The sequence below is a fragment of the Stenotrophomonas sp. SMYL20 genome, assembly GCF_036320045.1.
Classification (GTDB): Bacteria; Pseudomonadota; Gammaproteobacteria; order Xanthomonadales; family Xanthomonadaceae; genus Stenotrophomonas; species Stenotrophomonas maltophilia_A.
Genome location: NZ_JAWIRT010000001.1, coordinates 207,145 through 262,698, shown reverse-complemented (window position 1 = coordinate 262,698; position 55,554 = coordinate 207,145). Strand labels below are relative to the sequence as shown.

Below are 55,554 nucleotides of genomic sequence, written 5' to 3'. Positions count from 1 at the left end.
CGTCGACCGCACGCGCGGCACCTTCGCCGAAGGCGTTGTTGAGCGCGGCAACCATGCGCGAGACCGTGGTGAAGTCGTTGTTGTGCAGGTTCAGGGTGATGTCGCCGCCGTTGGCCAACGGATCGGGCAGGGCACGTTCAACGGTGGCACCGTTGGGAATGCGGCCGACGCTTGGCACGTTCACCGAGACACGGGAACCATCCTTGCCCTGCGCACCAAAGCCGCCGACGATCAGATTGCCCTGGGCGATGGCATAGATCTGGCCGTCAGCACCGCGCAGCGGCGCCATCAGCAGCGAACCGCCGCGCAGCGAGACCGCGTTGCCGATCGAGGACACGGTGATGTCGATCGGCTGGCCCGGCTTGGCGAACGGCGGCAGTTCGGCGTGGATCGCCACGGCGGCCACGTTCTTCAGCTGCGGGTTGACGTTCGGCGGCACGTTGACGCCCAGTTCGCCGAGCAGGTTCTTCAGGCTCTGCACGGTGAAGGGTGCCTGGCTGGTGCGGTCGCCGCTGCCATCCAGGCCGACCACCAGGCCATAACCCACCAGCGCATTGCCGCGCACGCCGCCGACCTGGGCCAGGTCCTTGATGCGCTCGGCGCTGGCAGGGGCAGCCACGACCAGCAGCATCAGCGCGACGAACGACGCCATGCGTCGCTGCCAGGAAGAAGAGGAGAAGAGTTTCATGGCCATACTCAGAACGGCGTCAGGCCGGAGTTGAAGAAGCGGCTCAGCCAGCCCATCGCGTTGGACTGCGCGACGGGACCGCGGCCGCCGTAGACGATGCGGGCCTCGGCCACGCGGCTGGACGGAATGGTGTTGTCCTGGCTGATGTCGCCCGGGCGCACGATGCCCTGCACCTGCACCAGTTCATCGCCCTGGTTGAGCCGCAGGTTCTTCTGCCCCTGCACCACCAGGTTGCCGTTGGGCAGGCGTTGGACTACGGTGACGGTGACGCTGCCCTGCAGGCGGTTGCTCTGCGCGCTGTTGCCCTTGCCGGTGAAGTCACGCGCGCCCTTTGCCGTGGCACTCAGGATGTCCTTGCCGCCAAGGGTGACCGGAGCGCCGAGAATGGACGGTGTACCCAGGCTCAGGTTCGATTCCTTGTTGGTGGCCGTGTTGGCACTGGTCTGCGCGGTGGTGTTTTCCAGCAGGGTGATGGTCAACAGGTCGCCAACATCGCGCGCGCGTCGGTCCGAATACAGCTGCAGGGTCGGGCCGGCAGCGTAGATTGCACCGGCGGTCGGCTGTGCCTGCGGCGGCATGATCGGCTGGATCGGTGCCATCGTCGGGTAGGGGCGCACGTCGCCCGCGATCACGCAGCCACCGAGCAGGGCGGCCACGGCGCAGGCGAGGGCAGTGCGGGCGAAGTTGGAAATGGGCGACATGGCGGTTTCCCGGTTTGGCCGGTCAGAGCTTGTTGTTGAGATAACCGAGCATCGAGTCGGTGGTGGAGATCGCCTTGGCGTTCATCTCGTAGGCGCGCTGGGTTTCGATCATCGACACCAGCTCTTCCACCACGTTGACGTTGCTGCCTTCCAGCGCGCCCTGCACCACAGTGCCGAGGCCGTTGAGGCCGGGGTTGCCGTTCTGTGCCGGGCCGGACGCAGTGGTCTCCAGGAACAGGTTCTCGCCACGTGCCTGCAGGCCAGCGGGATTGACGAAGTCGGTCAGGGTCAGTGCGCCGACTTCCACCGAGGCGGCGCCGTCGGCCATCTTCACGCTGATGGTGCCATCGGTGCCGATGGTCACCGACTGCGCGCCTTCGGGAATCTGGATGCCCGGCTGCACCGGGTAGCCGCTGTTGGTGACCAGCTCGCTGTCCTGGTTGATCTTGAACGAGCCATCACGGGTGTAGGCCGAGCTGCCATCAGGCATCTGAACTTCGAAGAAGCCGCGGCCATTGACCATCACGTCCAGGGCGCGGCCGGTCTGCTGCTGGCCACCCTGTTCAAAGTTCTTGGCGGTGGCGACCACGCGCACGCCGGTACCCAGCTGCAGGCCGGTGGGCAGCTGCGTCTGCGCCGACGAGGAGCCGCCGGGCTGGCGCACCTGCTGGTACAGCAGGTCTTCAAAACTGGCACGGTCCTGCTTGAAGCCGGTGGTGTTGGTGTTGGCGAGGTTGTTGGAAACCACCGACATGCGCATCTGCTGCGCATCCAGTCCGGTTTTCGCGATCCACAATGCCTGGTTCATCTTCGATGTCCTGTCTGCTGAAGCCGGCCGCGTGGTGCGGCCCTTGGTATCGGGTGTGCAAGCGGTGTGCCAGCGCCGGCATCAACCGGCGCCGGAATTCCGTCAGCTGCCCAGGCGCAGCATGCTGTTGGCGCTGCGCGCGTTTTCGTCGCCGTGCTTGATCACCTGCACCTGCATTTCGTACTGGCGCTGCAGCTGGATCATCTGCACCAGCGCGCCAGCGGCATCCACGTTGCTGCCTTCCAGCTGGCCGCTGTGCACGGCCGTGCCCTGTGCCGGTGCGAACGGCTGTAGCGGGTCGGTGTTGCGGAACAGGCCATCCAGGCCACGCTCCAGGCGTTCATCCGGTGCCTGCACCACTTTGATGCGACCGATCTGCGCCATGGTCTGCGGACCTTCGCCCTGCGGGATGATCGAGAGCGTGCCGTCGGCGCCGATCTCCATCGCCTGGTAGGGCGGAATGGCGATCGGGTTGTTGTTGTCATCCAGTACCGGGCGGCCGCTGGAGGTCACCAGCTGGCCGTTCGGCGTCACCGACAACGCCGCGCCGCGCGTGTACGCCTCGCTGCCGTCACTGGACTGCACGGCCAGCCAGGTGCCGGTCTGCAGGGACAGGTCCAGCGGTTTGCCGGTGATGTGCTGCGAACCGGGCGTGCGGTTGAATCCGGCGTCGACATGCAGCGCATCCACCCGCGAGGCAAAGCCCGGGCCACGGATCGGGAAGGCTTCGGTGTTGGCCAGCGCTTCCTTGAAGCCGGGAGTGTCGGAGTTGGCGAGGTTGTGGCTGAGCGTACCCTGCGCCTGCAGGGAGGCGCGGGCACCGGTCATCGCCACGTAAAGGGCTTTATCCATGCGGGGAGTTCCGTGACGGGGTCAGCAGGTCATCAACGGATGTTGATGACGGTCTGGGTGATCTGGTCCTGCGTGGTGATCATCTGCGCGTTGGCCTGGAAGTTGCGCTGCGCGGTGATCATGTTGACCAGCTGCTCGGTGAGGTCGACGGTGGATGCTTCCAGCGAGCCGGCCTGGATCTTGCCGAGGTTGGAGGTGTCCGGCATGCCGGTGCGCGGCGTGCCCGACTCGAACGTCTCCACCCACAGGTTGTTGCCCTTCTGCTCCAGACCCTGCGTGTTGTTGAACGTGGTCAGTGCGACCTGGCCGAGGGGCTTGTCGTCGCCGTTGGAGTAGCGGGCATAGACCACGCCGGTTTCCGACACGGTGATCTCGTTGAGCTTGCCGGCGGCGTAGCCGTCCTGCTGGGTGTTGCGCAGCGCGAACTTCTCGCCGTACTGGGTCGAGCCGCTGATATCCAGCGTCATGTTCAGCTGGCCCGCGCCGGTGGTCGGGGTGAAAGTACCGAGGCTGACCTTGCCGTTGGCAGGATTGGTCAGCTTGCCGCTGTTGTCGAACGTCACCGGGGTCGGTGCGCCGGCCGGCTGGCCATCCACGTAGTTGCGCACGGTCCACTCGTTGGGGTTGGCGCCCTTCACGAAGTACGAGACCTGGATGTGGCTCACGCCCAGCGAGTCGTACACGGTGATGCCGCCGCTGGAGTGGTTGTAGCTGTTCGAGTCGGTCGGATCGAAATTGGTGACCGTCGGTTGCTTGGCGTTGGCGGGCAGGGTGAAACCGACCTTCACTTCGCTGGTCTGCTTCGGCGCGCTGTCGGTAGTCAGCAGCTGCAGGTCCACCAGGCGGCCGGCATCGAAGTTGGTGCCATCGGCGTTCGGCGCGAACACCTGCAGGCGCGCGCCCTGCGGGTTGATCACATAGCCGGCGGAATCGGTCTGGAAGTTGCCGGCACGCGAGTACACGCGCGAGCCGTTCATGTTCATGGTGAAGAAGCCCTCACCGGAGATCGCCATGTCCAGGCTGCGGCCGGTCTGCTCGTTGTGGCCCTGGATGAATTGTTGGGCCACGTTGGAAACACGCACGCCCGAGCCGGTCTGGTTCTTCGACAGGCCGTAGCTGGTGGAGGCGAACAGGTCAGCGAACTCGGCGCGTGATTGCTTGAAGCCGGCGGTATTGACGTTGGCGACGTTGTTGGCGGTGACGCTCAGGTCGGTATTGGCGGCATTGATGCCGGACAGGGAGACGTTGAAGCCCATGGGATGCTCCTGGTAGATGCGGAATGTGCGGCTCAGCTGACGCGGAGCACGTAGTCGATCGGGGCCGTGCCCAGGCCCTTGAGATTCAGGTACAGGCCGTCGGAGCCGACGGTCACGCTTTCCACCGGGGCCTGCACGAAGGTGGACAGCTTGGTGCTCTTGCCGGCGGTGTCGACGTGGTTGGCGACGATGGAGTACTTGCCCGGTTCCATGCGCTTGCCGTTGGCGTCCTTGCCGTCCCACTGAAACGCGGTTTCGCCAGCGGCCTTGGCTTCTACGCTCAGCGAGGTGATCTTGGTGCCGTTGGCATCGGTGATGTCGACGGTCACGATGCCGGCCGAGGGCGCAGCCACCGTGCCTTCGACGCTGCCTTCCTTTTCCAGTACCAGCTTTTCCGACGGCACCAGTACCTGGTGGCCAACCAGAGCGGCACCGCGCAGCACCTGGTCGCTGGCCATCGATTCCTGGAAACCCTTCACCGTCTTGTTCAGATCGGTGATGCCCTGCACGGTGGACATCTGCGCCATCTGCGCAACCATCTGCGTGTTGTCCATCGGCTTCAACGGATCCTGGTGCTGCAGCTGCTCGGTCATCAGGCGCAGGAAATCGGCCTGGTCCAGCGTGTTCTTCTTCTTGGTGGCGTTGCTGTTCGGGGCGTTCAGGCCGAGCGCGGCGTAGACGTCCTGGTTGGTCTGGTTGTTGACGGCGGTGGTCATGGTGGTATCCGGTGCTGCGGGCCTCAGCGGCCCATGGTCAAGGTGGCCAGGGCCAGTTCCTTGGCGGTGGTCAGCATCTCCACGCCAGCCTGGTAATTGCGCGAAGTCGAGATCAGGTTGACCATCTGCGCCACCGGATCGACATCGGGCTGGTAGATGTAGCCATCGCCGTCGGCCAGCGGGTGGCCCGGTTCATAGCGCTTGATCGGCGCGGCTTCGCTCTGGGTGATCTCCTTGACCTTCACCGACGTGATGTTCGGATCGTTCTTGCTGGTCACTGCCTGGAAGATCGGTTCCAGCGGCTTGTACACGGCATCGGCGGAACCGGCGACGGTGTCGGCGTTGGAGAGGTTGGAGGCGATGGTGCTCATGCGCACCGACTGCGCCTGCAGCGCGGAGCCGGCGATATCGAAGATCGGCAGGTTGCTCATGGCTTATTGCCCCGTGATGGCGGTCAGCATGGAACGCACCTTGCTCTCGACGAAGCTGAGCGAGGCGCGGTATTCGAGTGCGGCGCGGCCATAGGCGGCACGCTCGGCATCGGGATCGACGGTGTTGCCGTCCAGGCTGGGTTGCACGCCTTCGCGCGCGATCTGGAATGGGTTCAGGCCACTACTGATCTCGTAGTGCTGCTCGTGGGTGGTGGCCATCAGGCCATTGGCATCCTGCCCCTGGGCGTGGCGCAGGGCGGCATCGAAGTCCAGATCCTGGGCCTTGTAGCCGGGAGTGTCGGCATTGCCGAGGTTGCTGGCGATCAGCTTCATCCGCTGTTCGCGCAACGGCATGGCCTGGGCGTGGACGCCCAGGTAGTCGGTAATCAGGTTGCGCACGGTGCACTCCCACAGGAACGTTGCCCGGGAAGCTGCAAGGGGTGTGCCAAATTCGAGAGGGTAGTGGGGGGGGGGGGGGGGGGGGGGGGGGGGGGGGCGGGGGGGGGGCCGTGGGTTGCGCGGGGGGGGGGGGGGCGGCGGGGGGGGGGGGGGGGGCCCCCCCCCCCCCCCCCCCACTACCGGATCAGAGGCCTCAGGCCGCCATCGCGACCTTGCGCAGGCGGTCCAGCACGAAGTCGGCCAGTTCGTGCGGCGAATACTTGGCGACGAAGGCGTTGGCACCGACGCGCTCGACCATCGCATTGTTGAATACGCCCGACAGCGAGGTATGCAGCAGTACGTACAGGCCGGACAGGCCCGGATGGCGCCGGATTTCCGTCGTCAGCGTATAGCCGTCCATGGCCGGCATTTCGATGTCCGAGATGACCATGGCGTAGCGCTCGGCGGGGTTCTCGCCCGAGGCCTGGATCTGCAGCAGGTGGTCCAGTGCCTGCTTGCCGTCGGAAAGCAGGGTGGCACCCACCCCAAGCTGGTCCAACACGCTGCGGATCTGTTGGCGGGCTACACGAGAGTCGTCCACCACGAGCACCTGCAGTTGCGGGCCGTCGGCGGGCATTGCCATCGCCGGGTCGAGTACTGCTTCACCGCGTACCTGGGCGATATCGGCCAGCACGCTTTCAACGTCGATCACCTGGATCAACTCGCCCTGGAAGCGGGTCACCGCCGTCAGATAGCTCGATTCGGCGCCCAGTTCCGGTGGCGGGTGGATGTCTTCCACCGCGATGTTGACGATGCGCTCCACGCCGCTGACCAGGAAGCCCTGGATCGAGCGGTTGAACTCGGTGACGACCAGGTAGCCGGGCGAGGTGTCCGCATCGGGCTCACGCTCGGGGTGGCCGATGGCCAGGCCCAGGTCCAGCACCGGCACCGAGCGGCCACGGACGTCGGCCACGCCGGCGAACTGGCTGGGCAGTCCGGGCACCTGGAACAGCTCCGGGCGGCGCAGGACTTCCTGAACCTTGAAGACATTGACGCCAAAAAGCTGACGTCCGCCGAGGCGGAACAGCAGCAGCGCCAGGCGATTGTGGCCGGCCAGTCGGGTCCGCTGGTCGATCCGGTTGAGCAGGTCATGGGACATGGCTGCTGTATCGGCGGGGTGGGCCCCGAACTTGAGCGCTTTTGTAGAGTCGCGCCATGCTCGACCCTGCCTCTGTAGAGTCGAGCTTGCTCGACTGGTCACGAAGCAGTCGAGCAAGCTCGAATCTACACAAGCCCCTCTGGCACACCCCTTGCACGCACCTGGGCCAGATCCCTTCGACAGGAGGCGCCATGCGCCGGGTCACATCTCTGTTCGCCATCGCGCTGGCGCTGGCCTCGCCGTGGGCGGTTGCCGCCGACTGGCAGCCGGTGGCCAGTATCCGCACCGCCGCGTTGTCGACGCTGCCGGCAGGCAGCGAGGGCGAGGCCCAGGTGGCCGATGCGCTGCGCTTGCCCAGGTGTGGTGCCGCGCTACAGGTGCAGCCCACCGCCAACACCACGGTTGAAGTCAGCTGCCCCGATGCCGGCGGCTGGCGCCTGTTCGTACCTGTAAAGGTGCGGCGCAACCAGACCGTGCTGGTGCTCAACCGCGGAATCGGTACTGGAGAAACCCTCACCGCCGCCGATATCACCACTGCCCAGCGTGATGCCGCCCGGATTGCCGGTGCGGTGCTGGCCGATCCGAATGCAGCGATCGGCCGCATCGCCCGCCGTCCGTTGCAGGCCGGAGCCCTGCTGTCGAACAACGATCTGGTGGTGCAGCGTCTCATCAAGCGAGGAGACAATGTGGCCCTGGTTTCGCGTCGCGGATCGGTCGAGGTCCGTATTGCAGGCCGTGCGATGGGCGATGCCGGTGAAAACGAACGGGTCTCGGTGGAGAACCTGTCCTCGCGGCGGATCGTGCAGGGCACGGTCGATGCCGCCGGTGACGTAATCGTGGCGCGTTGATTTACCGCAAAATATCCCTAAAGATCACGGCCCTGCGGCCGTTATCCCTTGTGAACGGCAACTCCAGGACACCCCATGAGCCAGAAAATCGACGGCAACCTGCAGGTCCCCCAGGCACTGCGCAGCGTGACGACCCCGGCCAACAAGCCCGGCGTCAGCACCGATGCGGCGGCGCGCCCGGTCGAAGCGGCCGACAGCCTGCGCCTGACCGGCGAGGCCACCAATCTGCAGGCCATCGAGCGTGAGCTGACCACCGCCCCGGCAATCGACGCCCAGCGTGTGGCCGCAGTGCGCGAGTCGCTGCAGAACGGCACCTACAAGATCAATCCGGACGCGATCGCATCGCGCATGCTTGAGCTGGATCAGCAGCTGCACGGATGACCGCGCCGATGAGCGAACAACTGCAGCGGCTGGCCCAAGCGCTTGACGTTGAACGTCAGGCGCTGGTCGATCATGACGTACACGCGCTGATCCGGGCGACCGGTGCCAAGCTGGAGGCGCTGCGTGCACTGGAAGGCACGCCGCCGCTTGGTGAGGGGGATCACCTCCAGGAACTGGCCGAACGCAACCGAGCCAATGGCGTGCTGCTGTCGCGCCGGCGCCGCGAGGTCGATTGGGCGCTGCGCCAGCTCGGGCGTACCGAGGCCTCCTCCTCCTATGATGCCAAGGGCCAGTCGCATACGGTCACTGCGCGGCGCCCACTCGCCATCGCCTGACGCGACGGCGGTCGCACATCCCACCCCCGCGGGCTGAAGCCCGCCGCACGACCGCGTATATTGGGCGCCTGTTCGAATGCCCCGAGTCGCCGTGTCCGCTGCCAATGCCCTGGTTACCGCCCCCCTTCCGCCGCAGCCGGTGCTGCAGGCGCTGCTTGAGCGCCTGCGCGAAGGGCTGCTGCTGTTCACCGAAGACGGGCAGGTGGCCCTGGCCAACCCGGCTGCGCAGAACCTGCTGGCCAGTGGTGAGGGCGGCGGTCTGCCACCGCCGCAGCGCCTGCGTGAACTGCTGCCGCCCGATGCGCTGGAACAGGCGCGCCAGCATGGTCACTGGAACGGCAGCCTGCCGCTGGGCGAGGGCGTGGTCATCGCCCATCTGTATCACCACGGCCCGGTGGGCCAGGGCCACTTCCTGGCATTGTTCCGCCACATCGAAGGCCAGGAAGACTACGAACGCGAACTGCAGCAGCGCCATGCAGAGCTGCGGCAGGCCTACCTGCGCCTCAACGGTACCCAGGAGAAACTGCTGCAGTCGGAGAAGATGGCCTCGATCGGCCAGCTCGCCGCAGGCGTCGCGCACGAGATCAACAACCCGATCGGCTACGTGCACTCCAACCTGGGCAGCCTGCAGGAGTACCTGCGTAGCCTGTTCACCGTGATCGAAGCCTACGAGCGCGCATTGCGGGCGCCGGACCCGAAGGCGCTGATCCCGGAGATCGACGATATCCGTGACCGCCTGGACATCGATTTCATCAGCCGCGACCTGCCGCAGCTGATGGCCGAGTCGCGCGAAGGCATCGAGCGGGTGACGCGCATCGTGCGTGATCTGAAGGACTTCTCGTATTCCGGCCGCGACGAGTCGTGGAAGCTGGTCGACCTGCACGCGGGCCTGGAATCGACCATCAACATCATCTGGAACGAGCTGAAGTACAAGGTCACCCTGGTGCGGGAGTTCGGCCAGTTGCCGCTGGTGGAGTGCCTGCCATCGGAGTTGAACCAGGTCTACATGAACCTGCTGCTCAACGCCGGTCACGCCATCGCCGAGCGCGGCACGATCACCGTGCGCACCGGCGTCGATGGCGATCACGTGTGGGTCGAGTTTGAAGACACCGGCGGTGGCATCTCGCCGGAACTGCGCCAGCGCATCTTCGATCCGTTCTTCACCACCAAGCCGGTGGGCAGCGGTACCGGCCTGGGCCTGTCGATCTCCTACAGCATCATCAACAAGCACCACGGCCGCATCGACCTGGACAGTACCCCAGGCGTGGGTTCGCGTTTCCGCGTGGTGCTGCCGGTGAAGCAGCCGCGCTGACCGCTTCAGGTAGTGCCGGCCGCTGGCCGGCAACCTCATTGAACCGGGCATCGAGAGCAGCCGGCCAGCGGCCGGCTCTACCAGGGCTTGTCCCCGACCTGGATTCGCGCTTCGGGTAGTGCCGGCCGCTGGCCGGCAACCTCATTGAACCGGGCATCGAGAGCAGCCGGTCAGCGGCCGGCGCTACCAGAGGGGATCGTTACCGCAATGGGCGATCCTCGCCGCCATCTCCGCTTTCCACCGGCGCCGGACCGGCGTTGCTGCGGCGCTGCTCCTCGTAGGTGCGGAACGCCTGATGGATGTGCTTGCGCAGCTCGTCGTCGTTCCACGGCTTGGTCAGGAAGCGGTAGATCGCGCCGCGGTTGATCGCGTCGGTCACGGTGTTCAGATCGGTGTAACCGGACAGCACCAGGCGGATCGTGTCCGGGTACAGCATCTTCACCCGGCCCAGGAACTCGGTGCCGCTCATGTCGCTCATGCGCTGGTCGGACAGGATCACCTGCACGTCATTGATTGCCAGCAGGTCGAATGCATCGCGCACGTTGCCGGCGGCCAGGATGCGGTAGCCGTCGCGACGGAACAGGCGCACCAGCGAGCGCAGTACGTTTTCTTCGTCGTCCAGCAGCAGCAGCGTGCGGTCGGGACGGGTCTCGGCAAAGGCTTCCGGACGCAGGTAGCGGCGGCGCAGGGTCATGCCGGCGGCATCGGCCGACATCGGTTCGCCGAACAGGTAGCCCTGGAACACATCGCAGTCATTGCGGCGCAGGAAGCCCAGCTGGGCCTGCGATTCCACGCCGTTGGCGATCACGGTCATGCCCAGCTGGTGGCCCATGGCGATGATCGCGCGGGCAATGGCCGCCTCACGGTTGCCGGCCGGCGCGCTCTTGATGAAGCTGCGGTCGATCTTGAGCTTGTCCACCGGGTAGCGGACCAGTGCACTCAGGCTGGAATCACCGGTGCCGAAATTGTCCAGGCTCAGGCTGATGCCTTCGTTGCGCAGATTGGCCAGCGTCTCGTGCACGAAGTTGACGTTGTTGGTCAGCGCGCTTTCGTTGATCTCCAGCGTCAGCATCTGTGCCGGCACGCCCGCGGCCTGGATCAGGCCCATGACTTCAGCGAAGAAGTTGGGCCGCAGCAGCTGCAGGGTGGAGACATTCACCGCAATGGTGAAGTCGTCGAAGCCCTGGTCGCGCCACAGGCGGGCCTGCTTCAGTGCGCCTTCCAGCACCCAGGTGCCGATCTGCACGATGATGCCCAGCCGTTCTGCCGTGCGCATGAAGCGCTCCGGCACCAGCATGCCAAGCGTCGGCGACTGCCAGCGCAGCAGCGCTTCCATGCCGACCACGTGGCCATCGCGGGCGCTGACCAGCGGCTGGTAACGCAGTTTCAGTTCGCCGTTGGGAATGGCGTCCACGATCTGGCGGGCGATGATGCTTTCGCTGTGCGCGCTCGGTGGCGTGTCCACGGCGTGGATGCGCACCGCGTTGCCGCCTTCGCGGGCCGCCTGGTACAGCGCATCCTCGGCATGATCGAGCAGGCGCGAGGTGCTGCTGGCATGGTCCGGACACAGGCTGACGCCCAGCTTGCCGGTCATGAACAAGGTGTACGGCAGCACCGACAGCGGCAGCTCCATCTGCTGCCGGATCTCCTCTGCGAAGTCCTCCGGCAATGGCACGTCGGCGGTGCGTGGCACTGCGATCAGGAACTCATCGCTGCCGTGGCGCCACAGCTTGCCGCGACCACGCAGGTAGGACTGCAACCGCTGCGCCACCAGCACCAGGGCCTGGTCACCCACCTCGGCGCTCATGTTTTCGTTGACCGAGGCGAAGTGGTCGATGTCCACGTGCATCAACATCAGTGCGGTGCCGCCCGAGGCCGCCTCGGCGACCATCGCCTGCAGCTCGGGGTTGCCGGCGCCAAGGCGATCAGGCGCATCATCGATGCTGACCGGGGGCTGGTTGGGATTCCACATAGGCTCAGTAGTCCGGTGACTCAACGGCGGCCATGCTGGCCGCCTGGTAGGGGAGGTGTACGTCGATCAGGGTGCCTTCGCCGTGTGCGGATTCGATCCGCACATGGCCACCGACGCTCTGCGCACGCTCACGCATCACGATCAGGCCCAGCCCGCGCGGACCGTCCGGGTCGAAACCCTCGCCATCATCACGGATCTGCAGGTGCAGGCCGCGCTGGCCGACATCGCGCAGCTGCAGCAGGACCTGGCTGGCGCGGGCATGGCGCAGGGCATTGGTCAGGCTCTCCTGCGCGATGCGGAAGCAGGCCTGTTCGATGCTGTTGTCGGGACGATGCGGCAGCCGCTCGATCTCGGCCAGCAGTTCCACCGGCGAGGAACGGAACAGCACCCGTGCCTGCCAGCTCAGTGCGGCCTCCAGGCCCAGGGCATCCAGCTGCGGCGGGCGCAGCAGCGTGGAGATGTCGCGCAGCTTGGCCACGGTGGTGTCGGCCAGGCTGACGATCTGCGCCAGATCCTCGGCGCGGCGCTGTGGATCATGCTCGTCCTGCGCAGCATGGGCGGACAGCTTGATTGCGGTGATCGCCTGGCCGATGTCGTCGTGCAGGTCGCGCGAGATCGCGCGGCGCTCATCCTCCTGCAGCGAGAACAGGCGGCCGGCCATCGCCTGCAGTTCACGGTTGCTGGTTTCCAGTGCACTGCGGGTGCGCTCGGAATCGCTCAGGTCGCGCACGATCAGCAGCTTGCAGTCGCGTCCGCCATAACGCACTTCGCCCACCGCCAGGCCGGCATGGAAGCTGCGGCCATCCGCGCGCTGCATCGCCACCACGCTGCTGTGACCGGGCCCCAGGTGTGGTTGGCCTGCACGCAATTGGCTGCGCACGCGGGCCAGATCGGCGCTGTCCACCAGTGCTGACAGGGGTTCGCCCAGCAGGGTGTGGCTGCCATAGCCGAACAGGCTGGCGGCCCAGGCGTTGGCGTACAGCACGTGTTCGTCGGAGAGGATGACCACGCCGTCGGGCAGTACCCGTACCAGCTCGCGGAACTGTTCCTCGCGCTCGCGCAGCAGGCGTCGCGACTGCTCGCGCTCGGTCACGTCCTGCAGGGTGCCCAGCACGCGGTTGCGGCCGGCCTCGTCGATGCCGCTGGCCGCACGCAGATGCACCATCAAGGCGCGCCCATCCATCGACAGCAACGGCAACAGCACGTCCACCTGGACCGGCTCGCCGGAGCAGAGCTCGGCCAGCAGCTGTTCGGTCTGGGTGGCGGTGGCCGGGTCGGCCGGCACCAGCAGTTCGTCGAAGCGATGCCAGCGCCGCGCCTCGGGCGGGCGGCGACCGAGCAGGCGATAGACCTGGTTCGAATAGCGGCCAAGTCCCGTGGAGGGGTCCAGCTCCCAGGCGCCGATGCGTGCCAGCTCGTGGGCTTCCTCCACCCGCGCCAGCGCCTGGTCGCGTCGCAGCTGAGCCAGGTCTTCGGCGGTGCGGTCGATGGCAATCAGCAGGCGGGCGTTGTGGCCGTCATAGCTGATGGCGTTGGAGCGCAGCTCCATCTGCCGCAGCGAGCCGTCACGCAGCTGCAGCTGGGTACGCAGGATGCACAGTTCCTCCGGTGCCTCGCGGATCGCTTCCAGCTTGGTCTGCAGCGCCAGGTCCTGGCCTGGCGGCCACAGCAAATCGATGGTCTGCTCCAGCAGTTCGTCACGGTCCCAGCCAAAGGCCGTACAGGCCGCCGGATTGGCATCGAGGATTGCCAGTGTGTCCAGGTCGTAGACCAGGATCGGGCCGGGGTTGCCTTCGAACATCTGCCGCAGGCGCAGCTCGGAGGCCTGCTGGCGTGCATGGGTGTGCAGCACATGCTCGGCCAGCGGGCGCAGCAGTAGATACAGCAGGCCCGCGCTGGCAAGGGCGAAGAACGAGCCCTTCAGGCCCTGCCACAAGGCCGCCTGCTGCGGGTCGGGCACCAGTGCCTGCACTGCACTGTCGGTGGAGATCATCCAGGCCAGCGCCATCGCCAGGTAGCTCAGCACCACCCGGCGCCGGTCGCGGCTCAGCGCCTGCGCCATCCGCGGGTCGGGAACTGGGGCGTTGCCGGTCGGTTCTGCGGGCATGGACAGGGCGGAAGAAAGGGGCGCCGGCCATCTTACCGCGCAGGTGCGCCCAGACCACTCAATTATCCGCCGCAGGCGCCGTTAACCACTGCGTGCCCCGCTGACGGGCGTGTCATCCGGAGCAAGATCGCGTGGACCAAGGGATCATCGCCAGCCTGCTGCAGCACCCGCTTGCGTCGGCGCTGGTCATCGTCGACCGCACGGGCCGCCCGCTGGCGGCCAATCCGGCTGCGCGCGAGCATGGCCTGCCGGCGACCGTGGCTGCGTATGCGCCGATGCTGGAAGATCTGCGCCTGATGGCCGCCGATGGCGGCATCGTGGCCTGCACGCTGCCGGGTGGCCCGCACGGCCACTACGACGGCCACCTGCGCGCGGTGCATGATGGCGCCGGCAACCTGCTGGCCTTCACGCTGAGCATTCCCGAGCCGGTGCCGCTCGGCGGCGGTGGGCGCTGGGAGCTGGCGCTGGACAGTGCTGGCCACAGCCTCTGGGACTGGGACATTCCCAGCGACCGTGTGGTGCGCACCCCGGCACTGGGCGATGAAACCGCTACCGAGATTCTGGCCCGCGTGCACAGCGAGGACATCGCACAGGTGCGGGCTGCACTGGATGAGCATCTGCGTGGCTTGAGCGAGCAGTACAGCGCACAGTTCCGTTTCCGCCAGGCCGATGGCCAGTGGCGTTGGGTACTGGACCGCGGGCGCGTGGTCGCGCGCACCGCCGATGGCCAGCCGCTGCGCATGGTCGGCACGCATACCGATATCGAACAACAGAAGCAGCTGGAAGGGCTGCTTCAGGAACAGCAGCTGCACCTGAGCGAGGCCCAGCGCATCGCCAGCATGGGCAGCTGGTCGTTCGACCCCAACAGCGGTCATTTCTGGTGGTCGCCGGAGCTGCGTTCGCTGCTGGCGTTGGAGCAGGGGGCCGTACCCGGCCAGCGGCGCTGGCTGAAGCAGCTGCATCCGCGCTCGCGTGGTGCGCTACGCGCAGCATGGCGACGCTTGTGGCGCGACGGCCGGGCCGCCAACATCGAACTGGAACTGACCCGCGGCAACGAACCGTCGCAGCATCTGCGGCTATGGATGCAGCCGCTGCTGGACATGGATGGCCAGCCCAAGCGCCTGCTCGGCCAGGTGCAGAACATCACCGAGCAGCACCAGACCGATGCACTGATCCGCTGGCGCACAGAACTGCTCAACCGTGTTTCCGCGCTGGGCCGCATCGGCGGCTGCGAGATCGAAGTGCAGACCCGGCACATGCAGTGGACCGAGGAGTGCTACCGCATCCACGGCCTGCGCAAGGAGCCGATCACCCTCGACCAGGCACTGGCGCTGTACACCGAGGATTCGCGCAATGCCTTCGACGCCGCGTTGGTCCGGATTGCCGGCGGCGGGCTGCCCGAACAGCTGGACCTGTGCTTCTACCGCCAGTCCGGCCTACGCGTGTGGGTGCAGGTACTGATCGAGCTGGATCGCCGTGACGGCCTGCCACCTCGGTTCGTGGTCCTGTTCCGTGACATCACCCGCGAGCGCGAGGCCAACGAGCGCATCGAGCTGCTGGCGCACTACGATCTGCTCACCGGCTTGCCCAATCGCGTGCTGCTCGGCGAGCAGACGGCAGAAGCCATCGAGGAAGCGCGCGACCGCGGCACCTCGCTGGCGATGCTGTTCATTGATCTGGACGGCTTCAAGACCATCAACGACAGCTTCGGTCATGCCACCGGTGATGCGCTGCTGAAGGCTGCCGCCACCCGCCTGCACCAGAACCTTCGCAACAACGACCTGTTCGGCCGCTTCAGTGGCGACGAGTTCATCGTGGTGCTGCGCGACCTGGCCGAGCCGGAAGATGCGGGTCATGTCGCCCGCAAGCTGATTGCCTCGCTGGCCGAGCCACTGCGCCGTGGTGAGACCACGTTGAAGGTCGGTGCCAGCGTCGGCATCGCGATGCTGGGCGATGCGCAGACCGATTTCGATTCACTGCTGCGTGCCGCCGACGCCGCGATGTACGCGGCCAAGGAAGCGGGGCGCAACACCTACCAGTACTACAGCCAGGACGCATTGGCCCGCATCCAGCGCAAGCTCGAGTTGGAGCATGCCCTGCACGGGGCGATCGAACGCGAAGAGTTCAGCCTGGCCTACCAGCCGCTGCTGCATGCGCACCAGGGCGAGCCGCCAGCGATCGAAGCCTTGTTGCGCTGGCATCGGCCCGGCATCGGCTACTGCAGCCCGGCCGAGTTCATTCCGATTGCAGAGAAGTGCGGCGAGATCGTGCGCATCGGCGACTGGGTACTGAATGAAGCCTGCCGCCAGGCGATCGCTTGGGACCGGGCTGGCCTGTGTTTCGACCGCATCGCGGTCAATGTATCGGCGGTGCAGCTGCGCGACCGCGGTTTTGCCGAACGTGTGATCGAGATCTGCCATGCCCATGGCTGGCCGCCGCAGCGGCTGGAGCTGGAACTGACCGAGTCGGCGCTGATCCGTGACACCGACATCCTGCGCCACTGCTTCGACGTGCTGGAACGGCACGGCGTGCCGCTGGCGGTGGACGACTTCGGTACCGGCTTCTCCAACCTCAATTACCTTAACCGATTCCCGGTGGGCCGCCTGAAGATCGACCGCAGTTTCGTGCAGGGCATGCTGCATGATTCGGGCACGGCCGAAGTGACCCAGGCCATCGTGCACCTAGGCCACGCACTGGGCATGAAAGTGGTGGCCGAGGGCGTGGAAACGCACCAGGAAGAAGACATGCTGCGTCGCCAGGGCTGCGACGAGATCCAGGGCTACCTGTACTCGCGCCCGCTCAGCCCGCGCGACCTGGCGCAGTGGCTGCGCCAGCAGCACGCCGCGCCCGGGCGCACCGACGCTGCCAGCGAGGTCGTGCTGGCGCGCTGAGGCTGGCGCCGGGCCATGCCCGTCGGGATCGCCGCACGCCGACGCACCGCTCTGGTAGGTGTCGACCTTGGTCGACACAGATCTATCAAGGCATCTTGAACTCAGCTCCCCGTGCGCTGAATGGCATCGATGGCCAACCATACTTTGAAGTTATTCAACGGGGTAAGCGGCGAGAGACTCTTTGCCTCCATTTCGCTTGCCGGGCACTCAATCGAGTTTCCCGCATTGACCTTGGTCCAGCTTCCTGTGGCACCGTAAACGAAGAAGTGCTGTTCAGCATTATGGGCATCGATGACCTCATGGCGCCCCACAATCCGCCAGTCGCTGTCCACATCACTCTTTCTGTCGAATAGCGAATAGCTGTCCAGCACAACGGGCTGCATCAAGCGGGAGGCACGCACCAGTTGCCCTGCATCGAGCGTAGGTTGGTCGAGTTGGATGTCAAAGATCTGGGCGGAATGGCCGCAGAGAATCTTCGAGATGATCTGGCCGAAAAAGTAGGTCCCGTCGTTTCGAGTGAAGCAGAATACGTCGCCTGCGCGAATGAAGCGGAGCATTGTTCGACGTTTCTTCGTCCAGCCATTGAGAAGCCCGCCGGTGGTTCCAGTATCTTTCTTCGTCCTCTTTGGTGTTGGCGTCGCCATAGGGTTTCACTCAATGTCCGGTTCAAGAGACGTCAAGTGTTGACGAGGCGCGTTGCCAGGACTATGCAAACATTCCGAAATGCATGGATCGCGGAACTACCCTTTGTCGGCATCCGATTGGGTCGGCGGCTTCCCAGTCGCTATCCCGGCAAGAGCTTCCAGCTCGGCGAGACGATCCGTCTTCACCAGGTGCGCAGCGTTCCAACCGCCTTCGGAAACCGCGGGCGAGAAACTGTATATCTCATTCGGAGCCAATGGCCCAAGTCGGTCACGTGCATGGGCATGCAGGGGCTGCTCATCGTCGTCTGTGACGTCAAGATAGGGCCCATCCAGGGCCTCCAGCAGGAATGCCAGTTTCCAGTTGCGTTCCACCGCATCGGCAGGGTCTGGTAGATCCGATTCTGTTGAGACGTGTCCGCTGTGCGGATCGATGCTGATCTGCGCGGAGGTGTTCTCCCCACACAGCAGAATCTGGCCGAAAGCCGTCACCGCGTAGACATGGAAAGTATCGGCACCCTCCATGGGATTGCCTTGCAGGAACGCGGTAGCAATCTCCGCATACAGGTGGGGGGCGACCAAGGCGAGCCTGTCGTCGCGATAGCGTGCGAGGCCATCACGTCGCCACAGAGCCAGCAGCAGGTTGGGTAGCGCGCCTTCCCATGCCGCCAGGGTGGCTTCGGAAACTTCTTCAACCTTGGAGCTCGGAATGAAGCCCTGAAGAAACTCGTCAGAATCCAACTCCGTCACTGGCAACGCGGTGTTCGGTACGGCCAGCGCATTCCAATCCGTGCTGATTGGCAGGTAGTCCAGGAAGGCGAGCAGTGTCTCCGCCCGTGCAAGTTCCGGGCTGTCCTCGTGGGTTGGAATGACGGTCACCGAGCTTCCGGAGACAAGCAGCAACGTGCCCGCAGGAAGGTCATGCCAAGCCTTGTCCAGCACCAGATACCGCTCTGGCGCCTCGTCGATATCAGCGTCCAAGATGATGACCTGTGGGCCACCCTGCAGGCAGCCGGCGGAGACCTCGACGGTTGCGTCGGTCACACCTGCATCAGGATCGTTCACATCAATAGGCGCGGAGTACGGCTGCTGGAAATCGCCGAATGACTGTAGAGCTTGATGAAGCGCAATCAGGGAATCGGGATCCAGGGCAAGCGGGTCTGGGGCAACCGGGAGTTGCAGGGCAAGTGAAAGGCAGAGGGCGGCGCTGGCCATGGGCGGTGGGCTGATCTGAACTGAAATCGGACCTGCACGATGAGGGGCTGTCCGGCCCAGGTCCATGCAAACAATCCGAATCTGCGCGTCTTTATCGGCGACAGCCACGCATGGCGTGGATCTACTGCGATGCGGCAACCGTTCGCTGCGGAAATTCGGAGCGAATTCGTGCGCGCACTGCTTCGACCACATGTGCATAGCGTCGGCGCTGGATGAAATAGCCCATGTAGAACAGCAGCAGGGCCACCAGCATTGGCGACGCAGCCGGGCGGACCAGGATGATGGGCACCAGCATCAGTGTCAGGCCCAGCGCGAACCAGCTGCACCGCCCGACCACCCGCACCTCCCTGCGTTGCGCGTCGATCATCACCCGCCCGCGCATCAGCGGAAAGTAGCGACCGCCAAAGCTCGGCGCGAAGCTCTCGCGAAAGGCGATACTGCCCTCCGGCAGCGCGCGGAATACCAGGCGAAGCCAGGTATCGGCCGGCAGATCATGCTCCAACCCGGCCAGCGAAAGCTGCGCCAGCTCTGCCGGCGTAGCGGCAATGCGTTGATTGAACAGGACGATGCCGGTGCGGAAGAAGAACGGCGCCCACAGCACAAGCAGCAGGACTTCGATCAGCAGCAATGCGATCAGGGCGATGGCCATCGGTCTTCCATGAACGGGACCGGGGCATCATGCCATAGCGATTACGCCACGCCAGTAGATCCACGCCATGCGTGGATGTTGCCCGGAACGAGCCGCGGTCCTGGCGGGGTCGTCCAGTGAATCGAGCAGTCTCCTTGGGTTCAATCCTCTTCCACCAGATCGCTGAGATCCAGAATCTGCGGGTCAACACTGTGCGCGACGATGCTTCGGAGCATTCCAGCCTTTGGCCGTAGGGCGTAGCAATGCATCGTATGGATGGGATTGAATTCCAGCCACGGGCAGGACGAGTGCCCCACGATAACCGGCATGTTGAAATTGATGTCTTTTGGATCATCCAGTGGCAGGGTCCATTTGCCGCCGTGATGCTCCCACACTACATCGCCCAGATATCGTGCAAACACAATCCTCAGGCCATCCTGTTCGTCCTCCGACAACGTTGCAGCCATCGTCGTGTACAGCGTCTCCAGGCGATCAAGGCTCTCCAGGCTGCCGTCAAGGTCGACGCCGCGGAGCTGTGCTTGTTCGATCAGCCATTCAATCTGATCGTCCATGATGATCAGAAACTGTTCGAAGGTTTCTCGCGCTTCTTCGGAATTGAATGCCATGCGGCCACCAGGGAGGGAGAGCGACGAGTGTGCCCCGGGCCTGTGATCCACACCATGCAACATGTCCGAAAGGGTGGAAGGGCGATCGCATGCATCCACGCATGGCGTGGACCTACCGTTTCATCAATGCGATGCCTGCAATGGAATAGCTGGCGATCAACAGCCCGAACGCGTACTCCGCGACGATGATCAGCCAGAAGGTCATCGGCTCGATGTCCCGCCATGCATCAATGGTGCCGGACCGGTGATGGCTCAGATGAACATGCCCGGTGTTGATGGCAGTTGCCGGCGCCCAGGCAAATAGAAAGGCCATCAGCATGAAGAGCAGGCTGCCGAACAGGAATGCGACAGGTCTATGCCGGGGCGGCCGCAAAGTGGCGTAGGCGGGGCGCCAGGTGAAGGTGACCGCGATGAACACCATTACAGCAAATCCCAGCCAGGTCATGAACGTGGTGCTCATGCGACGACACTCCGTGTCCAGCCGTAGGTGGCATGGGCGGATCATGCCATGGGTTTGGAGCGGGTGGTGGTGAAGGCCATCCACGCATGGCGTGGGTCTACCTCAAGGCTTCCCCATCCAACCCCAGGTCCCACGCCAGTCCCAGCAGCGCCTCATCCGCCCGTGACGGGCCAGGCCGCGCATCCGCCAGTTGCTGCAGTTCGCGGATCTCCTCACGTGCCACCTCTTCCAACTGTTGCAGCTGCTCACGCACGCTCGCGTTGCGCGGGCGCTCGGTGTCGGTGAGGAAGGGCAGGGCGTGGATCAGGGTCATGATACGTGTACAGGATGCATCCAACGGCGGGTCACAGGCAAAGGCCCCGGACGAACCGGGGCCTTGCGGGCTGCCGGCGGCGGCAGCGGACATCAGGATCAGAACAGCTCGACGGTGCCGGCGCCCATGCTCTGCTGGGCAACCGGCTTGTGCGGCGGGCGTTCCCATTCGCTGCGCAGTTCCCGCAGGCGGCTGCCGGTGCGCTGCAGGGCGGTGGCGATCTCTTCGTCGAACACGCCGCCATTGCGGTGCAGCAGTTCCTGCAGGGCCACTGCCTCGCGGTTGATCGCGGTCAGGCGGTCCAGGTGGGTGTGCACGCCGCCCAGCGCCTGGGTGGCGATGTCTTCGAACTGCAGGGCGCGCACGGCTTCGGCCACGCTGCCATCGATCGAACGGGCGCAGTCGGAGACTTCGCGCATGCCATCACCCAGCGACGCATTGATCTGCGCGACGTTGTCGAGCATCGCCGCCGCTTCCTGGCGCGCTTCGCGGGAGCGGTCCATGTCACGCGAGGCCATGTGCGAGACCGTCTCGCGGACCTTGGCGATGGCGTCCTTGGAGCTGTGCGCCAGCTTGCGGATCTGCTCGTTGAACGTGGTCGAGCGCTCGGACAGGTTGCGCACTTCGTCGGCGACCACCGCGAAGCCACGACCGGCTTCACCGGCACGCGCGGCTTCGATGGCGGCGTTCAGCGCCAGCAGGTTGGTCTGGTCGGCGATCGACTTGACGTCTTCCAGCAGCGCGAAGATGCCATCCAGGTGCTGCGCCATCTGGTCGATGTGCTGCACGGTGGTGCTGCTCTGGCCGCTCACCTGTTCCAGTGCTTCCACCAGCTGCTCCATGCGATGGCTGGCGTGCTGGGCGAAACGGGCAACGTCGAGGCCGGCATTGCCTTCATCACCGGCACGATCGACGATGCGCGACAGGGCCTGGCTCTGCTGGCGCGACTTGCGGTTCATGGCGTCGAAGCTGCCGCCCAGGCTGGACACCGCCTGGCGGATCAGGTCACGGGCGCGTTCCACTTCGCCACGCGAACCGTCGATCTCGTTGCCGACGAAGTTGCGCAGTTCGGTCAGCAGCTGGTCCTGCTCACGCAGGACACGGGCGTGTTCCGGGGAACGGTGCGCCTGGGCGCGGGTGGTCCACCACGCAAAGCCGAGCCAGCTCAGCGTCATCGTGGTCAGGATCGCCCAGCGCAGGGCGGCCGGCCATTCGAAACCGATGGCGAAGGGGAGCAGCAGGGTCAGAGCCAGGGGGGCGGCCAGACGGATGAAAATGCGTGAGTACATGGACGTTCTCGGGAGGTGCACGGAGGATGTATCGGCCGTACCCCCTTTCTCTTTAACGTCGAAATGCCTCGAAGTGCATTCTGAATGCGCCGGTTTTCCGACGCCTCGGCGGCTTCGGGGTCAGAGCCCTTTCCTTGCCGGAAAGGGATCCGACCCCATGGGGCTCAGGCCAGCTGGCGGTCCACGGCCTCGATCATCGCCTTGCGGCTGAACAGGAAGTCCCAGTAGCTGCCGCCCAGCTGCCGCCACAGCACCGCCGAGCGCACCGCGGCCAGCAGCAGGGCGCGGATCTCGGCGACCACACCGGCCTGGCCCAGGTAATGCGGGTTGCCCTGCACCATCACCCGCGGCTTCAGGTGGCTGATGGTGTCGGCGTACAGGCCACCCAGGTTGGCCAGCACGTCCGGGTGGCCACTGTCGCCCAGCTCGACGGCCTGGCGCTGGGCGCGTTCGATGCCCGAGGCGACCTTGTTCACGGTGGCGCCGTCCTGCACGAAGCGGCGCTCCAGCTGCAGCACTGACAGGGCCAGCTTGGGCAGGATCGGGTCCTGGCCCTGGCTGCGGAAGTAGTTGTGCAGCAGGCGCAGCCCAGCCTTCAATGCATGGCGGTCACCGAACACCTCCTGCGGCGAAGACGCGTCGACGCGGAACACACTGTCCACGGCGGTGCGCACGGCAGCGGCGTCGGAATGGCCGGTATCGGCGATGCGGCGTACCTGCTGCAGGGCCTGGGCAATGCCGGCCAAGGCCAGGACGCGGTCGTCGACAGTGAAACTCATGCAGCGATTACCTCAAAAGGGGAAGGGGTGGTGCGCAGGCGCTGTTCCAGCGGCGCATCGGTGGCGGCGATCACCGCGCCGCCCAGGCACACATCACCGTCATACAGCACCAGCGATTGACCAGGGGTAACGGCGCGCTGCGGGCGCGCAAAGGTGACCAGCACGCTGCCATCGTCCAGCACCTCGACCGTACACGGCTCGTCGGGCTGGCGGTAGCGGGTCTGGGCGGTGCATTCGAAGCGCCGTGCCGGCGGCGCGCCGGCAATCCAGTGCGCGGTTTCCGAGCGCAGGCGGTCGGACAGCATCCACTTGCTGTCGCGGTCCTGGTCCACGTACAGCACGTTGCTGGCCACATCCTTGCCGACCACGTACCACGGCGCGGCCGGGCGGCCACGCACGCCGCCGATGTTCAGGCCCTCGCGCTGGCCCAGGGTGAAATAGAAGACGCCTGGGTGCTCGGCGATCACACTGCCGTCGGCCGGGTCCAGGATCTGCCCGGGCTTGGCCGGCAGGTAGCGGCCGAGGAATTCGCGGAAGTCGCGCTCACCGATGAAGCAGATGCCGGTGGAGTCCTTCTTGGCGTGGGTCGGCAGGCTGACGTCACGCGCGATTCGGCGCAGGTCGGTCTTTTCCAGGTCGCCGATCGGGAACAGGGTGGCCGCCAGCTGCGCCTGGCCCAGCTGGTGCAGGAAGTAGCTCTGGTCCTTGGAGCGGTCTGCGCCGCGCAGCAGCAGCCACTGGTGGCCGCGCTGGGCCACTCGCGCGTAGTGGCCGGTGGCGATGCGCTCGGCGCCCAGCTCGCGGGCGGCGTCCAGGAAATGCTTGAACTTCACTTCGCGGTTGCACAGCACGTCCGGGTTCGGCGTGCGGCCGGCGGCGTACTCGGCCAGGAAGTGTTCGAACACGCCCTGCCAGTACTCGCTGGAAAAATCGCGGAAGTGGAAGGGAATGCCGAGCAGGCCGCACACCGCCACGGCATCGCGGCGGTCGTCCTCGGCGCGGCAGTCGCCGCTGCCGTCGTCGGCCCAGTTCTGCATGAACAGACCGGCTACGGCCTCGCCCTGCTGCACCAGGCGCCAGGCGGCGACCGAAGAGTCGACGCCACCAGAGACGCCCACCATCACGCGCGGAGTGCTCATGCGACCTCCCGGACCAGCGAAAGCGGATGGCGCTGGCCACCCAGGAAATCAGCCACCACCTGCCAGACCAGCGGGCTGCGCAGGCGCACCGTGGCGGCCTGCAGCTCGGCCGGGGTCAGCCACAGCGCGCGATCGATGCCGGTGTCCAGCGGCTGCGCCGGGTCGTGCGAGACCGGACGCGCCGCATAGCAGAAGCGCAGGAAGGTGGTGCCGTCGCCGGCCGTCCACTGGTAGCAGCCTATGAAGTGGGTCAGCTGCACCGTCCAGCCGGTTTCCTCGCGGGTCTCGCGCAGGGCTGCCTCGGCCAGGCTTTCGCCCGGCTCGAGGTGGCCGGCCGGCTGGTTCAACACCTGGCGGCCGTCGATGGTCTCCTCGACCAGCAGCACCCGGCCGCCGTCGACCACCACGGTGGCGACAGTGGCGTGCGGTGCCCAGCGCGGGTCCGGCGTGGTGTTCAACTCAGAACTCGTCCTTCTTGGTCAGTTCCAGCTCCATGGCGTCGGCGGTGCGGATGGCCGCATCGATGGCGTCGCTGAGCTGGTCGGCCGTGGCATCGGCGTCGATCTTGACCACGAACATGGCGGTGGTGTCCTGCTTCACCCAGCCGCCCATCTTGGCGTCCTGCGAATCTTCCAGCAGGCGGTTGGCTACGGCCACCGGGAACTGCTTGGTCTTGGCGTTGTAGGCCGGCGACCAGATCTCGCGGATGTTGTGGGTGCCGAAATCTTCCACCGACGAGCGCACGTAGACCATCTGGGTGCGATCACCCTCGACGTCGAACACCATGCGGTAGTCGCCGTCCTCGTCGACCTCGTAGGTATAGCCCAGCTTGTCCAGGTGGCGGGCCACGGCCTTGTCGGCCTGGGTCTCGGCGGCGGCGGAGCCGGCGGCGGCCAGGGCGATCAGCAGGGCGGGAAGAAGGGTCCTTTTCATGAAGATCCTGTGAAACAGTGTTGAGAGAGGGTGCAATTGTGACGGTGGGCGTGCGTGCCGTCCAATCTGCGGCAGGCCGACGCAGGCTGGCCCGTGCCTCTATAATGGGCAGATGCCCCATGAGTCTTCCCCCGATTCCCATCACGAGCACGGCGTTGCCGTGGAGCCCGCGCGCCCGGAAGTGGCGCCGCCGCCGTTCTACCAGGTGATGCTGCTCAACGACGACTACACCCCGATGGATTTCGTGGTGGACGTGCTGCAGCAGTTCTTCAGCATGGACCTGGACAAGGCCACGCAGGTGATGCTGCACGTCCATACCCGTGGCCGCGGCGTGTGCGGGGTGTTCACCCGCGAAGTGGCCGAGACCAAGGTCGCCCAGGTCAACGAGTACTCGCGGATGAACCAGCACCCGCTGCTGTGCACGATGGAAAAGGCCTGACCGGCTGCCGGTTTTCGTCCGGGCACATCGACTCCGGACCCGGCGTGCCCACCAAGGTGGGCATCTACCAAGGCAGGGGCCTGTATCGATAATGGATGGGGCGTGCCCACCAAGGTGGGCATCTACCAGAGCGCGGGATCAGCCCTCCGCCAACGCCTCCAGCGCCATTCTCGCCACCGCCTCGTCGACTTCGGCGGGGTCGCCATCATCCCGGAACCACGCCGCTGACAGCCCCGCGCTGGCTGCGATCCAACGCAGCAGGCGCGTGCGTTCCAGGCCCGCCAGCGCGCCGACCTGTTCCAGCCGGGTGGCAAACCGCTCGGGTCGGGTGGCCACATGGATGCCGGGGCCGCACAGGTCCGGATTGCTGAACATCGTCGTGTAATCGAACGCGCGGTCGCCCAGCAGCCGCTTCGGGTCGATCGCCAACCAGCCGCGCGCGCCGAAATCCAGCACGTTGTCGTGGTGCAGGTCGCCGTGCAGCGGTCGGATCTCCTGTTCCTGCTGCAGCAGTCCCTCCGCCAGTGATCTGCACTGTTCCAGCAGTGGCGGCAGCGCAGCCCTTGGCTGCAGCAGGTCGGCGAACCATGTTCGCAGGCAGACCAGTTCCGCTGGCGGTGCGCCCCGTGGCCGGTGCAGCCGTTGCAGGACCTGGCACAGGACCGTGGTGCAGGTGTCATCGTCGCCCTTGATCGAACGTTGCCGCAGCGAGTCGCCGCCGGCACGTTCGATCAGGATCGCCGGCCCCTCGTGGGCCAGCAGGCGGGCGGCGCCGTCACCGTCCCACCAACGCAGCAGGCGATGGCTGTTCTGCTCTTCGGTTTCGCTGCTGATCTTCAGCATGGCCGGCTTACCGGCGGCGGTCAGCACCGGCCAGAGCCGGGCATGGGGCGTTTCGATGGCTGCGCCATCACGCCGCAATCGCCAGCGGCTCAGGTAGGGTTCGCTCATGCTGGGTGGGCTGTCCTGGAGTGAATGAAGATCAAGCGATTCGCACTGATAACGCCATCTGAACGCAGCAATCCGCTAGGGTGATGGAAATCGCGTAGTCAGGCCGCATATTGTCCCCATCTGCCGCCGGAGTAATCCATGTTCAGCAAAGACCTCGAACACACCATCGGCCAGTGCTACAAGCGCGCCCGTGAGGCCCGGCATGAGTTCATGACGGTCGAACACCTGCTGTTGGCACTGCTCGACAACCCGTCCGCCCAGGCCGTACTGAAGGCCTGTGGCGCCGACGCCGAACGCCTGCGCCAGGAGCTGGAGCAGGCCATCGAGGCCTCCGTGTCCCGCCTGGCCGAAGATGACGGCCGCGATACCCAGCCGACCCTGGGCTTCCAGCGCGTGTTGCAGCGGGCCGTTTACCACGTGCAGTCCTCGGGCAAGAAGGAGGTCACCGGCGCCAATGTGCTGGTCGCCATCTTCGGCGAGAAGGACTCGCACGCCGTCTACTACCTCAACCAGCAGGATGTCACCCGGCTGGATGTGGTCAATTACCTGTCCCACGGCATCGCCAAGCTGGGCGAGGAAGGCGAGCAGCCGTCGTCCTCCTCCGAGGGCGAAGGCCGCATCGAAGGCGGGGAGGGCGAGCCGAAGGGTGATGCCCTGACCGAGTTCGCCAGCAACCTCAACGAACAGGCCCGGGCCGGTCGCATCGACCCGCTGGTCGGCCGTGCCGACGAGATCGAGCGCACCATCCAGGTCCTGTGCCGCCGCCGCAAGAACAACCCGCTGTACGTAGGTGAGGCGGGCGTAGGCAAGACCGCCATCGCCGAGGGCCTGGCCCGCCGCATCGTCGAGGGCTCGGTGCCCGACGTTCTGGCCGATGCGGTGATCTATTCGCTCGACCTGGGCGCGCTGGTGGCCGGCACCAAGTACCGCGGCGACTTCGAGAAGCGCCTGAAGAGCGTGCTGACCGCGCTGAAGAAGGTGCCCAATGCGGTGCTGTTCATCGATGAGATCCACACCATCATCGGTGCTGGCTCGGCGTCGGGCGGCACCATGGATGCCTCCAACCTGATCAAGCCGGCGCTGGCGTCCGGAGAGCTGCGCTGCATCGGCTCGACCACCTTCCAGGAGTACCGTGGCATCTTCGAGAAGGACCGGGCGCTGGCCCGCCGCTTCCAGAAGATCGACATCGTCGAGCCGACCGTCGGCGAGACCTACGAGATCCTGCAGGGCCTGAAGTCCAAGTACGAGCTGCACCACGGTGTGACCTATTCCGACGAGGCGCTGCAGGCTGCGGTGGACCTGTCGGTGAAGCACATCGGCGACCGCCTGCTGCCGGACAAGGCCATCGACGTGATCGACGAGGCGGGCGCCCGCCAGCGCCTGCTGCCGGAAGGCCAGCGCAAGGAACTGATCGACGTCGAGGAAGTGGAGGCGATCGTCGCCAAGATGGCGCGTATCCCGACCAAGCAGGTCAGCGCCACCGACAAGGATGTGCTGCAGCACCTGGAGCGCAACCTGAAGATGGTGATCTTCGGCCAGGACCCGGCCATCGAGACGCTGTCCTCGGCGATCAAGCTGGCCCGTTCGGGCCTGGGCAACCCGGAAAAGCCGATCGGCAACTTCCTGTTCGCCGGTCCGACCGGTGTCGGCAAGACCGAGGTGACCAAGCAGCTGGCGCTGCAGCTGGGCATCGAACTGGTCCGCTTCGACATGTCCGAGTACATGGAGCCGCATTCGATCAGCCGCCTGATCGGTGCGCCTCCGGGCTACGTCGGCTTTGACCAGGGCGGCCTGTTGACCGAGAAGATCGTCAAGACGCCGCACTGCGTGCTGCTGCTGGATGAGATCGAAAAGGCGCATCCGGACATCTTCAACATCCTGTTGCAGGTGATGGACCGCGGTGTGCTGACCGATACCAACGGTCGTGAAGCCAACTTCAAGAACGTCGTGCTGGTGATGACCACCAATGCCGGTGCGGCGCAGGCCTCGCGGCGTTCGATCGGCTTCACCAAGCAGGACCATGCCACCGACGCGATGGAGACCATCCGCCGCAGCTTCACCCCGGAATTCCGCAACCGCCTCGACGCGGTGGTGCAGTTCCAGGCGCTGGGCTTCGAGCACATCCTGCGCGTGGTCGACAAGTTCCTGATCGAGCTGGAGATGCTGCTGCAGGACAAGCACGTCAGCCTGTCGGCCACCCCGACCGCGCGCGACTGGCTGGCCCACCATGGTTTCGACCCGTTGATGGGCGCCCGCCCGATGGCCCGCGTGATCCAGGACAAGATCAAGCGTCCGCTGGCCGACGAGCTGTTGTTCGGCAAGCTGGTCAACGGTGGCAAGGTCAGTATCGATGTTCGCGACGACGAGCTGGTGGTCGAGACCCAGGCCGAGCCGGAGCGGCTGCTGCCGGTCACGGTGGAATGAGCTGATGCCATAGGCTTGGCGTGAAAGCCTGGAAATGACAAGGGCGGCTTCGGCCGCCCTTGTTGTTTCCAGTGGGACTGTCGTCCGCGGCCTTGCTTGAACGGAACGGAGGTGCCAATGCTGTCTTCTGGTCGCGATAGGGTGTTGCCCTGTTTGTATCGCGAAACGATACAGGATACAGTGATGATCATCGGTTTTCGCCACAGGGGCCTCGAGCGGCTCTACCGTTCCGGCAGTAGCAGTGGAATCCGCCACAGTCACGCCAGCAAGGTGTTGTTGATCCTGTCGATCCTGGATGTTGCTTCGGGTCCTGAGGATCTGGCCATGCCTGGATTGCGTCTGCATAAGCTCCGGGGCGGCCTGAAAGGGCATTGGTCTGTATGGGTCAATGGAAACTGGCGGATTACCTTCCGTTTCGCCGGCAGCGACGTGGAGCTGCTGGATTACCTGGACTATCACTGAGGCCGCGCATGATTCATCACCATCCGCATCCCGGGCAGGCGATCAAGGCAATGGTCTTTGATCCAATGGATCTGTCTGTGACCGAAGCGGCCGAGCGCCTGGCAATGTCGCGGGTAGCCCTTTCGCGGGTTCTGAACGGCAAGGCGGGCATCAGTCCTGACCTGGCCATCCGCCTTGAGATGGCGGGGGTGAGTACTGCGGTTTTCTGGATGGGGCTGCAATCCAGCTACGATCTCTGGTTGGCACGGCAGCGCGCGCAACCGAGAGTGTTGTCGCTGGTTGCCGCGACGCGTTGACGTATATCGCGACAAGGGCGGCTTCGGCCGCCCTTGTCCTGTCTGGGGTCAGCGGCTGCGGCGGCGCGCCTCACGCTTGAATCGCTCGGCATCGATCGGCTCGATGCGTGCAACCTCGCAGCTGCCGCGACCTGTGTCCAGTGCGCTTCGGCCCTCGCTGCACAGCTCGTCAGCTTCTTTGCCGTCGGTCTTGAAGCCGAGGCGGGTGGCCAGTACGGCAGAAGGGCAGCTGTTGCGGAAATGCACAACATAGTGGTCTTCGCCGGAGCGAAGCAGGATGTTCTTGTCGGCGCCGGCGCGAACGATCTGCTGTTCGCCGGTCAGTGATACGCACTGTGCCGGCGCGGTGTCGGCGGCATGGGCGGACGACGCCAGCAGGGTGACGGCAGACAAAGCCAGGGGGATGAGCAGGGAAGACAGGTTCATGGCGGGGCAGGGGGCAGCGATCCGGACTGGATCGGATCCCAAGATGCCGCCGCCGCTGCAAATGCGAATCTGCCGCAAGCAGGGCTGACCGACGCCACGGTGAGATCGGTCACGATGACCTTTGGCGCCTCAGGCCGCGATCGAACGGAATCCCTGCTGGCGCCCCTGGTCGCCGCCGTCTTCGATGACAAAGGCGACCGCCTCGTGCGGAATGTGCAGGCGCTGCTTGAGGGTGCTGCCCATATGCGGAATCTCGCGCTGCACGGCCAGGTACAGCGGGTGCGAGGCGTCCATGCTGGTGCAGACCAGGCAGGGCTGGCCGAACCAGGTGCCGTCCGGGCCCTTGCTGGCGTAGCAGCGGCTGGTGACGGACTGGGGGTCCAGGACGATCAGGTAGGTCATGCGCGCAACGCCTTCTGTGAAGAACGCATTGAGTCTAGAGTCGCGGCGCGATGCGGTATTTCGGACAGGGACGAAAATCGAGCGGTCCCGGTGCCGGTCGCTTTCTTCCGCGCACGACAAAGGGCCAGCAGCGAGGCCGGCCCTGTCGGAGTGGCGCAATGCGCCGACCGCTTACTTCATGCGGTAGGTGATACGACCCTTGGTCAGGTCGTACGGGGTCATTTCAACTTTGACCCGGTCACCGGTGAGGATGCGGATGTAGTTCTTGCGCATGCGGCCGGAGATGTGGGCGATGATTTCGTGCCCATTTTCCAGACGAACGCGGAAAGTGGTGTTCGGCAGCGTCTCGCTGACGGTGCCCTCGAACTCGATGGAATCGTCTTTCGACATGTAGTCCTGTGCGGTTCAGAAAACGGCCACGCTGGGCCTAAGGCGCGGTATTTTACGCGTGATGGGCCCGGCTTGCAAAGTTTGTGTTAACCCCCGGCCAAACGCTGTGCTGGCAAGCGTCCTACCGCCTGGGTCCAGGGGCCTTCACGGCCGTCACGGTGTACGGCCTGACGGACGTGCTCCAGGAAGTCCGCGCGCGGCAGGTGCTCGGCGCCCATCCGCAGCAGGTGCGGATTCTCCACCTGGGCATCGATCAGTTCCCAGCCCCAGCCACGCAGGGTGGCTGCCAACGCGGCCAGGGCGATCTTGGAGCCGCCACTGGCGCCACTGAACATGCTCTCGCCGAAGAACATGGCGCCGATCGCGACGCCGTAGATGCCGCCGACCAGCGTCTGCCGGTCCCAGACTTCGAAGGAATGGGCGAAGCCAAGGTCGTGCAGCTGGCTGTAAGCCTCGACCATCGCCGGGCTGATCCACGTACCGTCCTGGCCGGGCCGAGGTGCCGCGGCGCAGGCGCGCATCACACGACTGAAGGCGGTGTCGGCGGTGACCTCCCACGTGCTGCTGCGCAACTGGCGGCGGAAGCGGCTGGACAGGTGCACGCCATCGGTGCGGAACACCATGCGCGGGTCCGGCGACCACCACAGGATTGGCTCACCCTCGCTGAACCACGGAAAGATACCGCCGGCGTAGGCATTGAGCAGACGCACCGGATGCAGGTCGCCGCCCACCGCCAGCAGGCCATCGGGCTGGCGCAGTGCGGTCTCGGCCGGAGGGAAGGGGGCGTCCGGCGCATCGGCCAGGCGCCAGGGCAGCTGGCGGGTCATGGGGCCATTGTATTCGTCGTGGTGATTCGTGATGTCTGGCACCATCACTGTTCACCGGCAAGGAGCCTCCGAATGAGTGACTCGATCAGCGCCATCCTCGACCTGCATGACGCCCCGCGCACGCGCAACGACAGCCAAGGCATGCTGCTGTCGCTGGCCACTGAACAGCCGCGTCAACTGGGAGAGTTGATGCTGCAGGCGCTGGCGCGGCCTTCGCCGGGCTCGGCCTTCCTCGACATGGCACTGGACCTGCTGCCGGATGACGCGGTGCCCGCGGTCGCGGCGGACGCGTGGCGCCGCTATCGCGCGGGCGAGCGCGGTGACGTGTTGACGAGCGTGATGGAGTTCGCCAGCTATCAGGCGCCGCAGGTGCTGCAGGACGATTGGGAGGCATTGCTGGCGGTCGCCAGTGAGGATGAGGTGCAGTTGGCCACGCAGGTCTGGCAGGGCCTGCCCAGCGCGACGGCCGCGCATTGGGCGCAGATCCTGGCCGAAGCCGATGACGATCGCGAAATGGCGCGGGCCAGGGCGTTGCTGCTCGCCGCCCAGCCCGAAACCTACGCCATTGCTCGCGGCTACCTGGTCGACTGGGGGCGCTTGGATGCCGAGGTCTGGGCGCACTGGGCCGGCGTCGCCGAAGGTCCGCAGCCGCGTCGCCTACATGGCGAGCGGCCATTGCACTTCCGCTTCGGCCGCGAACAGCATCGCGCGCAGCAGGCGGACGAACCGAGCTGGCGCAAGCGCACCTGGCGCCTGCACCCGACCTGGAATGGTGGGCAGGTACACCATGCTGGGCAGATGGGAGGGCCGCTGGAAGCGCTGTGTAGCAGCTGCCATGCGCCGCTGCAGCGCCTGCTGCGGACCGATGCTGCCGCGCTGCAGCCGGGCGCGTCGGGCGAGATCACGCTGGGGCTGTGTCTGGACTGCTGCGGCTGGGAAGACCCGCCCGTGCGTTTCTATCGCCATGATGCGGCCGGCCTGCCCAGCTGCCACCCCAGCCAGCACCGTGAGGTGCCGAACACACCCACCGACAGTGGCGACCTGATGCAGGCCGAGGTGGGCCTGGTGGTGCTCGAAAGCGCGCGCTGGCAGCAACAGGACTGGGGCCAGTCCAATCATCGGCAGAACCTGTCGCGCGTGGGCGGCGCGCCGAGCTGGGTGCAGAGTGCCTGGTACCCGGCGTGCATCGATTGCGGCGAAGAGATGCCGTTCGTGATGCAGCTGGATTCGACACTGCCGACCACGGGTGAGGGCACGCTGCTGTGGGGCAGCGGCGGCATGCTCTATACGTTCTGGTGTGCAAAGTGCCGGGTGAGCGGGCACTTCTGGCAGTGCACCTGAGCACAGCGCCCTCGCTATTGCCTTGGCAGGTGCCAACCTTGGTTGGCACGCTTTTCGGCACCGCGCCAATCGAGCAAGCGCGCCTCTACGGTTCTACGCGGAACGGCCCATGCCCCTGCAGCTCCTGCTGGTAGCGCCGCACACCCTGTCGCTCCTGTCGGCACCAGTCCTGCAGTGCGTCTGCGAAATCCCGATCGGCCACCCAGTGCCGGCTGCGCACCAGCGTCGGGAGGAAGCCGCGTGCCAGCTTATGCTCGCCCTGTGCGCCCGGCTCGAAGCGGGTCAGCCCTTCGCGCAGGCAGTATTCGATGCCCTGGTAGTAGCAGGCTTCGAAGTGCAGGCCGGGCAGGGTGGCGCCGCCCCAGTAGCGGCCGTACAGCGTATCGCCGCCGCGCAGGCAGAGGGCGCCGGCAATCGGCTCGCCGTCCTGTTCGGCCAGGAACAGCACCAGCCCGCGCCCCAGGGTCATCGCCAGATGGCGCAGGAAGGTCTCGGTCAGCGCCGGGGCATTGCCGTACTCGAGGAAGGTCTGCAGGTAGAAGCGGTACATCGCCTGCAGGTTGGCGCGGCTGGCTTCGTCGCCGTGCACCACGCGGAAGGTGATGCCCTGGCGAATGACCTTGGCGCGTTCCTGGCGGATGTTCTTGCGGTGCTTGTGGTCCATCGCGCCGAGGAACTGCTCGAACGTGGCCCAGTCGCCCGGGTTCTGCCACTGGAACTGCACGTCTTCGCGCAGCAGCCAGTCATCGCCGAACAGCGCCTCGTCGCCGGCGGTATGGAAGTTGATGTGGGCCGACGACACCCCCAGTGGCGGCAGTGCGTCGCGCAATGCCGACAGCAATGCGGCGCGCTCTGAATCGTGACGGGCCAGCAACCGCGGGCCAGTGACCGGCGAGTACGGCACCGCGCCCAGCCACTTCGGATAGTAGTCGCGGCCATGACGGGCATACGCGTTGGCCCAGGCATGGTCGAACACGAACTCGCCGTGCGAGTTGGTCTTCAGGTAGCCCGGAATGGCGCCGACCAGATGCTCGCCTTCCCATAGGGTGAAGTGCCGGGGCTGCCAGCCCCAGTCCTCGCGCAGGCAACCGTGCTGTTCAAGCCCGGAAAGGAATGCATGACTGATGAAGGGGTTGCGGCCTTCGTGCAGGGCATCCCAGTCGGTGGCGGAAACGGACTGCAGGGAGTCGAGGAAGCGGGGGGAAGGCATGAGGGAAGGATAGGGCAGATGAAACAGAAAGGCCGACGCACTGGCGTCGGCCTTTTGCCTGAGTCGAGCCTGGCTCGACGCTACAGAAGCGGGTTCGCCCCTCAGCTGGCCTTGCCCTGTGCGTCCAGGTAGCGCTCGGCGTCCAGTGCGGCCATGCAGCCGAAGCCGGCCGAGGTGATCGCCTGGCGGTAGTGCTGGTCGGCCACGTCGCCGGCGGCGAACACGCCTTCCACCGAGGTCTGGGTGGCATTGCCGCCGAGGCCCGAGCGGATTTCCAGGTAGCCGTTGTTCATCGCCAGCTGGCCGTCGAACAGGGTGGTGTTCGGGTGGTGGCCGATGGCCACGAAGAAGCCGTGGGCGTCGATGTCGCGGGTGCTGCCGTCCAGCGTGGACTTCACGCGCACGCCGGTCACGCCGGCATCATTGCCCAGCACTTCTTCAACCTGATGGTGCCAGACGGTCTCGATCTTGCCTTCGGCGACCTTCTTGAACAGCTTGTCCTGCATGATCTTTTCCGCCTTCAGGGTGTCGCGGCGGTGGACCAGGTAGACCTTGCGGGCGATGTTGGACAGGTACAGCGCCTCTTCCACGGCGGTGTTGCCGCCGCCGACCACGACCACGTCCTGGTCGCGGTAGAAGAAGCCGTCACAGGTGGCGCAGGCAGACACGCCGCGGCCCTTGAACTCGTCCTCGGTCGGGATGCCCAGGTACTTGGCGGTGGCGCCGGTGGCGATGATCAGGGCATCGCAGGTGTACTCGTGGCTGTCGCCGATCAGCTTGAACGGGCGCTGCGACACATCGGCGGTGTGGATGTGGTCGAAGATGACCTCGGTCTCGAAGCGCTCGGCATGGGCCTGCATGCGCGCCATCAGGTCCGGGCCCATCAGGCCGTGGGCGTCGCCCGGCCAGTTGTCCACCTCGGTGGTGGTCATCAGCTGGCCGCCCTGCTGCAGGCCGGTGATGACGACCGGCTTCAGGTTGGCGCGGGCGGCGTAGACGGCGGCGGTCCAACCGGCCGGGCCGGAACCGAGGATGACGAGGCGCTGGTGGCGGGAGGGCAGGCTGGTGCTCATGTAGACTCGCGAAAAAGTAGATGGGACAAGGCGCTGGCGATGTTTGCGCAGCATCCGTGGCTGGTCATAGAGTGGCGGCTGGGGCAGGGCGATTCAAGCCGATGAACAGAACGCCGTCATCCAGCAGTAGTTCCGGCCCTCCGATTGCCCTGTCAGATGTCGCATAACTGAAAACTGACGCCGTCTCATTTATTATCAATCACTAACAGCGCATTCCAAAGGTATGGTCTAAGGTGGCGAAGCAGGTCCCCGAACGCTCCAAGTCCGACGACAGCAAGGCGTCACGTCGCACGGCCGCGGCGGCGACGACCGACAATCCACGCCGCCAACGCCTCTGGCGCGACCTTGGCCTGATCGCCATCGCGCCGGCGCTGCTGTATCTGGCGGCCAGTCTGTTCACCTATTCAGCGACCGACCCGGGCTGGTCGCACACCGGCAGCGTGGTCGCGCCGGTGCACAACCTCGGCGGTCGCGCCGGCGCCTGGATCGCCGACGTGCTGCTGCAGCTGTTCGGCTACATCGCCTTCCTGCTGCCGGTGGTGCTGGGTGCGCTGGCGTGGATCGCCATGTTCGGCCTGAAGCGCGAGAGCAAGGGCGAGAACGACCTGGACCCGGCGCTGCGCCTGGTTGGCCTGGTCGGTTTCCTGATCGCCGGCACCGGCTTCCTGCATGTGCGCCTGTTCAGTGGCGACGTCTCCAGTGCAGGCGGCATCCTCGGCAAGCTGGTCGGCAATTCGCTCACGGTGGGCTTCGGTGCGCTGGGCGCGAACCTGTTCGTGCTGGTGCTGCTCTTGGCCTCGATCACCCTGGCCACCGGGCTGTCCTGGTTCACAGTGATGGAGAAGATCGGCCGCGGCGTGATGTCGCTGGCGCCGTTGCTGGCGCGCAAGAAGGAAGAAGTCACCGAGTGGCAGCAGACCCGGGTGATGCGCGAGGAACGCCAGGAGGTACGCAAGGCCGATGCCGAGGTGCGCGCCAAGCGCGAGCCGGTGAAGATCGAGCCGCGCCCGGAACCGGTGATCGAGAAGAGTGACCGGGCCAAGCGCGACACGCAGATCCCGATGTTCCGTGGCGTCAACGGCGACGGCTCGGACCTGCCGCCGCTGGCCCTGCTGGATGACCCCAAGCCGCAACCGGTGGGCTACGACAAGGAAACCCTGGACGCGCTGTCGCGGCAGATCGAGTTCAAGCTGAAGGACTTCCGCATCGATGCCCAGGTGGTCGGTGCCAACCCCGGCCCGGTCATCACCCGTTTCGAGATCGAGCCGGCGCCGGGCATCAAGGTCAGCCAGATCAGTTCGCTGGACAAGGACATCGCGCGCGGCCTGTCGGTGAAGTCGGTGCGCGTGGTCGACGTCATTCCGGGCAAATCGGTGATCGGCCTGGAAATTCCCAACGTCACCCGCGAGATGATCTACCTCTCCGAGCTGCTGCGTTCGAAGGAATACGACAAGTCGGCCAGCGTGCTGACCCTGGCGCTGGGCAAGGACATCGCTGGCCGCTCGACCGTGGCCGACCTGGCGCGCATGCCGCACCTGCTGGTGGCCGGTACCACCGGTTCGGGCAAGTCGGTGGCGGTCAACGCGATGGTGCTGAGCCTGCTGTTCAAGGCCTCGCCGAAAGACCTGCGGATGCTGATGATCGACCCGAAGATGCTCGAACTGAGCGTCTACCAGGGCATCCCGCACCTGCTGGCGCCGGTGGTCACCGACATGAAGGAGGCCGCCAACGGCCTGCGCTGGTGCGTGGCCGAGATGGAGCGCCGCTACAAGCTGATGAGCGCGGTGGGCGTGCGCAACCTGGCCGGCTTCAACAAGAAGGTGAAGGAAGCCCAGGACGCCGGCCAACCGCTGATGGACCCGCTGTTCAAGCCGAACCCGGAACTGGGCGAGGCTCCGCGTCCGCTGGAGACGCTGCCGTTCATCGTCATCTTCATCGACGAATTCGCCGACATGATGATGATCGTCGGCAAGAAGGTGGAGGAGCTGATCGCGCGCCTGGCACAGAAGGCGCGTGCGGCCGGCATCCACCTGATCCTGGCCACGCAGCGCCCGTCGGTGGACGTGATCACCGGCCTGATCAAGGCCAACATCCCGACCCGCATCGCCTTCCAGGTCAGTTCCAAGATCGACTCGCGCACCATCCTCGACCAGTCCGGCGCGGAAACCCTGCTGGGCCACGGCGACATGCTGTACCTGCCGCCGGGTACCGCCATGCCCGAGCGCGTACACGGCGCCTTCGTCTCCGACGAGGAAGTGCATCGCGTGGTCGAACACCTCAAGGCGATGGGCCCGGCCGACTACGTCGACGGCGTACTGGACGAAGTGCAGACGATGGGCGACGGCGTGGTCGTCGGCGCTACCGGCCTGCCCGAGAACAGCTCTGCCGGCGATGAGTCCGACCCGTTGTATGACGAAGCGCTGCGGGTGGTCACCGAAACCCGCCGTGCCTCGATTTCCGGCGTGCAGCGCCGGCTGAAGATCGGCTACAACCGTGCAGCGCGATTGATCGAGGCCATGGAAGCGGCCGGCGTGGTCAGTCCGCCCGAGCACAACGGCGACCGCACGGTGCTGGCACCGCCGCCGCCGAAGTAAGACCCGACGTATCCCCCACGACGTCCAAGGAACCGACGCATGCTTCACCCCGTACCAAGCGCGCTGGCACTGGCGCTGGCAGCCTTCCTGGCTGCCGGCCCGGCACTGGCAGACACCGCCACCTCCGCGCCCGCCACGGCGCCGCCTTCCACCAGCGGCGATACCGAAGCCAGCAATAATTTCAGCATTGTCCGTTACCGCGCCGACTACCAGGTGCGGCCGGATGCGGGCAATGTGCAGACCGAAACCTACGAAGTCCTGCTCAAGACCAAGGCCTCGGTCGAGCAGTTCAGCCAGGTTCGGCTGAGCTACAGCGAGAAGATGGAGACGCTGGAAGTACTCGGCGCCTACACCATCACCGCCGACGGCCAGCGCCGCGACGTGCCGGCCGACCGCGTCTACACCCAGGAGAGCTATTCCAGCGCCTCGGCGGCGATGTATGCCGACCGCAAGGTGCGGGTGATCGTGTTCCCGAACCTGGCGCCGGGCACGCGCCTGTACTACCAGGTGCGCCGCACCCAGGCCACGCCGTACTTCCCCGGCTACTTCGGCCTGTGGGAGACCTTCAACGTCTTCACCGAGTACGAGGACGCCGAGGTCACCCTGAGTGCGCCGGCCAACCTGCCGATGTTCGTCGACAGCCGCGGCGTGCAGGGCAGTGATCGCCCCACGGTGAAGAACGGACAGGCACAGTGGCGCTGGCGCTACCAGCGTCGCGAAGCCATGCCAGCACAGAACTGGTCGGCGGCGGGCTGGGAGTTCGGCCCGAACATCATGGCCAGCACCTATCGTGACTGGTCGCAGATGGGCCGTGCCTACCAGCTCAAGGCCGGCCCGGCGGCACAGGTCACGCCGGAGCTGCAGGCGCTGGCCGATGAGATCACCGCTGGCATCAGCGACCGCCGCGAGCAGGCCGACGCGTTGTACCGCTGGGTGGCGCAGAACATCCGCTACGTGGCGGTGTACCTGGGCAATGGTGGCCTGGAGCCGAACAGTGCGCAGAGCATCCTCGACAACCACTATGGTGACTGCAAGGACCATGTGACGATCCTGGAGGCGCTGCTGGCGGCCAAGGGCATCGCCAGCTCGCCGGTGCTGATCGGTGCCGGTGGTGGCCCGACGCTGCCGAAGATTCCGGTGCTGGGCCGCTTCAACCACGCCATCACCTACATCCCCGAGTTCGATCTGTACCTGGATTCGACCACCGCGTGGGCGCGCTTCGGCCAGCTGCCGGAAGGCGACCTCGGTGCACCGGTGATGCGTACCCGCGACGCCTCACTGGCGCGCACCCCGGCCAATACGCCGGAGCGCAATGCCACCTCGATGGAGGTGCGTTTCACCTTCGACGCCAACGGCAACCTGCGCGGCGAGACGATTCCGAAGCTGGGCGAGAACGCCGAGATCGGCATGCGCGCCCAGTTCTCCCAGCTCAACGCGCAGAACCGTGCGCGCGCTGAAGAGCAGATCATGGCTGCGTCCGGTTTCGATGGGCGAGGGCAGCTGCAGATCCAGGGCGTGCCGGTCGACCTGACCCGGCCGTTTGGCTACCGCATGGCGTTCCAGGCCGAGGACTACGCCGACTTCAGCGTGGCCGGAGGCATGGCCGTGCCGGACCCGCCGGGTGGTGAATCAGTGCGCGGCCTGTACGCCACCGCCTCGGCGCCGGCCAACGAGACGCCGTTCTACTGCAATGCCAGCCTGCGCGAGGAAACCTATCGCCTGCAGTTCCCGGCCAATGCGCCGATCATCGCCATCCCGGCCAGCCAGCGTTTCACCAACGCCGCCGGCGAGTATCGCGTGGACTGGAGCCGCGAGGGCCAGGACGTGATCGTGCATCACCGCCTGCAGCAGAACGCGGTGCGTGGACCAGAGGCGCTGTGCCAGCCGCAGGACTATCCGGCGTTCCGCGCGCTGTACCGCGAAGTGCGTCGTGGCTTCCGTGGCCAGGTGCTGTACGGCAAGCTGCCCGGCTCGGGTGGCTGAATCGCCGATGGACGTTCGGGGCGGCATAATGTCGCCCTGATCGCCCATTCATCTTTGTCCGGGCACACTGGCAACCACCTTTCCTGGCGCCCGCGCCCACAGGATTCCCGCATGAACTTCCGCTTCCGCCGTTTCCTTGCCACCACCACCCTGGCCGTGGCCTGCGCCGCCGCCGGCAGCGCCTGGGCTGGCGCCCGCGATGACCTGAAGACCTTCACCAGTGGCCTGAAGGGCCTGGATGGCCAGTTCAGCCAGCAGGTGTTCGACAGCCGCGGCAAGGTGAAGGAATCGACCAGCGGCCGCGTGGCGCTGTCGGCGCCGCGCCTGTTCCGCTGGGAATACATGCGCCCGCACGAACAGCTGATCGTGGCCGACGGCAGGAAGGTCTGGATTTACGAGCCGGACCTGGAGCAGGCCACTGTTCGCGAGCAGGGCAAGGAAGAGCAGAACAGCCCGCTGACCGCGCTGATCAACCCGGCGCTGCTGGAGCAGCAGTACGACGTCAGCGAAGAGGCCGCGCAGCGCGACGGCCTGCAGTGGCTGTCGCTGTCGCCGAAGCGCGAGACCGAAGCCAGCTTCCAGTACGCCGCGCTGGGCTTCAACGCCCAGGGCCTGGCCAAGATGGAAATCACTGATGCCGTTGGCCAGCGTACCGTGATCAGCTTCAGTGGCTGGAAGCGCAACCCGGGCTTCGCCGCCGGCACCTTCAGCTTTACCCCGCCGAAGGGCACCGACGTCATCGGTAACTGATCTCTGGGCGGAAACGCCTTGGTGGGTGTCAACCTTGGTTGACGCGCTTCTGATCTGCCGGCCAGCGGCCGGCACTACCGATTCCTGTTGCCTGGCGCTGGTGGGTGCCAACCTTGGTTGGCACGCTCTCGTGTCAACCGGCACCGCCTTGGTGGGGGCCAACCGTTGGTTGACACGCTTTTGATCTGCCGGCCAGTGGCCGGCACTACCGGTTCCTGTGGCCTGGCGCTGGTGGGTGCCAACCTTGGTTGGCACGCTCTCGCGGTACAATGAGCGTGTGGCAAGACATCGTTCAACTTCCTTCCCTGGCCCCGATCTGCTGAGCGTCGATCGGGAACATCTGCGCCCGCTGGCCGAGCGCATGCGCCCACGCACCCTCGACGAGATGGTCGGGCAGAAGCGCCTGCTGGCGCCGGACAGCGCGCTGCGTCGCGCGGTCGAATCCGGCCGCGTGCATTCGATGATCCTGTGGGGGCCGCCGGGCTGCGGCAAGACCACGCTGGCGCTGCTGTTGGCCGAATATTCCGACGCCGAGTTCCGTGCGATCTCCGCCGTGCTGTCCGGCCTGCCGGAAGTGCGCCAGGTGCTGGCCGAGGCGGCGCAACGGTTCGCCGAAGGCCGGCGCACCGTGTTGTTCGTCGATGAGGTGCATCGCTTCAACAAGGCGCAGCAGGATGCGTTCCTGCCTCACATCGAGCGCGGCACCATCCTGTTCGTCGGTGCCACCACCGAGAACCCGTCGTTCGAACTGAACTCGGCGCTGCTGTCGCGTTGCCGCGTGCACGTGCTCGAAGGCGTTTCGCCTACCGATATCGTCGAGGCGCTGGAGCGTGCGCTGGGTGACCGCGAACGCGGCCTGGGCGAGGAGGGCATCGAGGTCGCCCCCGAGCTGCTGCTGGAAATCGCGACCGCCGCCGACGGCGACGTGCGCCGTGCGCTGACCCTGTTGGAAATCGCTGCCGAGCTGGCGGGCGGGGAGGGTGGTCGCATCACCCCGCAGACCCTGACCCAGGTGCTGGCCGATCGCACCCGTCGCTTCGACAAGGGCGGCGAGCAGTTCTACGACCAGATCTCGGCGCTGCACAAGTCGGTTCGCAGTTCCAACCCGGATGCCGCGCTGTACTGGCTGACCCGGATGCTCGATGGCGGCTGCGATCCGTCCTACCTGGCCCGCCGGCTGACCCGCATGGCCATCGAGGACATCGGTCTGGCCGATCCGCGCGCGCAGAGCATGGCGCTGGAGGCCTGGGACACCTACGAGCGGCTGGGTAGCCCGGAAGGCGAGCTCGCCTTTGCTCAGCTGGTGCTGTACCTGGCCAGTACCGCCAAGTCGAATGCAGGCTATGCGGCCTTCAACCAGGCCAAGGCCGATGTGCGCGAGAGCGGTACCGAAGAAGTACCGCTGCACCTGCGTAATGCGCCGACCAAGCTGATGAAGGAGCTGGGCTACGGTGCCGAGTACCAATATGACCACGACGCCGAAGGCGGCATCGCACTGGACCAGACCGGCTTCCCGGATGCGATGGGCGAACGGGTGTATTACAACCCGGTGCCGCGTGGCCTGGAAATCAAGCTGAAGGAAAAGCTGGATCGGCTGCGCGCCGAGCGCGAGGCGGCAAGGGCGGCAAAGGGCCGCTGACCCAGCTCTTGCAGAGTCGAGCCATGCTCGACTTCGCTCTTGCGCGGGTTACGGGTGCCTTCTGGAACAGCAGCCGAGCATGGCTCGGCTCTACAGGGGGCAATGGCAGTCGAGCATGGTTCGTCGCCACATTGTCCTGTGCGCCTGCATTTGGCACACTGCGCGGCTACTTTTTCAAGGATCGATGCCGTGCAGGAAATGATTCTGCCGTTGAAGCGCTACGCCCAGTTCGAGGGCCGCGCCAACCGCCGCGAGTACTGGATGTACCAGCTGTTCCTGTTCCTGGTCGCAACTGCGGTGATGCTGCTGGCCGGTGTGCTGGCGATCCTCCTGCGCAACAGTCCCGATGCACTGGCCGGCATCCTGATCGGCATGGTGGTGCTGCTGTGCGTGATGTGGCTGGCCACGATCGTGCCGCTGATTGCCGTGACCGTGCGCCGCCTGCATGACTGCAACCAATCGGGCTGGCTGTTCCTGCTGGCGCTGGTGCCGGGCGGTGGCATTGTGATCATGATCTTCTCGCTGCTGCCGGGCACGCCGCAGGAGAACGTGTACGGTCCGGTTCCCGCGGGGCCGTGAGGCTGCGGGAGTCGAGCATGGCTCGACTCTACAGAAGCGGGGGGGGGCGAAGCCGGCGTGATGCCGGCTTCGTCATTTGCAAGGGGGTGTGGGTTGCGCGAGGCAGGATACCGGAGGGGGCTGACGGCCTATGCAGCGCGTGCCGTTATAGGCAAGCCCAGCAGGCTGTCGTGGATGATGCCCCATTGCGGGTATTGGCTATCGTGCAGCTTGACGTCAACAAAGCCGGCTTCCCCCAGCAATCGCACCAGGTGAGGATACGAATAGATCCTCAGTTCCAAAGTTGAGCCGTCACCACCATGGAAGGACAGGTCAGAGAATCGTTGCTCCCTGCCATCGCTGGTGATGTTGACAAGAACCCGATCCGCACCTTTGCCCTCGATCCGGTAGTCGTTGAGCTCAGGGAAGTGCTCAATCGTGACCTCGTGAAATCCATAGGGAACGGTGAGCACAAGCAGCCCGCCCGGCTTCAGCAATGCACGCAGGTTTCCGAGCGTGCGCTCGCAGGGCCCATCCACGTGTTCCAGCACATCTGAGCTGACAACAAAGTCATATTTTCCCAGGTAGTGCGCGGCTGGGTGACGGATGTCCAGCATGGGGCGCTTGTGGAAGTAGGTATTGATGTAATCGAACTTGCGCCGCAGGGCATTAGTGTAGATATGGGCGTCGGTCATGCCGATTCCCTTGATCTGTCCGCGCCTGGGGATCCGCTCAAGCACGCGGATCTCCCGCGCTTGGTCCATCTCCGACTGCAGGGCTGCCATGAGGGCACGGAAGCGCAGAGTGGATCCGCAGCCAATACAGCTGCGGGTTTCCCTTTCGGCGATGGCCTCGCGGGATGCTCGCAGGCGGAAACCGCAGATGTTGCACGCGGGCCTCTCGGTGGTCGGTATGCTCACGGGGAAGACGTGTGGGCGAATCGTGTCGAGCCCTTTTCGGGCAAGGCTGCGGCAAATGGCGTACACGCTATGACAGTCCCTGTTCTTGTTGATACCGCCTAGCTTGCCGTATGGCCGTGGCGCGAATCCAGCCTGCCCATTGCCTCGTTTCGTGCCGAAGGCCCTCATGCGCGCGTGATACACAGTGTGACGTTCGAGCGATGTGATAATCATTCGCGTTTAAGGTAGACTGCGGTCCCTTGTGAACCGGCGGCCGTGAGCCGCTTCTGCCGCCGCTGATGAAGCATTTCGTCCCGCCTTCGCGCCGTGGTCCACTGGCCCGCGGCCTGGTCGCCTTGATGATGGGTCTGCTCCTGGCCACCCCGTACGCCCATGCCCAGCAGCGCAATCCGCTGCAGAAGATCGGCCACACCGTGCTCGACGAGCCGGCGGTCAGTTATCGCTTCGAGCATTTCGTGGTGGACAGTCCAGACCAGCAACGCCGCTGGCGGGTGAATGTGGCGATCCCGGCCAAGGCCAGCAAGGCGCCGCTGCCGGTGCTGTACGCGCTGGATGGCAATGCCGTGGCGATGGTGCTGGATCAGCCGTTGCTGGCCGAGCTGGCGGCACGCAAGGCGCCGCCGGTACTGGTGCTGATCGGTTATGACAACGACCTGCGCATCGATTCCAAGGCGCGCACCCGCGACTACACCGCGTGGATTGACCGCGCCGACGACGAGAGCGGTACGACCCAGGCGGTCGGTGGCGGTGCTGCCGCGTTCCTGGATGTGATCGAACGCCGCATCAAGCCGGAAGTCGAGCGCCGCGCACGCATTGATACGCAGCAGCAAGCACTCTGGGGCCACTCGCTGGGTGGGTTGTTCGTGCTCAATGCGCTGTACACCCGTCCCGCCGCCTTCCAGTCCTATCTGGCGGCCAGTCCGTCGCTGTGGTGGAGCCAGGGCGCGGCGCTGGGTGATCCGGAACAGCAGTTCGTGCAGAACGTGCATGGCCAGCCAGCAACGCTCTGGCTGATGCTGGGCGGTGCCGAGCGTGTCGGTGATCGCGGCAAGCGCGACATGAACAATCCGCGCGTGGTCGCGCACCTGCGCCGCATCGGTGGTGCCACCCCGGATGCGGCGATGCAGCTGTCCGAGCGGTTGGCCAAGGTGCCGGGCATGCGCGTGCAGTACCGCGAGTTCGATGGCCTCGGCCACGGCCCGATGCTGCCTGCGTCGTTCCACGCTGCGCTGCATGAGCTGTACGGCGTGACCGACCGCAGCGCCGGTGACGGCGCGCTCAACGGTGGTGACAACGCCGCCGAATGAATCCCTTCGCATGCCAAGGCGTGCGACCCCACTACCCAGGCGAGGCTGCCGATGTGCAGCGGCCCAGGCAACCGATGAATCCCGCGTCACGTGGCGCGGCCTACGTGTGCAAGGAGCCTTCCATGTCGTTCCGTCCGTCTTTCCGTCTCACCTCTCTCGCCGCTGGCCTGTTGCTGGCCGTGACCGCCACCGCACAGCCGGTGTTCGATCAGCCGGCCAACGCCACCTTCAAGGGCGAGGTCGTCTCGCGCGGTGAGAACGTGGTTCCCGGCAGCACTGCCGACGTGGTCGGTCGCGGTTTCGTGCCGGGCCAGAAAGTCAGCCTGTTGCGTGGCGACAGCGTACTCAACACGCAGCCGCTGGTGGTCGATGCCGATGGCAACTTCAAGACCCAGCTGAGCATTCCGGCCGACGCCGTGCCGGGTACCCACCCGGTGGTGGTGCGCGCCAGCCAGCCGGCTGCAGCCACCGTGCTGAAGCTGCGCGTCTCGCCGCAGCTGCCGCTGTCCGGCCAGGCGCAGTTCGCCACCCAGTCCAACAAGCTGGTGCCGGGCCTGTACCAGTCCGCCTACAGCGCCGCCAGCAACGCGGTGTTCGTGACCTCGGCCGTGGGCCGCCCGCCGGTGACCCAGTCGCAGCTGTTGAAGCTGGACCCGAAGTCGCTGAAGGTGACCAAGGCGATCACCCCGGCGCAGGTGCCGGGCAGCACCAATGGTGCGGTGTACGCGGTCTACGGCGTTGGCGTGGATGACACCAACGGCAACGTGTGGGTCACCAACACCCGCCAGAACTCCATCGCGGTCTACCGCCAGAAGGACCTGTCGCTGGTCCATCAGTTCCCGGTCGATGCCGTGCCGCATGCGCGCGACGTGGTGGTTGATGGCACCCACGGCAAGGTGTTTGCCTCGGCCACGGGTGAGGACCACCTGTCGGTGTTCGACGCCAAGACCCTCAAGGAGCTGCCGGCGGTGACGCTGGAGTCCGGCGTGGACGACGGCAAGTTCACCCCGATGAGCCTGGTGCTGGACGAGAAGGGCGGCAAGCTGTTCACCGTCAGCATCGGCACCCCGGAAGCGGCAGTGATCGACGTGGCCAGCGGCAAGGTCGAGAAGGTCATCGACCTGGGCAATTCGATCAGCGCCTCGGGCGTGGCCTTCGACGCAGCGCGCAACCGCCTGTACGTGGCCTCGCAGGGCACCGACAACCTGCTGATCGTCGATGTGGCCGCCGGCAAGGTGCTGCACGATGTGCCGGTCGGCGCCGGCGCGCTGAACGTCGCCTTCGATGATGCCTCCGGCCTGGCCTACGTCAGCAACCGTGGCGCTGGCACGGTCACCGTGGTGAATGGTGACGGCAAGGTGGTCGCCAACCTCGACGGCGGCACGCTGCCGAACCATGTCCGCGCCGATGGCAAGGGCAACGTGTTTGCGGTGAACAAGTCGCGTGGCGCCGAAGACCCGAAGGGTGACCGCATCACCCGCATCACCCCGAAGCAGTAAGTCACACGGCGGGGCGGCGTGCGCGTCGCCCCGCCAGCAAGGAGATCGAGCATGAACATCGCGTCCCGTCTGCGCCTGTGTGCGCTTCCGTTGGCTGTCTCGCTGGCACTGGCTGCCTGTGGCGGTTCATCGACGCCCTCCGATAGCGGCAAGCCGGTTGAGCCCGCCGCCGCCGCAACCGCGGCTGGCGAAGCCGCGTTGCCGGCTGGCTGGCAGCGCGTGGCGGGCACCGATATGCCGGCCGTGCGCGACCAGAAGGCAGTGCTGCCGGCCAAGGTGCATTCCGATGACGGCGCCGACGTCGAGGTGACCGATACCAGCCGCATCATTGCCGGTGGTGACGACGTGATCGCGGTGATCGAGGCGCTGGGACTGGACAAGCAGGTGTTCGCCGCGCCGACCAATACCACCACCCAGGCCGGCCTGGCTGCCCCGCACCAGTTCCTGTTCAACCGCACCACGGGCGTGGAGGGCGTGCTGAGCCTGCAGGGGTCGCTGTTCCTCGGCAACAGCCTGCGCCGCCACACCGAGCTGGCGAAGAAACTGCGTGAGGTGGGCGAACCGGCGGTGGTCATCGATGACCTGCAGCCGGCACCGGACAAGGTGCGCAAGGTCGCCGCCGCACTAGGGCTGGCCGAAGCAGGGCAGGCACTTGCCACGCAGGTGCAGCGCCAGCTCGATGAGGCTGCAGCGATTGGCAAGGGCCTGGGCCATGCGCCACGACTGATCCACGTGTCGGCCACCGGCGCCGGTGGCTCACCCACCGTTGCGGGTGCCGACAGTGCGTCGGCGCAGCTGATCGCACTGGCCGGTGGCGTCAACATCGGCACCGAGGCGGGTGTGAAGAACTACTCGCAGCTCAGCAATGAGGGCGTGGTCGCGGCCGCACCGGAGGTGATCCTGGTGACCGAGCACGATCTGCAGTTGTTCGGCGGTGCCGAGGGCCTGTGGAAGGCGTACCCGACGCTGAAGCAGACCCCGGCCGGGCAGGCCAATCGGGTCTGGGTGATGCCGGATGTGCAGCTGAAGTACACCAGTGTCGGTTCCGGTGCTGGTGCGCTGGCGCTGGCCAAGGCCCTGGCGGCGTTGCCGAAGGCATGAGTCCGGCGGATCGGCGCCGCCGTCGCGGGCGGACGATGTTGCTGGTGGCGTTGCTGGCACTGCTGGGGGCAGTGCTGGCCTCGTTCGCCGTGGGCCCGCTGCGGCTGCCGCCGATGGAGGTGATGCAGGCGTTGGCGGTGAAGCTGGGTCTGCTCGATCCACACGCGGTCAGCAGCCGCGACCTCGCTGTGGTCTGGCAGCTGCGTATTCCGCGTGCCCTGTTGGGCGCGATGGTCGGTGCGTCGCTGGCGATGGCCGGTGCCAGTCTGCAGGGTCTGTTCGGCAATCCGCTGGCCGATCCCGGCATTGTCGGTGTCAGCCAAGGCGCCGCACTGGGTGCAGTTGCCGCCATCGTGCTGGGTGCTGCGGGCGCGGCCGGTTGGCTGGTGCCGGTGGCCGCGTTCGCTGGCGGCGCACTGGCAATCGGCCTGACCTACGCATTGGCCCGGCCCGGCAAGGGTACGGGCAACGCCACGCTGCTGCTGGTCGGCATCGCGATGGCGGCGTTCTGCTCGGCGTTGATCGGTTTCCTTACATATATCGCCAGCGAGAGCGAGCTGCAGTCGCTGGTGTTCTGGCAGATGGGCTCGCTGGCGCGCGCCAACTGGGCCGATGTGGCGGCCGTGGTGCCGCTGTTCGCCATCGGCGTGTTTGCGTTGCAGCGATTGGCTACGCCGCTGGACATGCTGGCGTTGGGCGAACGCCAGGCACAGCACCTCGGGCTGGATGTCACCCGCACGCGTCGCCGCCTGGTGGCGTTCAGTGCGCTGCTGGTGGGTGCGGCGGTGGCGTTTGCTGGTTCGATCAGTTTCGTTGGCCTGGTGGTGCCGCACGTGGCGCGCCTGCTGGTCGGCCCTGGCCATCGCTGGTTGCTGCCGTTGTCAGGCCTGCTGGGCGCACTGCTGATCGTGGTGGCCGACACCGCCGCGCGCACATTGGATCCGCCGGCGGAGATTCCACTGGGCCTGTTTTCGGCCGCACTGGGCGCACCGTTCTTCCTCTGGCTGGTGCTGCAGCAGCGCCGCAAGGCCGCACCATGAGCGTGTTGTTGAAGCTGCACGAGGTGGTGGTCCGTCGCCAGCAGCGCGAGATCCTGCACGGCATCTCGCTGGCGTTCGAACCGGGTACGGTCACCGCACTGGTTGGCCCGAATGGCGCGGGCAAGTCCACGTTGTTGGCGGTCGCCGCCGGTGACCTGCGCGCTGACGCGGGCGAAGTCAGTCTGCTGGGCCGGCCGCTGACCAGCTACAAGGCCGGGCCACTGGCGCGCGAGCGCGCGGTGATGCCGCAGGAGCACGGCGTGCGCTTCGCGTTCAGTGTGGAAGAAGTGGTGGCGATGGGGCGGCTGCCGCATCCGCCGGATCCAGCCGTGGACGACGCCCAGGTGGAAGCGGCAATCGATGCCGCCGAGCTGCAGGCGCTGCGCCTGCGCGAGGTGCAGCAGCTGTCCGGTGGCGAGTCCGCCCGGACGACGTTCGCGCGCGTGCTGACGCAGGACACGCCGCTGCTGCTGCTGGATGAGCCGACCGCAGCGCTGGATCTGCGTCACCAGGAACGCACGCTGCGCAGTGTGCGCGCCTGTGCCGAAGCCGGTGCGTGCGTGATCGTGGTGCTGCACGACCTCAATCTGGCCGCGGGCTATGCCGACCGCATCGTGCTGCTGGAGCAGGGCAGGGTGGCGGCCGATGGCACGCCGTTGCAGGTGCTCACCGAAGACAACCTGCAGCGTGTCTACCAGCAGGATGTGGTGGTGCTGGAGCACCCGCGGCGCGGGGTGCCGCTGGTGGTGGTGACGTAGTCCGGAACTGCCTGCGAAGGTGGAGGGCGCACGTAGTTGCGCCTCTCAATTTTGACGCAAATGGACCGGCGTTAGTGGCTTGCTGCTTTGGCAGTTACATTGCGCCCAACGGGCGATGCTCCGGCGGGCGGAGCATCGGCTTTACTTCTTGAATGCTCTGCCTCATTGATTGGCCTTCGCCGAAGATTCGAGAGGGGTGCTCAGTGTGGGTGTGATGTTTAATGAAGTGTGGGGCACGCGGGCGGCGGTACTCTGCGTGGCAATGGGGCTCTCATTCCCGACTCAAGCGCAGCAGGATGTATCGTCGACCCTGTCCCGCTTGTTGCAGTGCCAGCTGACTCACCAGGAATTGGACAACTTCACTGATCGGATTGCAGCGGGCGACCTGACGGATTTCAGTCAGAGCAAGAAAGGTAATGGCGCGGCACTGATGCTCTGGGAGGCTCGGGCTCCTGTCATGGCGTGGGGAGAATCCTCGAAGCTTGTGCATGTTTCGGGTGTTCAGGAGATGCTTCTTGCAATTCCGGTGCCCGTTGGAGAAGAGATGGAGCGGGGGAGGTCCATTGCGAACCATATCGGGGGTATGTCATCGCGCTGGGATGCCGAGGCCATGGAAAGAGTGTATGGCTGGAAAGGACTCAATCTGTACAAAACGCTCCCTGGTGATCGACATGTACGGATGATTGTTGATCTTTCGTATTCACCGGGATGGGTGACGGTAGGCTGCACCTACGGGGAAATGAGCTGATCAGGGCCGCACGGGCGCATCGTGCCTTGCTCGACTTATCATGGTGCATCTGAATTTCTCAATGGACTGATGCAATGATCTGTAATGTTTCGCGTGGCGTGCTGCTGGCCGTGATCGCCGTCTCCGCAGGCGCCGCCAATGCGGCATCGACTTCGCCGGTGTCGCTGATGAGCGCGGGCGAGCAGGCCTCGCTGATCGAGAGCCGGTATTCCGCCGGCGGGGGCGCTCCGGTGGTTCCGGTGACGACCCGCTATTTCGCCAGTGATGAAGTGCTCATCAGCTGGGATGACCAGCAGGTGCTGATGCTGTGCAGGGAGGCGGTGTACCTGCAGATTCCTGCCGGCAAGGCAGGTGACGTTGCGCTGGCCGCTGAACAGCGGCAGATGATTGCCTATCAGGCAATGATGTCCGGCCTGGGTTCGCTTGCGACCGTGGCCGAAGCGGCGGGGGATTCGGTGGTGGTGGCAGACGACGGTAGCGAGACCCGTCGCGCAGGTGAAAGCAGCTGGGCCTACGGGGTGGAACGCCATGACGTCACTACCCAGCGCATGGCCGATGGCGCGCTGCGGATCCGGGCGCGCAAGACCGAGACCGTGAACAAGGCCAAGCCTGCGGAGCCGGACGACATGTTCAGCACCGAAGACGACCAGGCGGCGCGACTGTCGGAGCTGGCGCCGGTCGGCAGCTGGACCGAGGTGGTGGTCCATGGCGGCCCGCGCCAGGCGCAGGTGGATCCGGCGATGTCGTTGAAGGGCTGGATCTCGATGGGGGACGACCAGGCTGCGACGGTGGGTGAGGCGCGCAAGCTGCACGACTGCAAGTAAGGCAGGGCAGGGGTCAGAGCCCTTTGCATTGGGCAAAGGGAGCTGACCCCGGTCATTGCCGGCCTCATCGTTCTACTTATGGGTGCAATATTCACTTGCGCGCCAGATTGGCAGGTCTAGAATGCGCCCCATGAACCGGATGCCGCTCCTGAAGTTTTTCACCCTGACCCGCGCAAGCGCGGAACGGGCGTGTCTGCCTGGAGCCCCACGAGGCCGTTGAGACGGCCATCGCTGGACCTTCGACAGAGCGCCCTCCGGGGCGCTCTTTTCGTTTTCGTTTCTTGTGAGTCGACTAACAGTCGACTCTACCCAGTCGACCCTACCCAGTCGACCCTACCCAGTCGGCCCTACCCAGTACCCAAGGAGAACGTGCCATGCACCAGATCGCCGAGACCGAACGCTAGCCGCGCACCCTGTCGCCAACCGGGGTGCGCGGCCCCCGAAGTTGGCTTTGCAGGAACCTTTCTCATGAACACCCAAGTCCTTTCCCGCCGTCGCAATCTCGGCATCATTGCCCACATCGACGCCGGCAAGACCACGCTGACCGAACGCCTGCTGTGGAAAAGCGGCGAGATTCACCGCGTCGGCGAAGTGCACGACGGCAACGCGACCACCGATTTCTCGGCGATCGAACGCGAACGTGGCATCACCATCGGCGCTGCTGCCGTACAGGCGCAGTGGGCGCCGCGCGACCTGCCGCCGCATCGGCTGACCCTGATCGACACTCCCGGCCACATCGACTTCGCCATTGAAGTCGAGCGTTCGCTGCGTGTGCTCGACGGCGCCGTCGCCGTGTTCTCGGCGGTGGACGGCGTGCAGCCGCAGTCAGAGACGGTGTGGCGCCAGGCGCGTCGGCATCGCGTGCCGCTGATCGCGTTCGTCAACAAGATGGATCGCGTCGGCGCCTCGTTCGAGCGCGTGCTGGAGCAGCTGCAGGACAAGCTGCAGGCGCGGCCGTGGGCGCTCGGTGTGCCACTGGGCAGCGAAAGCGACTTCAACGGCTGGGTCGACCTGGTCGATGAGCGCGTGCTGCACTGGCAGGATGGTGCCGTAACCACGGTGACCCCGTGGGACGACGCGGCGCGCACCGTGTGGCAGCCGCAGCGCGACGCACTGGTCGAGGCCGTGGCCGACCACGACGAACTGCTGGCTGATGCCTGGCTGGAGGGTCGCGTGATCGATGCGAAACTGCTGCGGGCGGCGATCCGACGGGCGACGCTGGCGGGTGCAGGCGTGCCGGCGCTGGCCGGTGCGGCCTTCAAGGACAAGGGCATCGAGACGCTGCTGGATGCGGTGGTCGATTACCTGCCGTCGCCGCTGGATCGGCCTGCCGTCACCGCTGAAAGCGAGAGCGGCGAGGTGGTGCTGCCGCCGGATCCAGACGGTCCGCTGGCCGGCCTGCTGTTCAAGATCACTCACCAGCAGCACGGCGCATTGAGCTTCGTGCGGCTGTACTCGGGCATCTTGAAGGTCGGTGATGCCGTGGCCAGTTCGCAGCATCCGCAGGGTCGACGTGTCAGTCGCCTGGTGCGGGTGCAGGCCGACCAGACCCACGACATCGAACAGGCCGTGGCCGGTGACATCGTCGCGGTGCTGGGCTGGAAGGATGCGGTCAGTGGCGAAACGCTGAGCGGCCGTGCGCAGCCGCTGCGCCTGGAGAACATCCAGGCACAGGCGCCGGTGCTGGCCTGGCGGCTGGAGCCGGCGCGTGCGGCCGACCTGATCCGGATGGCGCAGGGTCTGGCCAGCCTGGCCCAGGAAGATCCCTCGTTCCGCGTCGAAACCGATCGCGACACGGCGGAGACCCTGGTCTGGGGCATGGGCGAGCTGCACCTGGAGGTGATGGTCGAGCGCCTGCGCAGCGAATGGAAGGTCGAGGTGGGCGTAGGTTCGCCGCGCGTGGCCTACCAGGAGACACCGCTGCATGCGATGGCCGGCGTGGTGGGGCGGCTGGTCAAGCAGACCGGTGGCCAGGGCCAGTTCGCGCACGTGGTGCTGGATGTGTCGCCGCGCGAGGACGACCAGGTCGTGTTCAACGACCGCATCGTCGGTGGCGTGGTGCCGCGCAGCTTCATCGCGGCGGTGGAGAAGGGCGTGCGTGCCGCGCTGTCGGAAGGTCCGCAGGGCCATCCGGTGGTCGGTATCGAGGTCAGTCTTGTCGATGGCCAGACCCATGCCAAGGACTCGTCGGAGATGGCGTTCCACCGTGCCGGTGCCGAGGCGATCAAGGCGGCACTGGCCGAAGGTGGCACGCAACTGCTGGAGCCAGTGATGGCGGTGACGGTGCATTCGCCGTCAGCGTCGGTGGGTGACGTGGTTGGCGACCTCAACCGCCGCCACGGCCGTATTGCCCGCATCGAGGACCAGGACGGTCGCGCCGAGGTCAGCGGCTTTGCGCCGCTGGCGCAGCTGGTGGGTTACACCACGTCGCTGCGGTCTCTCAGCCAGGGGCGGGCCAGCAGTGAGGCGCACCTGCATGGTTACGAGCCGGTACACGCTGCGTAAGGAAAGGCGAGGGGAGCCCGTGAGCGGGCTCCCTTTTTTTGTCGTCGGGAACGCCCATCCACGCATGGCGTGGATCTACCGGGTGATTGGGTTGCAGGCCCTGCAGTAGATCCACGCCATGCGTGGATGAATTCGCATCGACACCGGGATAATGCACTGCATCGCAACAAAACTGCAGAAAAAGCTGGATTAAAGTGATGCCTCACGATAAATTGCGCACCCCCCGTTGCTCGCCGCCGCCCGCACCCCTCTCATGCGTGATGACAAAGACCCCGGAACCCTGGAGCTGACCCTGCCGCGAAAGCGCGGTCGTCCGCCCAAGTTCGGGTACGCAATGAGTGACGCGCAGCGCGCAGCGCGCTACCGCGCGCGCCGGGCCGGGCAGGCCAACCATGCCGATGTGCGCTCCTGCTCGGACATGGTGCTGCTGGACAAGATCCGCGCTGCTGTGAGCGCGCGCGACACCGAGCTGGCCGGGTTCCTGGTCCACGTCCTCTGGCAGCGCTACCCCCTGCAGTTGAAATAGGCCGTCGGTGGGGTGGCCGTTGTCATCGAGCTTGTTGATAATGCGGGATTCAGGTTGTTCCCGCTGGCGCGCCCGGGATGGCAGGCGCGCATGATCGAACGGTTCCCAAGATGACGACCACCAGCGACACCACCACCGAAGCGGCGCCGAGCAGCGCCCCCCTGTTCTACACCCGTCCGGTGCCGCTGCAGGCCGATGTGCATGCCGATCTGCGCATCCTGCCGGGCAGGCTCGAGTTTGCCGCCGGCAACAACGCCATTCCGCTGGTGCTGGGCGAGTTCTCGCTGGCCCTGCACCACTTCCCGATCCTGTTCGCCGGCCCGACCGCCGTGCCGATGGCAGCCGTGGGCGTGTCCGACCAGAACCTGTTCATCAAGGACGGCCTGTGGGAAGACGAGGCCTATATCCCGGCCTACCTGCGTCGCCACCCCTTCATCTTCATCGACACCGGTGCGGACAACGACTTCCTGCTGGGCATCGACGAAGAGAGCGCGCGCGTGGTCAAGGGCGGTGACGAAGGCCAGCCGCTGTTCGTCGATGGCAAGGCCACCGACATGGTGCAGCAGGCGTTGGAGTTCTGCGGCCAGTACACCCGCGAGCACGAACAGACCCAGGCCTTCTCCAAGGCGCTGATCGACAACGGCCTGCTGGTCGAGCGCAACGCCACCGTCCGCACTCCGGATGGCCGCGAGTTCAATCTCAACGGCTTCCTGGTGGTGGACGTCGAGAAGTTCGTGGCGCTGCCGGAAGCGACCGTGGTCGAGTGGCACCGCAGCGGCTGGCTGGCGCTGATCCACCAGCACCTGATGTCGCTGGGTCGCTTCAATGACCTGACCCGTCGCCAGGTCGAGCGCCTGGCGGCCTGATCAGGCCGATGGTGCGGCTTCCGCCTTGCGGGAGCCGTGCCACTGCTGCAATCCCCGCAGCAGTCGCCGCGCCTCGACCCAGTCAGGCGCGGCCTCATGCCCCAGTTCCCACAGGTCGGCCGCCGTGCCGGCCTGATCCGTTGCCCGGCACATCTGCAGCGTTCCCTGCAGCCGGTGTGCATGATGGCGCAGTGTCGAGGTATTGGCGTCCTGCACGGCCTGTTCAATCCTGGCCAGTTCATGGGCAATGTCCGCAGCGTAATCCGGCGCGGCGCCAGGGGTGTCATCGGGCGCAGTGCCGTGCGCCGAGGGCGGCAGGTCCAGCGCCTGCAGCAGGCTCGCAACCTGCAGCGGCTTGATCAGGATGGCGTCGAAGCCGGCCCTTCGGCAGCGTGCCGCGTGCCGGCGGCCCATGCGGGCGGACAGGGCAATCACTCGCAGAGGTGCCTGTGCCTGCGCGCGCAGCTGCTGCGCCAGTGCATAGCCATCCGAGCCGCGAAGCCCGATATCCAGTACGACCGTGCCGCGCGGTCGTAGCGCATGCTCGGCCAATGCGGCGTCGGCATCGGCAACCGCGCGTACGTCGGCGCCCAGCCGACGCAGTTGCTCTGCAACGACATGCCGGCTGAGTGCATGATCTTCGACAAGGAGCAGGTCGATGCCGGTCAGTGGCGTCTGCTGCAGCGGCTCGATGGGCGGCTGATCGCCGTGAACGGCGCGGACCGGCAATCGCAGGGTGAAGCGGCTGCCGCGCCCATGCACGCTGTGTGCGGTCAGGTTGCCGCCCATGGCAACGGCCAGTTCGTGCGCAATCGTCAGACCCAGTCCGCTGCCGCC

The 55,554-nt window shown here is 65.9% G+C and carries 56 protein-coding genes (2 of these 56 cut by a window edge); 25 read left to right on the top strand and 31 right to left on the bottom strand.

Annotated elements, in window-relative coordinates; translation table 11 throughout:
- The 9 genes from V3B48_RS01230 to V3B48_RS01190 form a co-directional block, all read right to left on the bottom strand.
- Positions 1–694: the 5' portion of a flagellar basal body P-ring protein FlgI gene (locus V3B48_RS01230; RefSeq protein WP_049421917.1), read on the bottom strand. It extends 443 nt beyond the left edge of the window; 694 of the gene's 1,137 nt are visible here — the first part of the coding sequence; the start codon lies at positions 692–694; its stop codon lies beyond the left edge, outside the window.
- A gap of 2 nt (positions 695–696) precedes the next feature.
- Positions 697–1,389 carry a flagellar basal body L-ring protein FlgH gene (gene flgH / locus V3B48_RS01225; RefSeq protein ID WP_010485899.1) on the bottom strand — a complete coding sequence of 231 codons (693 nt, stop codon included), beginning with the start codon at positions 1,387–1,389 and terminating at the stop codon, positions 697–699.
- A 22-nt stretch (positions 1,390–1,411) separates the two neighbouring features.
- Complete coding sequence (gene flgG, locus V3B48_RS01220; RefSeq protein WP_005409571.1) at positions 1,412–2,197, bottom strand: flagellar basal-body rod protein FlgG; 786 nt, start codon at positions 2,195–2,197, stop codon at positions 1,412–1,414.
- A gap of 102 nt (positions 2,198–2,299) precedes the next feature.
- The gene (locus V3B48_RS01215; protein ID WP_032127377.1) at positions 2,300–3,049 is read right to left on the bottom strand and encodes a flagellar basal body rod protein FlgF; all 750 of its coding nucleotides are present in this window, start codon (positions 3,047–3,049) and stop codon (positions 2,300–2,302) included.
- 32 nt (positions 3,050–3,081) lie between these two features.
- The gene (gene flgE, locus V3B48_RS01210; RefSeq protein WP_107431886.1) at positions 3,082–4,305 is read right to left on the bottom strand and encodes a flagellar hook protein FlgE; all 1,224 of its coding nucleotides are present in this window, start codon (positions 4,303–4,305) and stop codon (positions 3,082–3,084) included.
- Positions 4,306–4,337: 32 nt separating this feature from the next.
- Complete coding sequence (locus V3B48_RS01205) at positions 4,338–5,021, bottom strand: flagellar hook capping FlgD N-terminal domain-containing protein (protein WP_071229188.1); 684 nt, start codon at positions 5,019–5,021, stop codon at positions 4,338–4,340.
- Between the two features lie 23 nt (positions 5,022–5,044).
- Positions 5,045–5,452 (bottom strand): flagellar basal body rod protein FlgC, encoded by a 408-nt coding sequence (flgC, locus tag V3B48_RS01200; RefSeq protein ID WP_010485892.1) that lies wholly within the window; start codon positions 5,450–5,452, stop codon positions 5,045–5,047.
- 3 nt (positions 5,453–5,455) lie between these two features.
- Complete coding sequence (gene flgB / locus V3B48_RS01195; RefSeq protein WP_005409576.1) at positions 5,456–5,851, bottom strand: flagellar basal body rod protein FlgB; 396 nt, start codon at positions 5,849–5,851, stop codon at positions 5,456–5,458.
- A 193-nt stretch (positions 5,852–6,044) separates the two neighbouring features.
- A complete protein-coding gene (locus V3B48_RS01190) occupies positions 6,045–6,989 on the bottom strand; it encodes a chemotaxis protein (RefSeq protein WP_049421926.1) in 945 nt (314 codons plus the stop codon).
- A 191-nt stretch (positions 6,990–7,180) separates the two neighbouring features.
- Between V3B48_RS01190 and flgA the strand changes: the two genes are divergently transcribed.
- From flgA to V3B48_RS01170, 4 genes are all read left to right on the top strand, one after another.
- Positions 7,181–7,837 (top strand): flagellar basal body P-ring formation chaperone FlgA, encoded by a 657-nt coding sequence (gene flgA / locus V3B48_RS01185; RefSeq protein WP_329893014.1) that lies wholly within the window; start codon positions 7,181–7,183, stop codon positions 7,835–7,837.
- 75 nt (positions 7,838–7,912) lie between these two features.
- Positions 7,913–8,218, top strand: a complete 306-nt coding sequence (flgM, locus tag V3B48_RS01180; RefSeq protein WP_019337421.1) for a flagellar biosynthesis anti-sigma factor FlgM — start codon at positions 7,913–7,915, stop codon at positions 8,216–8,218.
- Positions 8,215–8,553 carry a flagella protein gene (locus tag V3B48_RS01175; RefSeq protein WP_049399388.1) on the top strand — a complete coding sequence of 113 codons (339 nt, stop codon included), beginning with the start codon at positions 8,215–8,217 and terminating at the stop codon, positions 8,551–8,553. Before flgM ends, V3B48_RS01175 begins: the two co-directional genes overlap by 4 nt.
- A gap of 91 nt (positions 8,554–8,644) precedes the next feature.
- Positions 8,645–9,865 (top strand): ATP-binding protein, encoded by a 1,221-nt coding sequence (locus V3B48_RS01170; protein ID WP_019337422.1) that lies wholly within the window; start codon positions 8,645–8,647, stop codon positions 9,863–9,865.
- 199 nt (positions 9,866–10,064) lie between these two features.
- Here the strand turns inward: V3B48_RS01170 and V3B48_RS01165 are convergent, their stop codons facing one another.
- Both V3B48_RS01165 and V3B48_RS01160 read right to left on the bottom strand, forming a co-directional pair.
- Positions 10,065–11,837 carry an EAL domain-containing protein gene (locus tag V3B48_RS01165; protein WP_032127372.1) on the bottom strand — a complete coding sequence of 591 codons (1,773 nt, stop codon included), beginning with the start codon at positions 11,835–11,837 and terminating at the stop codon, positions 10,065–10,067.
- Positions 11,838–11,841: 4 nt separating this feature from the next.
- The gene (locus V3B48_RS01160; protein WP_329893013.1) at positions 11,842–13,944 is read right to left on the bottom strand and encodes a PAS domain-containing sensor histidine kinase; all 2,103 of its coding nucleotides are present in this window, start codon (positions 13,942–13,944) and stop codon (positions 11,842–11,844) included.
- Between the two features lie 131 nt (positions 13,945–14,075).
- Between V3B48_RS01160 and V3B48_RS01155 the strand changes: the two genes are divergently transcribed.
- On the top strand, positions 14,076–16,835 hold the full coding sequence (locus V3B48_RS01155; protein ID WP_293791612.1) for a GGDEF domain-containing phosphodiesterase: 2,760 nt from the start codon (positions 14,076–14,078) through the stop codon (positions 16,833–16,835).
- Positions 16,836–16,936: 101 nt separating this feature from the next.
- Here V3B48_RS01155 and V3B48_RS01150 read toward each other — a convergent pair whose 3' ends face one another.
- From V3B48_RS01150 to V3B48_RS01100, 11 genes are all read right to left on the bottom strand, one after another.
- On the bottom strand, positions 16,937–17,392 hold the full coding sequence (locus tag V3B48_RS01150) for an Imm26 family immunity protein (protein ID WP_329893012.1): 456 nt from the start codon (positions 17,390–17,392) through the stop codon (positions 16,937–16,939).
- Positions 17,393–17,575: 183 nt separating this feature from the next.
- Positions 17,576–18,691: a GAD-like domain-containing protein gene (locus V3B48_RS01145; protein ID WP_329893011.1), complete on the bottom strand. Its 1,116-nt coding sequence runs from the start codon at positions 18,689–18,691 to the stop codon at positions 17,576–17,578.
- 121 nt (positions 18,692–18,812) lie between these two features.
- On the bottom strand, positions 18,813–19,340 hold the full coding sequence (locus tag V3B48_RS01140; protein ID WP_329893010.1) for a hypothetical protein: 528 nt from the start codon (positions 19,338–19,340) through the stop codon (positions 18,813–18,815).
- A 140-nt stretch (positions 19,341–19,480) separates the two neighbouring features.
- Entirely contained in the window at positions 19,481–19,945 is a 465-nt protein-coding gene (locus V3B48_RS01135; RefSeq protein WP_285302549.1) for a hypothetical protein, read from the bottom strand.
- A gap of 112 nt (positions 19,946–20,057) precedes the next feature.
- Complete coding sequence (locus V3B48_RS01130; protein WP_107431879.1) at positions 20,058–20,405, bottom strand: hypothetical protein; 348 nt, start codon at positions 20,403–20,405, stop codon at positions 20,058–20,060.
- 97 nt (positions 20,406–20,502) lie between these two features.
- A complete protein-coding gene (locus V3B48_RS01125) occupies positions 20,503–20,718 on the bottom strand; it encodes a hypothetical protein (RefSeq protein WP_032127365.1) in 216 nt (71 codons plus the stop codon).
- A gap of 98 nt (positions 20,719–20,816) precedes the next feature.
- Entirely contained in the window at positions 20,817–22,007 is a 1,191-nt protein-coding gene (locus tag V3B48_RS01120; RefSeq protein ID WP_032127364.1) for a methyl-accepting chemotaxis protein, read from the bottom strand.
- 164 nt (positions 22,008–22,171) lie between these two features.
- Positions 22,172–22,786, bottom strand: a complete 615-nt coding sequence (hflD, locus tag V3B48_RS01115) for a high frequency lysogenization protein HflD (protein WP_032127363.1) — start codon at positions 22,784–22,786, stop codon at positions 22,172–22,174.
- Positions 22,783–23,925 carry a tRNA 2-thiouridine(34) synthase MnmA gene (gene mnmA, locus V3B48_RS01110; protein ID WP_107431878.1) on the bottom strand — a complete coding sequence of 381 codons (1,143 nt, stop codon included), beginning with the start codon at positions 23,923–23,925 and terminating at the stop codon, positions 22,783–22,785. The genes hflD and mnmA overlap by 4 nt, the downstream gene beginning before the upstream one ends.
- Positions 23,922–24,383, bottom strand: coding sequence for an NUDIX hydrolase (locus V3B48_RS01105; protein WP_125895709.1), 462 nt, complete (start codon positions 24,381–24,383; stop codon positions 23,922–23,924). Before V3B48_RS01105 ends, mnmA begins: the two co-directional genes overlap by 4 nt.
- 1 nt (position 24,384) lies before the next feature.
- Entirely contained in the window at positions 24,385–24,858 is a 474-nt protein-coding gene (locus V3B48_RS01100) for a hypothetical protein (protein WP_032127360.1), read from the bottom strand.
- A 112-nt stretch (positions 24,859–24,970) separates the two neighbouring features.
- Here V3B48_RS01100 and clpS point away from each other — a divergent pair, with 112 nt between their 5' ends.
- Positions 24,971–25,297, top strand: coding sequence for an ATP-dependent Clp protease adapter ClpS (gene clpS, locus V3B48_RS01095; RefSeq protein WP_006444529.1), 327 nt, complete (start codon positions 24,971–24,973; stop codon positions 25,295–25,297).
- Between the two features lie 138 nt (positions 25,298–25,435).
- Here the strand turns inward: clpS and V3B48_RS01090 are convergent, their stop codons facing one another.
- Positions 25,436–26,248, bottom strand: a complete 813-nt coding sequence (locus V3B48_RS01090; protein ID WP_182267778.1) for an APH(6) family putative aminoglycoside O-phosphotransferase — start codon at positions 26,246–26,248, stop codon at positions 25,436–25,438.
- Between the two features lie 138 nt (positions 26,249–26,386).
- Here V3B48_RS01090 and clpA point away from each other — a divergent pair, with 138 nt between their 5' ends.
- The 3 genes from clpA to V3B48_RS01075 all read left to right on the top strand — a co-directional run bounded on the left by clpA (position 26,387) and on the right by V3B48_RS01075 (position 29,430).
- Positions 26,387–28,672 (top strand): ATP-dependent Clp protease ATP-binding subunit ClpA, encoded by a 2,286-nt coding sequence (gene clpA / locus V3B48_RS01085; RefSeq protein WP_049421950.1) that lies wholly within the window; start codon positions 26,387–26,389, stop codon positions 28,670–28,672.
- 183 nt (positions 28,673–28,855) lie between these two features.
- Entirely contained in the window at positions 28,856–29,134 is a 279-nt protein-coding gene (locus tag V3B48_RS01080; protein ID WP_125895706.1) for a type II toxin-antitoxin system RelE/ParE family toxin, read from the top strand.
- Between the two features lie 8 nt (positions 29,135–29,142).
- Positions 29,143–29,430 carry a HigA family addiction module antitoxin gene (locus V3B48_RS01075; RefSeq protein WP_032127356.1) on the top strand — a complete coding sequence of 96 codons (288 nt, stop codon included), beginning with the start codon at positions 29,143–29,145 and terminating at the stop codon, positions 29,428–29,430.
- Positions 29,431–29,478: 48 nt separating this feature from the next.
- Here V3B48_RS01075 and V3B48_RS01070 read toward each other — a convergent pair whose 3' ends face one another.
- The 4 genes from V3B48_RS01070 to aat all read right to left on the bottom strand — a co-directional run bounded on the left by V3B48_RS01070 (position 29,479) and on the right by aat (position 31,475).
- Positions 29,479–29,856, bottom strand: coding sequence for a hypothetical protein (locus V3B48_RS01070; protein ID WP_032127355.1), 378 nt, complete (start codon positions 29,854–29,856; stop codon positions 29,479–29,481).
- A gap of 129 nt (positions 29,857–29,985) precedes the next feature.
- Positions 29,986–30,258, bottom strand: a complete 273-nt coding sequence (locus tag V3B48_RS01065; RefSeq protein ID WP_049399363.1) for a hypothetical protein — start codon at positions 30,256–30,258, stop codon at positions 29,986–29,988.
- 171 nt (positions 30,259–30,429) lie between these two features.
- The gene (infA, locus tag V3B48_RS01060; protein ID WP_005409596.1) at positions 30,430–30,648 is read right to left on the bottom strand and encodes a translation initiation factor IF-1; all 219 of its coding nucleotides are present in this window, start codon (positions 30,646–30,648) and stop codon (positions 30,430–30,432) included.
- Positions 30,649–30,734: 86 nt separating this feature from the next.
- Positions 30,735–31,475: a leucyl/phenylalanyl-tRNA--protein transferase gene (aat, locus tag V3B48_RS01055; protein WP_049399415.1), complete on the bottom strand. Its 741-nt coding sequence runs from the start codon at positions 31,473–31,475 to the stop codon at positions 30,735–30,737.
- A gap of 72 nt (positions 31,476–31,547) precedes the next feature.
- Here aat and V3B48_RS01050 point away from each other — a divergent pair, with 72 nt between their 5' ends.
- Positions 31,548–32,816, top strand: a complete 1,269-nt coding sequence (locus V3B48_RS01050) for a hypothetical protein (protein ID WP_329893009.1) — start codon at positions 31,548–31,550, stop codon at positions 32,814–32,816.
- An 85-nt stretch (positions 32,817–32,901) separates the two neighbouring features.
- Here V3B48_RS01050 and V3B48_RS01045 read toward each other — a convergent pair whose 3' ends face one another.
- Both V3B48_RS01045 and trxB read right to left on the bottom strand, forming a co-directional pair.
- Positions 32,902–34,026: a GNAT family N-acetyltransferase gene (locus tag V3B48_RS01045; RefSeq protein ID WP_329893008.1), complete on the bottom strand. Its 1,125-nt coding sequence runs from the start codon at positions 34,024–34,026 to the stop codon at positions 32,902–32,904.
- A gap of 101 nt (positions 34,027–34,127) precedes the next feature.
- Positions 34,128–35,099, bottom strand: a complete 972-nt coding sequence (gene trxB, locus V3B48_RS01040; RefSeq protein ID WP_014037154.1) for a thioredoxin-disulfide reductase — start codon at positions 35,097–35,099, stop codon at positions 34,128–34,130.
- Between the two features lie 233 nt (positions 35,100–35,332).
- Between trxB and V3B48_RS01035 the strand changes: the two genes are divergently transcribed.
- From V3B48_RS01035 to V3B48_RS01015, 5 genes are all read left to right on the top strand, one after another.
- Entirely contained in the window at positions 35,333–37,693 is a 2,361-nt protein-coding gene (locus tag V3B48_RS01035) for a DNA translocase FtsK (RefSeq protein ID WP_032127351.1), read from the top strand.
- Positions 37,694–37,732: 39 nt separating this feature from the next.
- Complete coding sequence (locus tag V3B48_RS01030) at positions 37,733–39,676, top strand: DUF3857 domain-containing protein (protein ID WP_329893007.1); 1,944 nt, start codon at positions 37,733–37,735, stop codon at positions 39,674–39,676.
- Positions 39,677–39,787: 111 nt separating this feature from the next.
- Positions 39,788–40,426, top strand: coding sequence for an outer membrane lipoprotein chaperone LolA (gene lolA, locus V3B48_RS01025; protein ID WP_329893006.1), 639 nt, complete (start codon positions 39,788–39,790; stop codon positions 40,424–40,426).
- A 361-nt stretch (positions 40,427–40,787) separates the two neighbouring features.
- A complete protein-coding gene (locus tag V3B48_RS01020; protein ID WP_329893005.1) occupies positions 40,788–42,065 on the top strand; it encodes a replication-associated recombination protein A in 1,278 nt (425 codons plus the stop codon).
- A gap of 189 nt (positions 42,066–42,254) precedes the next feature.
- Complete coding sequence (locus V3B48_RS01015) at positions 42,255–42,644, top strand: DUF805 domain-containing protein (protein ID WP_329893004.1); 390 nt, start codon at positions 42,255–42,257, stop codon at positions 42,642–42,644.
- A gap of 128 nt (positions 42,645–42,772) precedes the next feature.
- On the opposite strand, the gene V3B48_RS01010 is transcribed toward V3B48_RS01015, so the two are convergent.
- Positions 42,773–43,543: a methyltransferase domain-containing protein gene (locus V3B48_RS01010; RefSeq protein WP_329893003.1), complete on the bottom strand. Its 771-nt coding sequence runs from the start codon at positions 43,541–43,543 to the stop codon at positions 42,773–42,775.
- A 278-nt stretch (positions 43,544–43,821) separates the two neighbouring features.
- Here V3B48_RS01010 and V3B48_RS01005 point away from each other — a divergent pair, with 278 nt between their 5' ends.
- The 10 genes from V3B48_RS01005 (at position 43,822) to V3B48_RS00960 (ending at position 54,717) form a co-directional block, all read left to right on the top strand.
- Positions 43,822–44,850, top strand: coding sequence for an alpha/beta hydrolase-fold protein (locus tag V3B48_RS01005; RefSeq protein ID WP_329893002.1), 1,029 nt, complete (start codon positions 43,822–43,824; stop codon positions 44,848–44,850).
- A gap of 122 nt (positions 44,851–44,972) precedes the next feature.
- Positions 44,973–46,349, top strand: coding sequence for a YncE family protein (locus V3B48_RS01000; protein ID WP_065723255.1), 1,377 nt, complete (start codon positions 44,973–44,975; stop codon positions 46,347–46,349).
- A 51-nt stretch (positions 46,350–46,400) separates the two neighbouring features.
- Positions 46,401–47,450 carry an ABC transporter substrate-binding protein gene (locus V3B48_RS00995; protein ID WP_121503232.1) on the top strand — a complete coding sequence of 350 codons (1,050 nt, stop codon included), beginning with the start codon at positions 46,401–46,403 and terminating at the stop codon, positions 47,448–47,450.
- Complete coding sequence (locus tag V3B48_RS00990) at positions 47,447–48,490, top strand: iron ABC transporter permease (protein WP_329893001.1); 1,044 nt, start codon at positions 47,447–47,449, stop codon at positions 48,488–48,490. Before V3B48_RS00995 ends, V3B48_RS00990 begins: the two co-directional genes overlap by 4 nt.
- Entirely contained in the window at positions 48,487–49,248 is a 762-nt protein-coding gene (locus V3B48_RS00985) for a heme ABC transporter ATP-binding protein (protein WP_049463341.1), read from the top strand. Before V3B48_RS00990 ends, V3B48_RS00985 begins: the two co-directional genes overlap by 4 nt.
- 169 nt (positions 49,249–49,417) lie before the next feature.
- Positions 49,418–49,996 (top strand): hypothetical protein, encoded by a 579-nt coding sequence (locus V3B48_RS00980; RefSeq protein ID WP_329893000.1) that lies wholly within the window; start codon positions 49,418–49,420, stop codon positions 49,994–49,996.
- 74 nt (positions 49,997–50,070) lie between these two features.
- Positions 50,071–50,820: a hypothetical protein gene (locus tag V3B48_RS00975; protein WP_329892999.1), complete on the top strand. Its 750-nt coding sequence runs from the start codon at positions 50,071–50,073 to the stop codon at positions 50,818–50,820.
- 468 nt (positions 50,821–51,288) lie between these two features.
- The gene (gene fusA / locus V3B48_RS00970) at positions 51,289–53,325 is read left to right on the top strand and encodes an elongation factor G (RefSeq protein WP_329892998.1); all 2,037 of its coding nucleotides are present in this window, start codon (positions 51,289–51,291) and stop codon (positions 53,323–53,325) included.
- A gap of 253 nt (positions 53,326–53,578) precedes the next feature.
- A complete protein-coding gene (locus V3B48_RS00965; protein ID WP_005409616.1) occupies positions 53,579–53,851 on the top strand; it encodes a hypothetical protein in 273 nt (90 codons plus the stop codon).
- 110 nt (positions 53,852–53,961) lie between these two features.
- Positions 53,962–54,717, top strand: coding sequence for a SapC family protein (locus V3B48_RS00960; RefSeq protein WP_032127340.1), 756 nt, complete (start codon positions 53,962–53,964; stop codon positions 54,715–54,717).
- Here the strand turns inward: V3B48_RS00960 and V3B48_RS00955 are convergent, their stop codons facing one another.
- A protein-coding gene (locus tag V3B48_RS00955) for an ATP-binding protein (RefSeq protein ID WP_329892997.1) crosses the window boundary here: on the bottom strand, positions 54,718–55,554 show its end. It continues 1,488 nt past the right edge of the window; the window shows 837 of its 2,325 coding nt (coding positions 1,489–2,325); the start codon falls outside the window, past its right edge; its stop codon occupies positions 54,718–54,720.

Coding starts and splice junctions, on each gene's coding strand:
- flgH (WP_010485899.1), bottom strand. CDS start 1,389: ATGTCGCCCATTTCCAACTTCGCCCGCACTGCCCTCGCCTGCGCCGTG.
- flgG (WP_005409571.1), bottom strand. CDS start 2,197: ATGAACCAGGCATTGTGGATCGCGAAAACCGGACTGGATGCGCAGCAG.
- V3B48_RS01215 (WP_032127377.1), bottom strand. CDS start 3,049: ATGGATAAAGCCCTTTACGTGGCGATGACCGGTGCCCGCGCCTCCCTG.
- flgE (WP_107431886.1), bottom strand. CDS start 4,305: ATGGGCTTCAACGTCTCCCTGTCCGGCATCAATGCCGCCAATACCGAC.
- V3B48_RS01205 (WP_071229188.1), bottom strand. CDS start 5,021: ATGACCACCGCCGTCAACAACCAGACCAACCAGGACGTCTACGCCGCG.
- flgC (WP_010485892.1), bottom strand. CDS start 5,452: ATGAGCAACCTGCCGATCTTCGATATCGCCGGCTCCGCGCTGCAGGCG.
- V3B48_RS01190 (WP_049421926.1), bottom strand. CDS start 6,989: ATGTCCCATGACCTGCTCAACCGGATCGACCAGCGGACCCGACTGGCC.
- flgA (WP_329893014.1), top strand. CDS start 7,181: ATGCGCCGGGTCACATCTCTGTTCGCCATCGCGCTGGCGCTGGCCTCG.
- flgM (WP_019337421.1), top strand. CDS start 7,913: ATGAGCCAGAAAATCGACGGCAACCTGCAGGTCCCCCAGGCACTGCGC.
- V3B48_RS01175 (WP_049399388.1), top strand. CDS start 8,215: ATGACCGCGCCGATGAGCGAACAACTGCAGCGGCTGGCCCAAGCGCTT.
- V3B48_RS01165 (WP_032127372.1), bottom strand. CDS start 11,837: ATGTGGAATCCCAACCAGCCCCCGGTCAGCATCGATGATGCGCCTGAT.
- V3B48_RS01160 (WP_329893013.1), bottom strand. CDS start 13,944: ATGCCCGCAGAACCGACCGGCAACGCCCCAGTTCCCGACCCGCGGATG.
- V3B48_RS01150 (WP_329893012.1), bottom strand. CDS start 17,392: ATGCTCCGCTTCATTCGCGCAGGCGACGTATTCTGCTTCACTCGAAAC.
- V3B48_RS01145 (WP_329893011.1), bottom strand. CDS start 18,691: ATGGCCAGCGCCGCCCTCTGCCTTTCACTTGCCCTGCAACTCCCGGTT.
- V3B48_RS01140 (WP_329893010.1), bottom strand. CDS start 19,340: ATGGCCATCGCCCTGATCGCATTGCTGCTGATCGAAGTCCTGCTGCTT.
- V3B48_RS01135 (WP_285302549.1), bottom strand. CDS start 19,945: ATGGCATTCAATTCCGAAGAAGCGCGAGAAACCTTCGAACAGTTTCTG.
- V3B48_RS01130 (WP_107431879.1), bottom strand. CDS start 20,405: ATGAGCACCACGTTCATGACCTGGCTGGGATTTGCTGTAATGGTGTTC.
- V3B48_RS01125 (WP_032127365.1), bottom strand. CDS start 20,718: ATGACCCTGATCCACGCCCTGCCCTTCCTCACCGACACCGAGCGCCCG.
- V3B48_RS01120 (WP_032127364.1), bottom strand. CDS start 22,007: ATGTACTCACGCATTTTCATCCGTCTGGCCGCCCCCCTGGCTCTGACC.
- hflD (WP_032127363.1), bottom strand. CDS start 22,786: ATGAGTTTCACTGTCGACGACCGCGTCCTGGCCTTGGCCGGCATTGCC.
- mnmA (WP_107431878.1), bottom strand. CDS start 23,925: ATGAGCACTCCGCGCGTGATGGTGGGCGTCTCTGGTGGCGTCGACTCT.
- V3B48_RS01100 (WP_032127360.1), bottom strand. CDS start 24,858: ATGAAAAGGACCCTTCTTCCCGCCCTGCTGATCGCCCTGGCCGCCGCC.
- clpS (WP_006444529.1), top strand. CDS start 24,971: ATGCCCCATGAGTCTTCCCCCGATTCCCATCACGAGCACGGCGTTGCC.
- V3B48_RS01090 (WP_182267778.1), bottom strand. CDS start 26,248: ATGAGCGAACCCTACCTGAGCCGCTGGCGATTGCGGCGTGATGGCGCA.
- clpA (WP_049421950.1), top strand. CDS start 26,387: ATGTTCAGCAAAGACCTCGAACACACCATCGGCCAGTGCTACAAGCGC.
- V3B48_RS01080 (WP_125895706.1), top strand. CDS start 28,856: ATGATCATCGGTTTTCGCCACAGGGGCCTCGAGCGGCTCTACCGTTCC.
- V3B48_RS01075 (WP_032127356.1), top strand. CDS start 29,143: ATGATTCATCACCATCCGCATCCCGGGCAGGCGATCAAGGCAATGGTC.
- V3B48_RS01070 (WP_032127355.1), bottom strand. CDS start 29,856: ATGAACCTGTCTTCCCTGCTCATCCCCCTGGCTTTGTCTGCCGTCACC.
- V3B48_RS01065 (WP_049399363.1), bottom strand. CDS start 30,258: ATGACCTACCTGATCGTCCTGGACCCCCAGTCCGTCACCAGCCGCTGC.
- infA (WP_005409596.1), bottom strand. CDS start 30,648: ATGTCGAAAGACGATTCCATCGAGTTCGAGGGCACCGTCAGCGAGACG.
- aat (WP_049399415.1), bottom strand. CDS start 31,475: ATGACCCGCCAGCTGCCCTGGCGCCTGGCCGATGCGCCGGACGCCCCC.
- V3B48_RS01050 (WP_329893009.1), top strand. CDS start 31,548: ATGAGTGACTCGATCAGCGCCATCCTCGACCTGCATGACGCCCCGCGC.
- V3B48_RS01045 (WP_329893008.1), bottom strand. CDS start 34,026: ATGCCTTCCCCCCGCTTCCTCGACTCCCTGCAGTCCGTTTCCGCCACC.
- trxB (WP_014037154.1), bottom strand. CDS start 35,099: ATGAGCACCAGCCTGCCCTCCCGCCACCAGCGCCTCGTCATCCTCGGT.
- V3B48_RS01030 (WP_329893007.1), top strand. CDS start 37,733: ATGCTTCACCCCGTACCAAGCGCGCTGGCACTGGCGCTGGCAGCCTTC.
- lolA (WP_329893006.1), top strand. CDS start 39,788: ATGAACTTCCGCTTCCGCCGTTTCCTTGCCACCACCACCCTGGCCGTG.
- V3B48_RS01020 (WP_329893005.1), top strand. CDS start 40,788: ATGCGCCCACGCACCCTCGACGAGATGGTCGGGCAGAAGCGCCTGCTG.
- V3B48_RS01005 (WP_329893002.1), top strand. CDS start 43,822: ATGAAGCATTTCGTCCCGCCTTCGCGCCGTGGTCCACTGGCCCGCGGC.
- V3B48_RS01000 (WP_065723255.1), top strand. CDS start 44,973: ATGTCGTTCCGTCCGTCTTTCCGTCTCACCTCTCTCGCCGCTGGCCTG.
- V3B48_RS00995 (WP_121503232.1), top strand. CDS start 46,401: ATGAACATCGCGTCCCGTCTGCGCCTGTGTGCGCTTCCGTTGGCTGTC.
- V3B48_RS00990 (WP_329893001.1), top strand. CDS start 47,447: ATGAGTCCGGCGGATCGGCGCCGCCGTCGCGGGCGGACGATGTTGCTG.
- V3B48_RS00985 (WP_049463341.1), top strand. CDS start 48,487: ATGAGCGTGTTGTTGAAGCTGCACGAGGTGGTGGTCCGTCGCCAGCAG.
- V3B48_RS00975 (WP_329892999.1), top strand. CDS start 50,071: ATGATCTGTAATGTTTCGCGTGGCGTGCTGCTGGCCGTGATCGCCGTC.
- fusA (WP_329892998.1), top strand. CDS start 51,289: ATGAACACCCAAGTCCTTTCCCGCCGTCGCAATCTCGGCATCATTGCC.
- V3B48_RS00965 (WP_005409616.1), top strand. CDS start 53,579: ATGCGTGATGACAAAGACCCCGGAACCCTGGAGCTGACCCTGCCGCGA.
- V3B48_RS00960 (WP_032127340.1), top strand. CDS start 53,962: ATGACGACCACCAGCGACACCACCACCGAAGCGGCGCCGAGCAGCGCC.